Source organism: Virgibacillus natechei (genome assembly GCF_026013645.1).
Lineage (GTDB): Bacteria > Bacillota > Bacilli > Bacillales > Amphibacillaceae > Virgibacillus_L > Virgibacillus_L natechei.
In genome coordinates, this window is record NZ_CP110224.1 from 2,306,857 (window position 1) to 2,364,527 (window position 57,671).

Consider the following 57,671-nt stretch of genomic DNA (forward strand, 5'->3'; position numbering starts at 1 on the left):
TAACTTCATATCACCCGCTCCCATACCACCACGACTTACGATTATGATGACAGCAATAATGGAAAATCCAATGATAGCTCCTAGTAGGGCCGACCACCATGGATCAAGTGGTTGAAAGATCCTCATGATGATAAATAATGGAAGGAAAAAGAGCAGTACGTTGTTTGGTATAAGCATGTATTTAATATCTGATATGATAATGATTACCAGCATGGAGACTAATAATAATGCTGTAACTAGCTCTAGGTTCAACCCGATGACCACGTAACTCCATGTAAATAAGATTCCTGTTACAAGTTCCATCAAGGGATATATGTATGATATTTTTTCTTTACAGTGGCGGCATTTACCACCCAGGATGGCAAACGAAAGAAGTGGTATATTATCATACCATGCCAATTGATGTTGACAATATGGACAAATCGACCGTTCATTTGCGAATGGTTGATTTATCGGGACACGTAAACCTACAACATTGTAAAAAGAGCCAAAAATGAGACCTAGTAGAAAGATTAAGATAATGATTGTCGTATTCATAGTTGGATCTCCTTTGTTATCTCATGAAATTATAATTGAAAAAAAGGCCTCACAACAGACTGATGGCGTACAAAGTAATGACATTCAGTGGATCAATCCTATTCGTAATAGTATACTATTTTTCAACAAAAAACCACAAATTAATCTGAATTTATGCACAAAAGTATGGGTACTGCCATTCCTGCCCTCTTTTTCCCTTTCTTGTACATATTCTTCTATAAAAATCAAAATAAGATTGTGATCTGACCCTATTCCGCCTTTTAGGTAAAATATAGTATACTTTCATCTATCTTTTCTTGAATTTGGGTTGGAAAAAATTATGCATTCGTGTAAACTTCATTACTATATAGTTTTTTATAAAAATAATCTTAAAGAGGTGTTCAGGTTGTCAGAAAAAACGAAGGAAAACAAACAACACTCCCCCCCTTATGTACTGTACTTTTCAGCGATTTTAATTTTCTTATTTGTTCTATGGGGAGCAATATTTCCAACACATCTTGGTAATACTGCAGGTGCAGCATTGGATTGGGTAATTGACTCCTTCGGTTGGTATTATATGCTGATAGCAAGCGGATTTGTCGTATTTGGTATCTTCGTGACTATTTCTCCTTTTGGAAATCTACGGCTCGGAGACGAAGATGATCGGCCCGAGCATTCCTTTATCTCATGGATAGGGATGTTATTTGCTGCCGGTTTGGGAGCAGGGTTTGTATTCTTCGGTGTAGCAGAGCCCGTATTATATTATATGGACGTGCCATCAGGGGTCGTACCTGGAACTGTTGAAGCTGCTGAAACTGGCTTGCGCTATGGTGTATTTCACTGGGGCTTACATGCTTGGGGAGCGTTTTCAATTGTGGGACTTACATTAGCTTATGTTCAATACCGCAAACACCAACCGGCTTTAATAAGTTCAGCTTTTTACCCTTTAATTGGGGATAAAACGAAGGGTTGGCTGGGGCACCTAATTGATATATTAGCAGTTATCTCTACTGCAGCAGGTGTTGCTACAACATTTGGAATCAGTGCCCTACAAATGTCTGGAGGGATCTCTTATCTTACTCCTTTGAACAATAGCTTACCATTACAGCTTACAATTATTTCTATTGTGACAGTTTTATTCCTTATTTCAGCCGTTAATGGAATAAATAAGGGAATTAAGCGCTTAACGAATATCAATTTAGTGTTATCTGGTTTGTTGCTCTTATTTGTACTTTCTGTTGGACCGACGATCACCTTGATGGAAAGCATGGTAACGTCGCTTGGTGGATACGCTTCTAATATAATAGATATGTCACTTACGATGAGTCCTTTCCAAATGGATGAATGGTTGGGAGCGAATACAATCTTTTTTTGGGCTTGGCATATTTCCTGGTCTCCTTTCGTCGGATTGTTTATAGCACGAATATCCAAAGGGCGGACGATCAGAGAATTTTTTGCTGGTGTATTACTCGTCCCTACACTGCTTGCAGTTATATGGTTTTCGACATTTGGTGGAACGGCACTTAATATTGAAATGGACGGAATCTTTCCACTAGCAGAGATTGCCGGTGGTGAAGTCGAATTAACTCTATTTGCAATGCTTGAACAGCTTCCATTACCATTAATATCTAGCCTAATAGCAGTTATAGTAATCGCTCTATTCTTCATTACTTCTGCTGATTCCGCTGCTTTTGTGTTAGGTTCGATGACATCTGGTGGCTCATTAAATCCAAAATTGAGTTTAAAAATTATTTGGGGGCTACTAATGGCTGGTACCGCTTCTGTTCTTTTAGTAAGTGGTGGTGGCGGTTTAGAAGCACTGCAAACAGCCGCATTAGTTGCAGCATTACCATTTGCATTTGTTCTCATTCTCATGATTGTATCTGTTAGTATTATGATGAGTAAAGACTGGAGTTTAGCAGAGCGAAATAAACGGAAGAAAAGAGATGACACACTAAAGCAAACCCTTCGTCAAGAAACATACACCGAATTGAAAGAAGAGTTAACAGACGAATGGCGTGACGAATTGAGAAAAGAGCTCATCGCTATGGGTAAAAACAATGCCGAAATGGTACACTTTCAAACGAATGACCAAACAGCGATTGTTGGAAAACAAATTCGAGATATCGGCTTTCCGACACATGTTAATATTAGTGCTATTGAGCGTGGTGATAACATCCTATCACCGTCAGGAAGTACCGTCATCCAATCTGGTGATTTCTTGTATATCTTGACAGAATCAAACCAAAAAGAGGCACTACATGAGCTTTTGCTTAATAAATGATACTATACCTCTATTTCATTAAGAAAGCCTTTTCGATAGCTTAGCCACTAAAAAAGCGTGAGCCTATTTTAATAGGAACTCACGCTTTTTTATCCGCATAAATGCTGGCTTTGGTTTTTGTCATAAAGGGTTAGCTAACGCCAATTTTTTCTTGCATAGGAAACTATAGAATTTAAAAGCTGTGGATAACTAATTTGCCGAAATATCCACATCCAGCTCCAGCGCCCAGCAACAATCAAACTTCACACTCCTCCACTACGATAAGTCAACATCGACTCACTTCGTTCGTCGTGTTTCCTTTATCTCATTGCGAAGTGCTCCAGTTTGTACGTTGCTAAACGGGCGCTTGCGCTTTTGTTCTTATAACTTCATTTCTTCACCAATCTGCATTACTCTTCCTTGTCCAGTCTGAACCTTTTTCGCGAAATCTTCCGCATCTTGTTCGATTAACGGGAATGTATTGAAATGAACAGGCACAACGATCTTTGCTTCAATCCAGTCTGCTGCAACCAAAGCATCTTCTGGCCCCATTGTAAAATTATCTCCAATTGGGACGAATGCTACATCAATTTCATTCATTTCACCGATTAACCTCAAGTCAGAAAATAGACCTGTATCTCCAACATGATAAATGGTATTACCCTCGGCGGTTAGCAATATTCCTGCAGGCATCCCAGTATAGATAATTGTACCATCATCTTCTGTATAGGCAGAACCATGAAAAGCTTGTGTGAATTTCACACGTCCAAAATCAAAGTCATGTTTTCCTCCAATATGCATTGGATGTGTGTTTAGTCCTTTTGATTCCAGATAGTTAGCCAATTCATTTGGAGCCACGACTAATGCTTCATTTCTTTTCGCAATGTCAACTGTATCTCCTACATGGTCATTATGTCCGTGCGTTAGTAAAATGACGTCTGCTTTAACAGTATCAGCATCTAAGTCACATGCTTCATTTCCAGAAATAAATGGATCCATTAATATGGTGTGATTACTTGTTTCAATTTTAACTACAGAATGTCCATGATACGATACCTTCACGCTAAAACCTCTCCTTGCTATACTATTTACTCTTTAGTAGAGTATCCTTTTCATTTCTACCCGTTCGTCTTCATTTGTATGCTTATTTTTTGTTCTTTTTCTTTTTAAGTTCCGCTAATTCTTTATCCACACTATTTGTTTCGAGTGATTCAAATTCTTCATCCAATGTGCGGGAAACATTCGACAGATCTTCTGTTGTTTCTGCTTCTGCCTCATATTGCAGAACTTTTTCTTCCATTCGTTCAAAGCCTTGTCTTGACTCGTCACTGCCAATATTTGACATCGTCCGATTCATCTTCGCTTTTGTTTGTGCTGTTTCTGCTCGGGCTTTCAATGTATCTTTTTTGAGTCTCATTTGATTATATTCTTTTTTCATTTCATCTAGTTTTTCTTTGATTTCACCTGAATCACTTTTAGCGCGTTCCCATGATTCACTTAAGACTTCTAATTGTTTTTCATTTTCTGTTTTATCTTCCAAGGCCCGACGTGCTAAATCATCATTACCCGCTTCTACAGCCTGCTCTGCTTGATTTTGCCTTTTTTCTATCAAGGCCCCGGCATCATTGGCTTTGCGTTTGAGCATCTTCTCGTTTGCAATTTGTTTAGCAACAGCCCCTTCCGCCTCTTCAATATCTTCTTCCATGTCCCGCATGAACTGATCCAGCATTTTCACAGGATCTTCAGCTTTATCAAGCATTGCATTCAATTCGGAGCCTACAACTGTTTTTATGCGTCTAAAAAATTTAAACATGTAAATCCTCCTTTATTTTAGTAGCATACAATTTCTATGTAGTACGGTTTTCCCTTAAAAAAGTTTCACTAAAATAGAAATTTATATTGCACATGTATCTCTGTTATAATTATCATGTACATACATTTTAGCGGGGGGCTTTACTTATGACAAATCGAATCGATTCATTACTTAAAGAAATGCAGAATAATCAACTGGATAGTATGCTCATCACGTCAACAGCAAATTTTTATTATGTGAGTAATTATTATACAGAACCACATGAACGATTAATCGCTGTTTACGTCAGTACATCGCAAGACCCAATACTAATTGTACCAGCTATGGAAGAAAATGATGCAAAAGCGGCTGGCTGGAAGTTTGATATCATCAGTTATCACGATCATCAGAATCCATGGGAACTATTTGCTGATACGTTAAAAAAACATGAGAAAATCCCACAATCCATTGGACTGGAGCATGACCACATTACCTTGGATCGCTATGAAGCAATCAAGCATATTTTGCCAAATACTGTGATTTCAGATTCGCAGGAAATCTTAGCTAACCTACGTGTTATTAAGAATAAAAATGAGTATAAGCTGTTAAAACAAGCTGCATCACTTGCTGATTTTGGTATGGATATTGGTTTCAATGCTATTCAAGAAGGAATAAGCGAATTGGAGGTCATCGCTAAAATTGAATATGAACTGAAAAAGCAAGGTGTACAGCAAATGTCTTTCAACACCATGGCCCTATCTGGTGCCAAAACGGCGTCCCCTCATGGCACACCATCTGTGAAAGAAATTCATACAGGTGATATGGTGCTTTTTGATTTAGGCGTTATTTATGAAGGGTATTGTTCCGATATTTCAAGAACAGTTGCGTATAAATCTATAAGCGATAAACAGAAAGAAATTTATCATACCGTCCTAACTGCGGAGCAAAAAGCAATTGAAGCTTCTCAAGTCGGAACTTCTGTTGGTGAAATTGATACAATAGCAAGGAATCATATAGATCAGGCGGGATATGGTCCCTATTTCACTCATAGAATTGGTCATGGATTAGGAATACAAACACACGAATACCCATCAATGCACGGTAATAATACACTTTCTTTGCAAGCGGGCATGTGTTATACGATTGAACCTGGCATTTATGTCCCTCATACAGGTGGTGTCAGAATAGAAGACATGATTTTCATGACGGAAAAAGGGCCCGAATCTTTAACCAAAACGCCAAAGGAACTTCGTATTATTGAATAAGGCTGTTTTCTAAAAGATTGTTGTTAAACATGTTGAAAATTTTAGCTACGAAAACAGCCTTGAACTGAGGATATGAAATAACGGCCTTTCTCAGTCAAGGGAAAGGCCGTGAGTAGCTTATAGTAATCCTCCATTTAAAATCCACTTCAATTTGCTCGAGCACAAATAAGGAAAAGACAGGAGTTAATAGAAATCACCCGCCAAAATCACCCACTATGCCCGAATTATTCTTTTCCCCCGTGAAAATTCTTTTTTACTCTTTACTTTCCAATAGCGCGCGGGCTTCATCGAATACCAAATCATGGGACTGGGCAACAGCTTCGTAGGTTACATACCCATCCAACGTATTGATACCTTTCAATAGTGCTTCGTTGTCCTGACAGGCTTTTACAACACCTTTATTTGCTAGCTGCAATGCATAAGGAACGGTAACATTTGTCAAGCCGATTGTCGATGTTCGCGGAACTGCCCCAGGCATGTTTGCAACAGAATAATGTAAAACACCGTGCTTGATAAAGGTTGGATCATCATGCGTTGTTATTCGGTCACTTGTTTCAATTACTCCGCCTTGATCAATGGCTACATCCACAATAACGGATCCTTCAGGCATGTCTTTTACCATCGCTTCAGTCACCAATTTTGGTGCCCTTGCTCCAGGAATCAATACTGCTCCAATAACAAGATCAGATTCAGCAACTTCAGCACCGATATTCATTGGATTGGACATCATTGTGTTAATAGAAGATCCAAATAAATCATCCAATTGCCGCAATCGCTCTGGGCTTAAATCAATAATCGTTACATCAGCACCTATTCCTACGGCGAGTTTTGCAGCGTTTGTCCCAACAACACCCCCGCCAATAACCGTTACTTTACCTCGCTTCACTCCAGGAATACTTCCAAGTATAATTCCTTTACCACCCTTGGGTTTTTCTAAAAATTGAGCACCTGTTTGCAAAGCCATACGACCAGCAACTTCGCTCATTGGTGTTAACAGTGGTAACGTTCCATTTGATAATTGAACTGTTTCATAGGCAATCCCGACCACTTTTTTATCTATCAGTTCTTTTGTAAGCTCCGGTTCGGCTGCTAAATGTAAATATGTAAATAAAATTAAACCTTCATAGAAGTAATCGTATTCTTCTGGGAGGGGTTCCTTTACCTTCATAACCATTTCTTGTGACCATGTTTCTTTTGCTGTTGATGTAATTACCGCCCCTGCTTCTTCATACTGCTCATCCGTAAAACCAGATCCAAGCCCTGCACCTGTTTCAACATAGACGTCATGACCTGCGTTCTTTAAGGTGAAAACACCAGATGGCGCCATTGCGACTCTATTTTCACTATTTTTAATCTCTCTGGGTATTCCAATGTTCATTTATAAACCTCCTTCATTTTTTAGAAAAACTGGATTCGTTAAAGCGATTCTTAGAAAGCGTTCTTTGCTTTGTAAGAAACCCCTTATACTTTGGAGCGCAGGTTTTTAATAGCAAGTACCATAGATGCACTTATGCAACTAAATCTTCGCAAATCCTTTTAATCATTGTACCAAAGAAGAATTTAAAAATCACCTTAGATTTATGATAAATCAGAAATTCGCGAATAATCCACTCTGTTATAAGAGTGGATTATGATTGATTTTCATATTATCTGCTTCGATTATTATACGTGTGGATAGCTTTATTATTATCCAACTGGTCCACTACACCGCTCTGATAACTGTCATTTAATTGGTTCTGAACAGCGGCTATCCCTTTTTTATCTTCCTTTAAATTATCTTGTGTTTTAAAATTATCTTGTGTTTTGCTATCTCTTTTGGACATGAATATCACCTCCATTTCTAGCATTCCCAAAAATCCATGATAATGTTTATACTAATTTTTCCAAATAATGATTGTCGCTATCCAAATTAGGGTATATACTTAGTAAAAGGGGGTAAAATCAATGGAGTACAGTAATATTATTGTAGCTGTTGACGGTTCAGAAGCATCAGAAAAAGCTTTTAAAAAATCATTGGACATTGCAAAACGTAACCATGCACGACTTATTCTTGCACATGTGGTTGATTCTCGAACGTTTGCAACAGCTGAAGCTTATGACCGCTCGCTTGCAGAACGTGCTGAAGATTATGCGAAGGAACTTCTTGATAGCTATGTCGATAACGCAAAATCTGCGGGCATAGACGATTTAGTAAGGTGTGTAGAATACGGATCACCTAAAGTAAAAATCGCAAAAGACATCGCGAAAGATTTTCAATCAGACTTAATTATTTGTGGTGCAACAGGAATGAACGCTGTAGAACGATTCTTAATTGGAAGTGTATCTGAAAGTATAACCAGGTATGCGGAATGCGATGTATTAGTTGTACGCTAATGTCATCCTTATTAAACCTATTGTAAAAGAAGAAAGGTTTTGCTATGGAAAAACCACAGCAAAACCTTTAATATTTCTAGGATAATCTTAGTGTATCTCTTGCTATCATTACTTCTTCATTCGTGGGTATGACAATTACTTTTACTGGTGAATGTGGGTAATTAATAAATTGCTCTTTTCCACGGACTTCATTTAATTTAGGATCCCAATAAACGCCCATAAATTCCATGCCTTTTAATACTTTTTCTCTAATTGTTATACTGTTTTCACCCACACCAGCTGTGAAAACAATGGCATCAACACCAGACATTTTTGCTGCATATGAACCTAAATATTTATGAATTCGACCTGCAAAAACTTCTAACGCAAGCTCTGCTCTGTCATTATCATCAGACTGTAGTTGGATATCACGTAAATCACTTGAGAAGCCTGATAAAGCAAGCATCCCACTTTCCTTATTTAGAACATCGATCACTTCTTCGGCAGATTTACCTGTTTTATCCATGATATAGGGAATTAAAGCAGGATCTATATTGCCAGAACGTGTTCCCATGGTCACACCAGCTAGCGGGGTAAAGCCCATTGATGTATCAATTGATTCGCCATTCTTTATTGCTGCAATACTTGCTCCATTACCTAGATGGCAAGAAATCAATCGTAATTGATCTAATGGACGTCCTATTAATTCGGCTGCGCGTTGCGATACATATTTATGCGATGTTCCATGGAAACCATATTTACGAATACCATAGTCCTCATAATACTTATAGGGCAGGCTATATAAATAAGATGATTCAGGCATCGATTGGTGAAAGGCTGTATCAAACACGGCTACCATCGGTACACTTGGAAGAATTTCTTGAAACGCTCGAATACCCGTAAGATTGGCCGGGTTGTGTAATGGGGCTAACTCTGAAACTTTATCTATCGTTTGAATAACTTCCTCTGACAATTTCACCGAATCACTAAAGTGTTCACCGCCATGTACTACACGATGCCCAACTGCGTCAATTTCCTCGAGTGAATTTATAATTCCTGAAGACATTAATCCATTAAGCACTTTCTTTACTGCTTCTTCGTGATTTGGAATATCTTCGACAAGTTCATCCTCTTTATCATGTACTTCCAGTGTAAATACGGAATCATTCAATCCGATACGTTCGACAAGTCCCTTCGCCGATACTTCTTCTTCTGGCATCTGTATTAACTGGAATTTCAACGATGAACTCCCAGCATTTATTGCTAATACATTACGCAATTCTGTCAACTCCTGTTCCTAATACGTAGAAAACCACGTATTCATTTGTTCTAAGATGTCTCCCATAGCATTTGTATTATTAAATGATGGCATTTTTACAAGCAATGGTTGTTTTGGTGCGTTGGTGTCTGGTCCCTTCTTCTGCAAAATAAGAATGCTTTTTATATTCTTTTCTGATTTAAAAGCACTTTCAGGTAACCTTATAACACCTACAATATGGGCATATTCCTGAATGAAGCTATGAAGTTTATCTGATTGTTCACTATCAAATAAGAAGTCAGGTATAACAAATATTAGATAGCCACCAGCATTTGTGTAATTCATGCTCTGCTCAATAAATAGGTGATGGGCATAGGAATGTCCTTCGTCTGCTTTTAACTCAAAATCATTGGCTCTGATATCATCTGGGTAATAACCAACAGGCAGGTCAGCAACAACTAAATCCACAGGGTCCAGTAAAAATGGACCTAAACTATCCTGATGAAAGAACTCTATCTCCTTCTGTTGCAAATTAGCATTTATTGCGGCTAATTGAATTAAGGTAGGATCAACTTCCCCAGCAAAAGCTTCCACCTGCTGCTTCAACTGACTTAAAACAGTAGTGATTAGATTAGCCGTTCCACTAACAGGATCAAAAAGACGTAATTGTTCCTTATCGCTTGTCACTTTCTCTGCAAGATAGCCTACTAACAATGCCACCGTTTCTGGCGTCATTAAATGCTGTTGCTGTGTTGTATCCTTCATTCCTTTAAGTATGGTTAATTGAATTCCTTTACGAATTTCTTCTATTTTAAAGGTAGAAATTTCAATGTCCTTTAATGTACTTTGTAATTTATGTGCTAAAATATCATCCATACCTTCCGGGACACTTTGATGGAATAGTGCTTCCATTGTAAAAATCAAACTATCCAAATAAGGTTCTTCATGGTGTTGTTGTATGACATCTGTTGCCTTATCCAACCACTCATATAATAATTCAACATTTGTTTTCTCCATATCTAATCCTCCGCTTCTTCATATAAGGCTTGTCTATTGTACCAAATCATAACCACTAATGTACAAACTAATAATTCGGAAGATTACTATACAGTAAAAATCTCCCCCGCACATTGTGCGAGAGAGAGGAGAAAGTTGATTACTTAGCCTGACCAGCAGCTTTTAGAGCAGCATCATAGTCGGGATGGTTTGTCACTTCTTCCACATATTCCACGTAAGTTATTTTGTCATTTGAATCAACAACAAAAATAGATCTAGATAACAAACGTAATTCTTTTATTAAGACACCATACTTTTCTCCGAAGTCCCCATCGCGATGGTCAGATAATGTATCGAGTTTTTTAATCCCATTGGCTGCACACCAACGTGTTTGCGCAAAAGGAAGATCCATACTGATCGTTAATATTTGTACATTATCAATTTTGTCAGCTTCCTCATTAAAGCGTTTTGTTTGTTCAGAACAAACTCCTGTGTCGATAGAAGGTACAACACTGATCAATTTCACATTACCTTTGTAATCATTTAATGAAACGTCGTTCATTTCATTTGATACTACAGTAAAATCAGGTGCCTGATCTCCTACTTTAAGTTCTGAACCGACAAGTGTAACTGGATTTTGCTTGAATGTGACGTTACCCATATAATCACTCCTATTAATTAGCTTCATGCCTTATTATGAATACATTACTAACACATGTCCAACAATACAGTTTATGAGATTCTGACATTTTAATGAATAGGAGATCACTGTGTAAAGGACGTAGAGTTAGGCCACGTTTAGAAGCTAGATGTCATATTGGGATTGTGTTTTCTTCTCTGGTTTTCTTTTATACGTTGAATCTTCCTTTTTATTTCCAGCTTCTCTGATAATTTCCTGCACTTTTTCAACAACCTGTGGTGCAAATTCGAGCATTTTCTCATATATATGTGTACTTTGATCCAGGTGCACCATTTTAATACCTTGATCGCTGACAATTAAAAATGCTACAGGGGTAATGGATACGCCACCACCACTACCGCCGCCAAATGGCATTTCTGCCTCATTGCTATCTTGAGTGTTTGTCGAATTAAATTCAGTTCCACCTGCAGCAAATCCAAACCCTAGCTTCGAAACCGGTATAATTACACTGCCATCCGGAGATTCAACCGGATCACCAATAATCGTATTTGCCTCGACCATACCTTTTAAATTTTCCATTGCAGTAGTCATTAATCCTTGAATCGGATGTTCCGTCATCATGATCCTCCTGTCTGCTAAATTAATGCTTTTTCTTTTCGAGCAAGTACGCGCGTCATTTTAAGAAGTGCGTACATAGCTTTTCCTAAGCGAATCGATATCATACAATCAAATGTGGATAGAAAATGCTTATATTGAAAATGTGGTTTCACTTGAATAATTGGTTTACACTTCATATTACTCTTCTCAGCTATTACTCCAATTACTACACCTTTTATTCCCCACACCCCTCCGGTTGCTATTCCAGTAGTACTTGCGTCTCCAGTACCTCCCGACGTTTGCCATTTAAGTTTATGAACATAAGTGTTCTGGACCATGGTATTTATTATCGGATTTACCTTCCGTGATAGTTGAAGTCCTTCACGTACTACTTCTTGAAAAGAATTGAAATCCACATCTTTTATAATTTCTTTGGCATCATGATTCTCCATTGTGATGTTCATTTTCTTTTTATACAATCGAATTCGGTAAAAGGAAACTGTAATCAGACAAAACTGTTCATTTGGGGTATATGTAATGATACTTGAAATAGTTACTTTTGAATAAATCAAGATAATAATAATTAATACAGAAGCTACTAAGATCCACAGCATTGCTCCAGCCCCTTTCACACTTTACTTTCCCACAAGTTTCCATTTTTACTCAGATCATTTATTTTATTAGGTTATAATGGAGAAAAATGCTAAAATATGATGGTGAGCCTAACGAATACGAACAGGAGGTAATCATTATGCCAAACCGAAATAATATATATTTCTATTACAAAAAAGATGATGAGCTCGAAAATAAGCTACAAACATTATTTAGCTTAGCGGAAGAAAACAACTTTAACATTGTCGATAACGCTAAAGATGCAAGTATTATTGTAAGTATAGGTGGAGATGGTACATTCCTACAGGCCGTCCGTAAAACTGGATTTCGTCAAGATTGCTTATACACAGGAATTACAAGTTCTGGTGAATCAGGCTTATATTGTGATTTTAATATGGATAACTTTAGTGAAATGCTTGATACAATACAACATGCAGAAATGGAAGTTCGACGTTTCCCTGTGATAAAAGTGGATATTAACGGGGAATCATCTTTTTACTGTCTTAACGAATTAAGTGTAAGGTCAACCATTATTACAACAATTGCCATCAATGTAGGAATTGATGATAATCATTTTGAAACATTTCGTGGCGATGGATTAATTGTTGCAACACCAACCGGGAGCACTGGATACAACAAATCAACCCATGGTGCTGTGATTGACCCTTTGCTTCCTAGTTTCCAAGTATCAGAGCTTGCATCATTAAATAATAATCGGTATCGTACACTAGGTTCATCATTTGTCTTAAGCAAAGATCGTAAATTAACATTGGAAGTCATTCAAGATGGGAATGACTACCCTATTATCGGAATGGATAACGAAGCTTTCTCTATTCAAAACATAAAAGATATGACAGTAACATTAAGTGACAAAGTGATTAAAACACTTAAGCTAAAGAACAACTCTTATTGGGATCGTGTCAAACGCACTTTCCTATGAACAAAAGCGCAAGCGCCCGTTTAGCAATGTACAAACTGCGCTCAGCGCTGCGGGTGGTTCAACGTTGCCACGCAAAGTGGCGGTTTTAGTTGAACTTCCACCCCGCAATGAGATTAGATGAACTTGACTTATCGCCAGTAGTGGCGAAAGTCAAAGTGAATCTTATGCTTGGAAAGCGAAAAGGAAACATGCCCCTTCATAGGGGTATGCCGACGCCTGAGCGCAAGCCCGGTTTTAGTCGGCCTTCCTTAAACCAAGTGAGTCGATGTTGACTTTCACCACAAGGGTATAAGTGCGACTAAGCCTCTGGCAGAGCCAATCGGCAAGTCTTCTTTTCACCCACAGGGCATAAGTGCGACTTTACTTCTGCCTACGCCTCCGGCTTGGAAATCAGTAAGTCTTCTTTATCGTAATGGAGGAGTGTGAAGTTTGATAGTTGCTGGGCGCTGGCGCTGGAGCTGGACGTGGATATTTCGGTAACTAAGTTATCCACAGTATTTAAATTCTATATTTTCCCATGCAAAGAAAAAACCTTCCCCTCTTAGTGGGAAGGTTCTTTTTTGTATGCAATGTCACCATCAACAACCGTCATGGCTACCGTTATTTCATTTATTTTCTCAGGATCCGTTTGAAATATATCTTCTTCCAAAATAGTAAAATCAGCTTTAAATCCTTCTGCTATTATCCCTCTCTGTGTTTCTTGACCAATTGCATAGGCGCTTCCAACCGTATACAGCCTAACTGCTTCGAATATGGATAACTTCTCCTCTGGATTATATACTTCGCCATCTAAAGAAGACTTTCTTGTAACAGCTGCTTGTATTCCAAGTAACGGATTCACTTCTTCTATAGGTGCGTCAGAGCCTCCTGCACACTGTATATTACTTTTTAGTAATGTTTTCCATGGATAAGATAAAGCTAAACGCTCTTCGCCAACCCGATCGATCACCCAGGGAAAATCAGATGTGACAAATGAAGGTTGAATATCGACGACAACTGGTAGATCTGAAAGCATATCTAAGGTGTGCTGATTTAAGATTTGTCCATGAATAATTCTATCTCGAGCATTATTTTCCAGCGGGTACTTTTTAATAATCGAAACAACTTCATTTGCCGCATGATCACCAATTGCATGAACAGCAATTGGCAGTCCATGCACGCGTGCTTCCTGAACAATGGCTTCTAATTTTTCCGTATCATGAATAGCCACGCCTTTATTCCCAGCATCATCCGCATAATCATCACGGAGCCAAGCTGTCCTACCACCCAATGCACCGTCCGCAAAAATTTTCACTGCTCCAAGCTCAACATACGCTGTCCCATCTAAATAACCTAAATTATCACCTACCATGTCACCCATTACTTCATGATGGACAAGCAAATGTGCCTTAAACTTACGCTTATCATGAATGGAATTTGTAAACGCATGGAATGTTTTGTGAAAACCACCGTAATAATTTAGGTCTTCACTATGACCACCAACCAAGCCTTTGGATAATAAATCGTCTACAGCTATTTTAATAACCTGCTCCAAGTAATTTTGCGACACACTTGGCATTGCTTGCTTTACTAATTCCTGGGCCGTATCTAAAAGATAGCCACTTAAATCACCCTTTTCATCTCGTACTATAATGCCACCTTGTGGATCAGGACTCTGATTCGAAATGTTTGCCATTTTCATTGCTTTAGAATTAACTATTATGGCATGCCTGCAAACACGTGTTAGAACCACTGGATTATCTGTACTTATCTCGTCCAATTCATCTTTATGTATAATGGTTGGATCATCCCACTGATTTTCATTCCAACCTTCTCCAATAAGCCATTCCCCTTCAGAGAGGTTAGACATTCGGTTTTGTAAGGCCTCTTTCACCTGTGCTGCAGACTTCATTTGTGATAAATCTAATCGTAACAGTTTTTCACCATGACCAATGATATGCATATGGCTGTCAATAAATCCTGGGAGAATCGTTTTCCCTTTTAAGTTAATTTCCTTTTCAATTTGTTTATAACACGCATGGTATAGAAATTCATATGTACCTACTGCCTTAATCGTATCCCCTTCAGTAAAAACAGCTTCTACAGCTGAACCATTCGTTTCCAGTGTATAGATTTGACCACCAAACCATAAAATCCCCATGTTGATTTTCCTCTCTGCTTCAGAATAAGTCTCTCTAAGCAGATTACCTATTTCACGCAGAAAAATCAAGGGCTATCCCCTTAACAGGAATAGCCCTTTAGTCATATTAATATTTTATTTAATAAAATTTATTGTTGTCCACCGAATTGTTGTTCAGCCATTTGAACAAGACGCTTCGTAATTTCTCCACCAACAGAACCGTTAGAACGAGAAGTTGAATCAGGTCCAAGCTGTACACCAAACTCTTGCGCAATTTCAGTCTTCATTTGATCCAATGCTTGTTGAACACCAGGTACTACTAATTGGTTTGAATTATTATTATTAGCCATGTTAGTTCACCTCCTTGGTACTTCTAGAATGTGTAACAAGAAGGAAAACCATGCATCAATTTAATTGGAAGTTGTTGTTAGATTAACTAATATTTTACCAATCCGTTTTATCGCAGTTTAACGAGAAGTCAGAATAAATACACGTCCTGTTTGCGTCAAACCTCCGCTTAATGAACCTTTATAAAAGATCCTCAAATGCTGCTACTTGTTTTTTATCGGTTATTTTTACAACTTCGATTTCATTCACTGCTTCCTCAATCAAATTAGTAAAATCTTTCGTTGATTCAATTTGACTTATTTTATCTCGTTTCGGCTTTGTTTTAGGTGATTTTGGAACAAAAATCGTACAACAGTCTTCATGTGGCAATATGGACGTTTGATACGTGTTAATCGCATGTGAAATTTCAATAATTTCTTGCTTATCCATTGTAATTAATGGACGTAATATAGGATAATTGGTGACTTCATTAATGGCATTCATGCTTTCCATCGTCTGACTGGCAACCTGCCCCAAGTTATCCCCTGTCGTCATGGATAAAATAGATTCCTTTTCACTCACTTTTTCACTGATACGTATCATCATACGCCTCATGATTGTCATCGCGTATCCGTCCGGCATTTCTCTAAAAATTTCCTGTTGAAGTTTTGTAAACGGAACAATATGGATTTTTATGGAGCTTCCATACTTCGTTAGTGATTCTGCTAAATCAAGCACCTTTTGTTTGGCTCTTTCACTTGTAAATGGTGGAGAATGAAAATGGATTGCTTCAATTTGCACACCGCGTTTCATCGCTAAATAACCTGCCACTGGACTATCAATTCCACCAGATAATAACAATAATGACTTCCCTGATGTACCAACTGGCAATCCACCTAGTCCTGGTATTACACGTGACGTGATATAAGTTCCTTCTGAGCGAATCTCAACCTTAATTGTCAAATCCGGTTGATGTACATCGACTGTATATCCTTCTGTATTGGAAAGCAGATGACCACCTAATTCCTGATTCATAGCCTGAGAACCCATGGGGAAACCTTTCTCTATCCGCTTCACAGATACCTTGAACCGCTTGACATCTTCTCCACTTTTTAAAGCAGATAATGCCGCATCCTTGATTGCATCAATATCATTCTCAGCTTTAATTGCTAAGCTAAGACTCTGAATGCCAAAGATATTCTTACATATATCGATGATTGGTTCAGGGTCATGTCCATTCAATAAAACAAACATTCTTCCCTGTGTACGTTTCACTTTTGTATTTGGATATTCTTTTAATTTATGTTGAATATTTTCTTGCAACCTTATAATAAATTTCTTTATATTTTTTCCTTTTAAGGCCATTTCTCCATAACGTATTAAAATATGATCAAATTGCATCGTTATCTACTCCATTACTTTTTTAAATTGGTTAATCGCCTTTTCCAAGGCTTGCAGAAATTCTATGATTTCAGCTTTCGTCGTTTCATAGGACAAGCTCACACGCAATGCTGAAATTGTCCTTTCTTTACTGAAGCCACAAGCTGCTAATATTTTACTTTCATCTTTTTGTTTAGAGGAACAGGCTGACTTTGTCGATATAAAAATATCTTGTTCCCCGAGCATATGAATAATAACTTCTGGTTTTACACCCGGAACAGAAAAATTAATAATATGGGGGGCGGATCCGCGTTGTGGTGTATTTACCTCCAAGCCTTTCCATTTACTTAATTCATTTTTCAGGTAATCACTTAATTTATACATGTGGTGTACTTCTTTTTTCTCCCGTTCTTTAATTAAACGCAATGCTTTAACCATTGCCACAGCACCTGCTACGTTTTCAGTCCCAGAACGAATTCCATGTTCCTGGTCCCCTCCATGAAATAATGGAAACAATTTGGTGCGATTCTTAACATATAAAATACCAGTACCTTTTAGTCCATGGATTTTATGTCCGGAAAACGAACATAAATCAATCCCACTATTATATAATTGAAGTGGAACTTTTCCTAACCCCTGTATATCATCTACATGTAAAAAAAGCTTTGGGTGTTTTTTTGCTATTTCACCGATTTCTTTAATGGGTTGAACCGAACCCATTTCATTATTTATATGCATCATACTAATAAGGATCGTGTCATTTCGTATCGCATCTTCCAATTTCTTTAACGATATGACACCATTCTGATCAACAGGCAAATAGGTTATCTCAAACCCTAATGATTCTAATTTCAAACAAGTATCATACACCGATGGATGTTCAATTTCCGAAGTAATGATGTGTTTCCCCCTGCTCTGATGTTCCAATGCAATTCCTTTAATTGCTGTATTATTTCCTTCTGTTCCACCTGAAGTGAAAACAATTTCATCCTGAGAAACATTCAATATAGCGGCAGCCTGTTGTTTCGCTTTTACTAGTAGACGCTCTGTCTCTCCACCTAGCTGATGAATCGATGAAGGGTTGGCAAAATAATCACGTGACACTTGTACAAAACTTTCTAATACGGATGGATTTGGTTTTGTTGTAGCACTATTATCTAAATAAATCATGTTGAAAACTCCTTTGTTTCTAGTGCGTATTCAAAAAGGAGGATAAAAGGAACAAACGAAGAAAATCGATGTGTTCTTTGTTACTGGACTTTTTAAACATCCTCTTCTACACAAAAATGTAAGGCTGACTTAAGAAAAGGATATTAGCTAATATCCTTTTCTTAACGACAGCCTTTAATACCTTCTTATTAGGATTGCGTGACAACTGCTTGAGCTTGATAATCCTCAATCCGTTTTAATGCGCCAGGCTCTATTTCTTCAACAGCCTTGGCAGCATGTTCTAATGATAATTCATACTCATATGATCGAAATAACCGCTCTGACTCTGATAATTTGGCAGCCAGTAGTGGATATTGACTACGATATCGATTCGCATATTGGATAACTTGTTCTGTTAAATATGCTTGTTCCAACATCATTTCCGTTTGTTCTACCACATTATCTATAACTTTTTTTGATTCATTCATTGCCTGTTGAACTTCAGCCATATCTAGTGGTTGTTTTTCCAATGCTTTAAGGACTCGACTATTTTTTTCTGTTGCTGTCTCCATCATATTCCAAATGTAGCTGGGAACACCTGGAATATTGCTTTTTTTCAACTTACGACTTATATTGTATAGCTCCCCGCGCATTTCGCTTAATTTCTCTTTTGCTTCTAATTCATCTTTTCGTAAGTTCTGTATTCGTTTTTTGAATTCCTCATGCTTTTGCTGTAGGTCTTCAATCTGTTGAAACCCCTTCTCCACTTCACCGCGCAATTCAGAGTGAGATGAATCCTTACTTTCCATATCGTTGGATAGTTCAACCATTTGACCTTCTAACTTTGTTATTGTTTTTTGCAAATCTAAATAACGTTCCATGTCATTATCTTCAAAGTAATAAGCCTGCTTTAACGTTTCTACTTCTTCTTGCGTATCATGAAAATCATTACTTATGGCATCCAATGATTGTTGATAGCTAGGCATTTGATTTTCTAAATAATTCTTTGCAATTGCTTCTTTTTCCAATAGTTGATACATTTCCTTCATTCTTTCATCTACATCGGTTATCATTTCCTGTACCCCAGAAGTTTCACCGTTCTCCAGTGCTCGCACCGTATCTAAAAGCCGTTCTTGGTAACTACGGATTTCCTTTTCAAACGCCAGGTGATCAACACGATAACCGTCTTCTTTCATCCCTTTAAGTCCAGAATATAAGTCATCCAACTGTGCTGGTAAATCATGTTTACATGCCTTGTACAGTGCAGGGAACGCTTCAATCTGTACTTCTAATTTGTCCAATATGCCTTTAAGCGTATTTACTAATTCTGTGGCTTCAAAATAATCTCCTGATTCCACTAAATCATAATATGTAGTTAGTTTCGCTTCCAACTCGTCCATTTGCACTTCGAAATAATACTCTGCTTTACCATATTGATACCTATTTTGTGAAAGTTTCTTACGCAGTTTTTTTATACTTGGTTCGATACTTTCTACTTCTAAACGGCTCGTTTCTTCAGAGTCAAGGAGTTCATCAACTTCCTGGAGCAATTTTTCAATATCACTTTCGATGGAACTTAAGATTTGGTCTACTTTATTTAATGTTTTTTTGGATTTAGAAAACCGGTAACGATCGGCCGCTTCTTCTGCATCAAACAAATGCTCTTCAATGTCAGGTAGTTCTTTTGTTATAATAAATTCCCAGCGTTCTTTCCACGTTTCAAATTTCTCCTGAGCTTCTCCCGAAAGATTAAGTCGCTTAATACGTCCAAGCTGTGAAGCAATGTTTCGACCCATAATATCCAATTTCCAAGCTTCATATTTATCCACAACATCATATACCCGTTTTCGCAAGATAAGTCCGACGATAAGTAGTGTAATAATAACTAGTATAATTCCAATGATGTATGCCATATTTAATGCCTCCTAACTATATTCATATATAAGAGGATACTTTAAAGAAAACCTCTCGAAGAACAGGTATTTGCATAAATTAGTCTATAAAATAATATAGTAACTATGATACCATGTTAATAGCATTTTTGGCTAAAAAAATACAAATAATTTCATGAATCGTCCATTTTTTTATGTTTTTGTAATAGAATTATTCATTTCAGTACGAACATCCTTCTGTTCGATGATAAAATCAAGCCATTGATGAATTGTTTTTATATATTTTTTTGCAAAGATATTATGGGAATACTCTCCAACTACCTGATCCTTCCATTCGTTTTGTAAGACGTAAGGGGTGATCAACATCCCCTTTAATTGCATTAATAAAAAATGTCGATCAAGCTCGCTGTTCGTAGGAATTTTTAATGCATCGAAGAATGTGTTACTGATGAAATGATTTTCTTTTGCTAAATAGGTAACAGCCATTTCTCTTACAAATATCGAATCTAACGTTAATTCACGATGAATAAAACAAGAGAATTGATGGTTACTTTGTTTATAATGTATAATAGATGAAATTAATTCTTTTAAATTGTCTATTGGAGATAAGGACCCTTGTTGCTCTATAACTTCTTCCATGGTTGCTAAATATGCTTCATAATATTGGGTAACAGCATATTCCAAAAGGCCTTGTTTACTTTTAAAATAGTAACTGATTAACGATACATTTACAGTAGCCTTTTCTGAAATATCGCGTACGGATGTGCCACTAAAACCTTTTTGGAAAAATAAGGAAGAAGCAGCATCAATCACCTTTTGCTTAGATGCGTTTTTTTTCATGGTTACCAACTCCTTATATCTTCATTACGACAAAGAGACTAATTATCCTGCAAATTTTTCTCGACAAATATCTTCATTATAAGTCGAAATAATAATAAGAAATGAGGAATATCAATGTTTCAACCAACTACCTATTCAGAAAGCAAAGACAAGAACTATGAATTATTAATCAATCAATTGGATGCTCTTAGCGATGGCGAGCAAGATCACATCGCTTTACTTTCGAATGCCTCTGCACTGCTGAACCAATCATTAGACCAGGTTAATTGGGTCGGTTTTTATATTTGGAAAGAAGAGGAATTAGTGCTTGGTCCATTCCAAGGGTTACCTGCATGTATCCGGATCCCAAATGGCAAAGGCGTCTGCGGTACGGCAGTTAAAGAGCGTAGTACACAGCGCGTCGCTGATGTCCATCAATTCCCTGGGCATATAGCTTGTGATAGTGCGAGTCAATCTGAAATTGTTGTACCTATTATTCGTAACAATGTGGTGTATGGTGTTCTTGATATTGATAGTCCGATTATAGACCGATTTGATGAAACAGATCAACAATACCTCGAAGCATTCATTTATAAGTTAGAAGAATTTCTAAAGTAAGATAGGAAGTTAGCAAGATGAAAAGTTGCAGCTAACATTTTAGTTGCAACTTTTTTTACTTAGATTTTCACAACATTGTTCTTTCCGGTATTCTTCGCTTCATAAAGCGCTTTATCTACACGTATGAATAAATCAATCGCAGAATCAGCTATACTTTTATTCCAGGAGGATACGCCACAAGAAATGGTTACGCTAGGATCTGTGAACATTTCCACCTGTGATCGAATTAACCCCGCTAGCTGAAACCCTTCATCCCTTGTTATACGCGGCATATAAATGGCTAATTCTTCTCCACCCCACCTGGCAGGAATATCTTCACTCCCTACATGCCTCATAATTATCCCCGCAACTTGTTTGATGACTTCGTCGCCGATATGATGTCCATATGTATCATTAATATATTTAAAGTCATCAATATCAAGTAAAACTATTGATCCTTCTTCACCTTTATCCATGTTCTTTCTAATTTGTTCCTCTAAGTAGTCTCTCGAATACAATTTAGTCAGGTAATCCGTTATGACGGCCTCTTCTAACCTCTCTTTTAAAATCGCATTCGATAAGGCTAACGTTGAATGTCGGATAAGTGACTGCATTAATTTAAATGTTTCAAAGGTAAAATGATACGGTTCTTCATGCATAATAATTACCATTCCATGGACAGCCCCCGAATGGGACATTGGGATAGCCATTACGGAGCGATAGGAATATGCTTCTTCCTCAGTTAATTGACCATTAAAAAGCGGTTCCGTACCTGTTTTGTTCAACAAGTAATTCGCTAGTACCTGCCCTTGTTCCGTGTTAAAGTATGCCGTACTACCAGACAAAATTTCAAACGTTTGATTCTCTTTATCTTGATAATAGATAAAGCCAACCTGCGATGCGTGACAAATACTCATGATCTTATTTCTCACGATTTTCGTTATATCAGAAAGTTTAAGGTTGGAATTCAACGTATGTGTAACTTCATTAATCAATTTAAGATCAGATACAAGATGCTCTGAATAGTGATAAAAGATTGCATTTTCTATTGCTTTTCCTGCTATATTGGCAAATTGAGTGATAAATTCTATTTCCCATTCCGGAAATTCCATTACTTTTGGTGTGACGACCTGTAACACACCATACACCGCCTGATTTCCAGTTAATGGTACATATAAACTTGCATTCGATTCATTCTCAAGGGTTTCTCTTTGTACTTCACCACTTAGAAAAGCTTGGTTACTTAGCTGTTTTGTGGCATCGTCGCTATATTCGATCATCTTTACAGGCAGTGTGGCACTATCATCACTATCCTGAGATAATAATAAATAATGAGTGAATTCAGGATAGATGTCTTGTACAGTATTCATAATTTCTGTTAGAACATCTTTCTTGTTACGCACAGAGAATAAGCGCGAAGAAAAATCGAACAAACGGTTCTTATCTTTCTCACTATCTTTCTTATTGTTATATTGATTCATAATAGAAAGTACCTTTTCTGTTTCCGCTGCAAAAATTTGCAACTTATCATCATCAAGACGATTCATTTCCTTGTTTACCCCAATCATTAAACGTCCAGGAGATCCATATACAGGTTCCAATGGAACGAGCTGTTTATGTAATCCTTTGCTTTCCGTTGTGGACTTGGCCGTTAATTGATAGGTTTTCCTCCAATTATCGTATAAATAAATTGCAACAAAAGATGCACGTGATAAAAATTTTATTTGATTGATTATTATGGTTAGTTTCTCTTTATCTGAATAAGCTAACCGACTGTAAATCAAGTCAAAATAAACATGCTGCAATTTTTCTTGTAACCTTACAACCTCTTTGCTCATTATTATCACCTATCATACTATTATATAGAACTTATCTCTATTTCCATTATATAATACCCGGTACTTTTTTCCTACATTTTAACCTTGAATTCCTTCACTTAATTCATATGTTGACTTTTCATCTTATTACTTATATACTATTCTTTGTGTAAAATAATAAAGGTAGCCTAAGTGAACCGACGCTTGGACCCATTTTGTTCCTCTAATAGAGGTGTATCGTGTAACTCTCTGCTGCTGGAGCGATGGTACATGAAAACATAATGGACAACGTATAGGATCACGCTCGCTTATTTTATGCAAATAAAATAATAAAGGAGAAAATGTCTTATGTCACGCTTTACTGGATCATTATGGAAGAAATCACGCAGACTCGGCATTTCATTAACAGGAACTGGTAAGGAATTGGATAAACGCCCTTACGCTCCAGGTCAACATGGACCAAACCAACGCAAGAAAATATCTGAATATGGTTTACAACAACAAGAGAAGCAAAAGTTACGTTATACGTACGGATTAAACGAACGTCAATTCCGTAACTTGTTTGAACAAGCGGGTAAAATGAAAGGTATTCATGGTGAAAACTTCATGATTTTACTTGATTCCCGTCTTGATAACATGGTTTATCGTATGGGGCTAGCTCGCACACGCAGACAGTCTCGTCAGTTGGTTAACCATGGTCATATTCTAGTTGATGGTAAACGTGTTGATATCCCATCCTATACATTAGTACCAGGTCAGGTTATCGGTTTACGTGAGCGATCAAAAAATCTTGACATCATTAAAGAAGCGATGGAAGTAAATAACTTTGTTCCTGAGTATGTAACATTTGATGCAGATAAAATGGAAGGTACTTTCTCTCGTTATCCTGAGCGTTCTGAACTTCCAGCAGAAATTAATGAACCACTCATCGTTGAGTTCTACTCACGTTAAGTGTAGTGCTTAATAAATAGCAACATTAAGAAAACCTAGAAACAGCGTTATGTTTCTAGGTTTTTTCTGTTTTTATGTGGTTTTTTGTGTAATACTGTAATCTAATCCCTCTAATTTGAGATTGTTTTTTACATCCGTACAATGACTGCCCCACCTCCACTGCCCTGCACACATTTTGTATCTTCTTGACCATTTGATGATTGCAGCAATTGATTATTTTGGGCGATCAATTCATTAAGCTTATCTAGCTGATTCCCTAGATTGATCATCATTTGCATCATATCCTGCATATCCGCTCACCAGTCGTCCTAAGGTGCGCGAAATGTGTTTCCGTAGCGAATCCCTGCTCTCAACCAGCGTTTTCCAAAGAATTGTCACTGCGTCGTACTTTATAGATTTTGCGTCAAAAACAACATTTCTTTTCGGTGGGGCGAGCAATCGCAGCCCCAAACTTTCAGAGAACAGCCAGTTAGTAAATTTAAAGATTTTAAAAGCACGAATGAGCAATTGCTCATTCGTGCTTACTATTAACTAAAGCGTATTAAGAAATACTTTTTCTTTCCGCGGCGAATGATTGTAAATGTATCATCAATGCGGTCACCTTCATTTACGTTGTATTGAATATCCTGCTGTCTTTCACCATTAATGTAAATAGCTCCATTCTTCACATCTTCTCTTGCCTGTCTTTTAGAAGAAGAAATAGAAGCATCCACCAATAGATCAATTAGAAGCCTTTCTTCTTTTTCCGCTTGATGTGTTGGAACGTCTTTAAACCCCTGTTCAATATCACTAGCTGTAAGTTGCTTTAATTCCCCACTAAAAAGAGAGGCAGAAATCCTTTGCGCTTGCTCTAATGCTTCTTGACTGTGGACCTCCTTCGTCATTTCTTCAGCTAGACGTTTTTGTGCAACTCTATTTTCTGGCTGGTTCGTCACTTCATTCTGCAGTTGACTTACTTCTTCTTCAGAAATAAATGTAAAGTAACGAAGGAACTTTAACACGTCTCGATCATCACTATTAAACCAAAATTGGTAAAACTCATAAGGAGTCGTCTTTTCTGGATCCAACCAGATAGCCCCACCTGCTGTTTTCCCAAATTTGGTTCCATCTGCTTTTGTAATTAGAGGAACGGTTAAACCAAAAACGTTTGTTTCCACATCCTCGTGCTCTCTTGAACGACGAATTAATTCCATTCCAGCTGTAATATTCCCCCATTGGTCACTTCCACCTATTTGTAATGTACAATTTTCCTGTTCATATAATTTTAAGTAATCGAGTGATTGTAAGATCATATAGCTGAACTCTGTAAACGTAATTCCCTGGTCAATTCGTGCAGCTACCGATTCTTTTGATAACATATAATTTATACCAAAGTGCTTTCCAGCGTCACGAAGAAAATCTATTACGGTCATATTTGCTAACCAGTCGTAATTATTCCTGGCAATAACTGGATTTTCTCCATGATCAAATTCAAGCAGTCTGGCAATTTGCTCCTTCACTTTTTCAGTGAATTCTTTCACGATATTATCATCATTTAAAGACCGTTCGCTCGTTCGCCCGCTCGGATCACCAATCATACCCGTGCCACCACCAACAAGTGCAATTGGTTTATGTCCTGCTTTTTGAAATCTTTTTAGCATTGTAATAGGTACCAAATGTCCAATATGTAAACTATCAGCCGTTGGATCGAATCCACAATATAATGTTACTTGATTTGTTGATAAATGCTGCTTTAATCCTTCAAAATCAGTTGTCTGTTGAATTAACCCACGTGTTTCCAAATCCTGTAATATATCCATTTTACCACACTCCATCTTGATTTTTTGCAAATAAAAAAACTCCACCCTCTAAAATAAGGGACGAGTTTATAACGCGGTACCACCCTTGTTGCAAATCATTTGCCACTTGGGGTTGTTAACGATGTTTCCACCGTTCTTTTAGAATGAAATCAAAAAGCTTCGTTCTTCAACTTCCTTCCAAAAAGAAATGCTCACAAATTGTACTTCGTCTGCAACTGTGTACTAGCTTTCACCAACCGCCAGCTCTCTATAACAGGGAGATGCATCACTACTTTATTCCTTCAACGCATTACTATATATATGATTACATATATTCTTACCATAACTTGATATAAAAGGCAAGTTTATACGTGTATTGCTACTGCATAAAAAGCAATTATGCTATAATAAGTATGGTAATTTGGGAGGTTTTTAAATGGATTTGAAGGAGACATTCTATAAATATAAGCAAAAGCTAACAGATACGTGGAGCACTGGTAAAATTCAACGCTCATCACGAATTACATATGATGTGTTTTGGAATGTTATTTTATTATTCGCTGTTGTTGGTTTTATCGGTCTTTTTTTTGCTGGAGGGATCGGCGCTGGATATTTCGCCTCTCTCGTACAAGATGAATCAGTGAGAAGCTATGAAGAAATGGAGCAGGATATCTATGATTACACAGAAACAACGCAATTATATTTCGCAAACGAAGCGTATCTAGGTGATATCCGTGCAGAGATTCATAGGGATGAAACAACTTTAGAAAATGTGTCAGAAACGCTGATAAATGCAGTAATAGCCACCGAAGATGAATACTTTGAGGTACATCAAGGGGTTGTACCAAAAGCAATCATCCGTGCCGCATTACAAGATGCTTTAAATGCTGATATGCAAACAGGGGGAAGTACGTTAACGCAACAACTTATAAAGAATCAAATGCTGACAAACGAAGTATCCTTTGAACGGAAAGCAAAAGAAATATTATTAGCACTACGTGTCGAACGTTTTTTCGAAAAAGATGAAATACTACAAGCATATTTGAATATTGTCCCATATGGACGTGATTCATCTGGAAGAAATATCGCTGGTGTACAAACAGCTGCTCAAGGGGTGTTCGGTGTTGATGCTGATGAGGTTAACTTAACACAAGCTGCTTATTTAGCTGGCCTTCCACAAAGCCCTACTTCCTATACTCCTTTCACCAACCATGGAGAACAAAAGGATGAAGAAGGGTTACAAGCTGGTTTAAACCGAATGAATACAGTCTTGCACAGAATGTACCTTGCTGACTTTATTACAGAAGAGGAATATGAAGAGGCGTTAGAGTATGATCTCGTTGCCGATTTCGCTGAAAGCAGTCCATTATCTACTCAAGAATATCCATCCTTGACGTTTGAACTACAAGAGAGAGCACAAGATATTATAATGAAACTTCTCGCAGAAGATGATGGGTATACAATGGAAGATCTAGATGAAAATGAAGATTTAAAAGAAGAATATGAAATATTGGCAGAACGCGATTTACGCCATAAAGGGTATGAAATTCATTCCACCATCGACAAGGAAATACATGATGGGATGCAAGAGGTCACGCAAAATTTTGATAACTTCGGCCCTGATACTGTCACAAATATACAAGTAGTTGGAGAAGATGGGGAAGAAGAAACAGCAGAAATTGAACAGCAAGTACAAGCTGGTGGTATATTAATTGAAAATAGTTCAGGCAAAATCATTAGTTTTGTAGGAAATCGTGATTACAGTGAGGAAAGTCAGCTAAACTATGCTACAAATGCAAAGCGGTCGATTGGTAGTACAATTAAACCACTGCTTGTTTATGCACCAGCAATGGATAAAGGCGCTGTACAACCTGGAACCCCGGTTGCTGATGTGGAATTAGATATCCAATTTCCTGGACAGGAATTCTCACCACCAAGTAACTACAGTGATTCACATTATGGATTGGTCTCAACTCGAGATGCGCTCTCGAACTCCTATAATGTTTCAACAACAAGAGTTTATTCTCAAATCATAGAAGATGATCCCGGGGACTATATTAGAGATATGGGAATCACCTCGATAACAGATGAAGAATTTCACTATCCTTCGTTATCAATAGGTGGAACAACTACCGGTGTTACATTAGAAGAGAATACAAATGCATTTAGCACTTTTGGAAACGATGGAAATTTCGCTGATGCTTATATGATTGAAGAAATTAGAACGGCTGATGGAGAATCTCTTTATGAGCATGAATCGGAAACAAGAGATGTTTTCTCCCCGCAAACAAATTATTTAACAATCGATATACTGAGGGATGTCTTAACCGAAGGGACCGGAACATATGTGGACTCCCAGTTAGCATATTCTGGCGTTGATTGGGCTGGTAAAACGGGTACATCACAGAACTGGGAGGATGTTTTATTTATGGGAACAAACCCAAATGTTACATTCGGAACATGGATGGGATACGATACACCAGACCAACTATACCGTGAATCTGATCCTCAGGGACATAGTCAAAGCGTTCAGAAATTCTGGGCAGAGTTGGTAAATAGTGCAACAGATACAGACCCTGAATTAATGGCTCCGGAAAATAACTTTGAGCGACCAGATGGGATTGTCGAAAGAAGCTACTGTGCTATATCCGGGATGTTACCATCAGACCTCTGTGAGGAGGCAGGCCTTGTTCAAACTGATTTATTTAATTCTGAATTTGTCCCTACTGAAACAGATGACAGTTTGATACAAGGTGACAGTTCTGTGACAGTAAATGGAAATTCTATTCAGGCTGGTTCCAACACACCGAGTGAATTTGCTGAGGGGGATGGGCTTTCCTTCAATCCAGAATTTTTAGAACGGAATGGGTATGATGAATTGAATAGTATTACAGAACTCTTTCCTCGAACAAACCGAGATAGTTGGGAAAATATTGGAATACCAAATGGAGGAATGAATGATGCCATTGAGGATGATGGAAATGATCCAGAAGCACCAACTTCATTAAGTACTTCCGATAGTAATATAACGTGGAATGAGTCAAGTAGTAATGATGTTGTTGGGTATCGCATTTTCAGCGCCTCGAACTCTGGAGACGATTTTAGCTTAATGGGAAATACAACAGGGACGAGTTATTCTATTGGTGACGACAACGCCGTTTACCATGTAAGAGCAGTTGATTACTTTGGCAGAGAATCCTCCCCATCTAGTGAAATTATGGTGGGAGATACTTCTGACTCTGAAGACGAAACGGCAGATGAAGACCAAGACGACGAGAATAGCGATGATGATAATGATGACGATGACTAACACGTATACGATCTTAGACAATAATTCCTGTAGGGGCTTTCCCTATAGGAATTATTTTTTTACATTACTAAAAAAACAGTTCATTATGTTGTATAATGAATGTAAGAAAGCGTATAACATAATTAATTTAATTAGGAGGTGACGTAATGAAACATACAAAGACGCATTATTCCTTGGTACGTGAAAAATCGAATGAATCCATTTTAATTGAAGGACCACTGGATGCAAAGGAATTAGAGAAGTATAATTTCCATGAAGACTTAATTGCATTCCGTCCAGCAAAAAAACAATTTGAAGCTTTATTGTACATTGCAGGCTTTCCCGAAGGACGTATCATTGTAGCTAGAACAAAAGATACAATTGTTGGCTATGTCACATATATACATCCAGATCCTATGGAAAGATGGTCTGAATTTAACATGGAAGACTTAATCGAATTGGGAGCTGTTGAAGTGGTTCCAGAATATCGTGCTGCAGGTGTAGCTTCCGGCTTATTACAAGTTTCCATGATGGATGATTATATGGAAAATTATATTGTTATTTCGACAGAATACTATTGGCACTGGGATTTAGATAAAACCAACTTAAGTATATGGGATTATCGTAAAGTGATGGAAAAAATGATGGCCTCTGGCGGTTTAACACCCGCTCCGACTGATGACCCAGAAATCATATCACATCCTGCAAATTGTTTGATGGTACGTATTGGAAAGTATGTCCCGGAGGAATCGGTCAAACAATTCGATAAACTGCGATTTTTACAAAGGCATCAGTATCAAAATATGAGGGAGGGTTTTTAAGATGCTCGTAGAAGAAGTAATGAAAACGGATGTTATTACCTTACCACCACATGCATCAATCTCTAATGCGGTAGAGTTATTGCAAAAGCATCGAATCAGACATATTCCGATCGTAAATGAGGATTTTTCCATTGTTGGTATCGTATCTGATCGAGATCTACGAGATGCTAGCCCTTCCGTATTTCATGGGGATTCATCTAATGACAGCGCATTACAAAATGAAATTAAATCAATTATGAGTCATCCCGTTGTTACCATCCACCCCCTTGATTTTGTTGAGGAAATAGCTCGTATATTCTATGATGAAGAATTTGCTGCTCTCCCTGTAGTCAAGAACAATATACTAGTAGGAATAGTGACGGAAAAAGATATGCTTTATACATTAATTCAATTAACTGGAACGAATGTACAAGGCTCTCATATTGAAGTTAAAGTCCCCCATCAGCCTGGTATATTTCCAGAAGTAACTTCCATAATTGGAAAACGAAAAGCTAATATTATTTCTGTAATGGTGTATCCATTTAAAGATGATCCGAATTATAAAGTGCTGGTATTTCGTATTCAAACCATGAACCCGCTGCCTGTCATTCAAGATTTAAGAAATGCAGGATATGAATTGATGTGGCCAAATAATATTGCGGAGCCAAAAATATGACAGGAAAAGCTTCTTTCGTTTATTCAGACGCTTTATTAAACTATCATTTTCATTCGGAACATCCTTTTAATCAAAAACGAGTACTATTAACGAAAGATTTACTAGAGGCAGCAAATGTACTTCATGAACGTGATATTATAAAACCTCGACTTGCCACAGATGATGAGTTGGCTCTCTTTCATGATCGTGCATATATAGAGGCCCTGAAAAAGGCAAGCATTGGACAATTAAACGAAACGGAAGGGTTAGAGTACGGACTCGGAACGGAAGACACGCCGCTATTTTCTGGTATGCATGAAGCATCTGCATATTTGGTTGGCGCTAGTTTAACAGCAGTAGATTCCGTTTTAAATGGGGAATCGGATCATGCACTTAATCTGGGTGGGGGGCTCCATCATGGATTTAATAGAAGAGCAGCAGGATTTTGTATATACAATGATGGCGCAGTTGCTATTAAGTACATTCGTGAAAACTACGATTTAAAGGTTTTATACGTAGATACGGATGCCCATCACGGTGACGGCGTACAATGGGCTTTTTATGACGATCCCAATGTTTGCACATTTTCTATACACGAAACGGGAAGATACCTTTTTCCAGGTACGGGAAATGTAAATGAAAGAGGTATTAAAGCAGGACATGGCTATTCATTTAATCTACCAATCGATGCTTTTACGGAAGATGAATCTTTTATAAGTGTTTATGAAAATGCCTTCAGAAAAATAACAGAATTTTTCAAACCAGATGTAATCGTAACTCAAAATGGGGCTGACGCACATTGCTACGACCCACTAACCCATCTATGTGCATCCATGGAGACCTATGAAAAAATACCTCTATTAGCACACGAATTAGCACACAAATATTGTAATGGGAAATGGATTGCATTAGGCGGTGGTGGCTATGACATTTGGAGAGTTGTACCTCGCGCATGGGCACAAATTTGGAATGTGATGAAAACAGGGGAGCCTGCAAATGGAAACCTCCCACCGTCATGGTTAAAAAAATGGGAAGGTGAATCACCTGTTACGATACCATCACTTTGGCACGATACAAGCGACGTGGTACCGAACATCCCTAGAAAAGAAGATATAAATGAAAAAAATGAAAAAGCATTACAGAGTTTACTTAAATATACAAAGAAAGTCATGTAAAAAATGAAGAGGGTGACCATAATGGTCCACCCTCTTCATAATCATTTCCATATTCTAGAATAACGTTTTCAGCCTAAGAAACTAAACCAAGTCCCATCATTCCGTAATAGCCTGTCTATTTATTTCGTTGAATTTCTTTTTTCAATTCGATGAGGTAACACGACTTTATTATCCGCTACTTCTTCTTTATTCATATATTTTGTTAATAAGCGCATTGCTACTGCTCCAATATCATACATCGGTTGAACAACTGTAGATAATGTCGGGCGAACCATTGAAGCTAATCTTGTATTATCAAACCCAACTACTTCTACATCTTCTGGTACATTATACCCTTTATCTTGTACGCCATGTATAACACCCAATGCCATTTCATCTGATGCAACAAATATAGCACTCGGCTTTTCAGTTAGCTGTAAAAGCTCATCAACTGCTTCTATGCCAGAATCATACGTGTATTCGCCTTTGATAATTAGATTATCATTAACGGCTTCAGATCCGCCTTCCAATGCACGTAAATATCCGTTATACTTCAGCTGATTAACTTTTGTATCCGCCTGTCCAGACACAAATGCTGGATGAGGATTTCCTTTATCGATTAGATATTTTGTTGCTTCATATGCAGCTTCTTCATAGTCAATATTTACAGAAGGAATCGTATCCGTCTCATCATAGGTAGAAGCTAATACAACGGGCACGGAAGAGGTTTGGAATTGTTGCACATGTTCATCTGTTATATTTCCACCCATGAACAAAATACCATCAACCTGTTTTCCAAGCATTGTGTTTATCAACTGTAGCTCTTTATCTTTGTTTTGGTCTGAGTTACTCAATATCATATTATATTTATACATGGTGGCGATATCCTCAATCCCTCTTGCTAATTCAGCAAAAAAGATACTGGATATATCTGGAATTATTGCACCCACAGTTGTTGTTTTTTTACTTGCTAACCCTCGCGCTACTGCGTTTGGGCGATAACCTAACTGTTCTATTGTGTTTAACACTTTCTTACGTGTAGTTGGTTTAACATTTGGGTTTCCATTAACTACCCGTGACACGGTGGCCATTGATACATTTGCTTCTCTCGCTACATCATATATTGTTATGGTCATTTTCTTACTTTACCTCCTAGATTAAATATCAACGCGTCCTTATTTCTTATATCATACTCTATCATGAAAAAAATTACAAAAAATTGAAGGCTGGCGCATCGTAGGATGACCAGCCTCAACCGATTATGTAAGATGTTTCCCTCTATTACTTCATTCAACGGTGGACGCACAAAACGCACCGTATTTAATCGACTTGCTCGTTAAACTGCGATAAAACAGCTACAGTTGCAAATACTGTAGCTGTTTTTCACTTATTTCTTCGTTTCTTCCAACTCCTCAGCCGCATCTTCAATGGCGTCTGCAACATTTTCTGTAGCTTCTAAAGCTTCATCTTCTTTGCTTCGCTTTTCTTGCAATTTATCCTGTACAGATTCTGTTAATTGCTTTGTTTTCTCAGAAGCACTTTTTGATAGTTGTGCTGATGAGTCCATTGCTTTTCTTTTTAACTCAGAACCCGTGGTGTATGCTTTATCTTTCCAATTGACTGTTTTTTCCTGTGCCGTATCTTTCAAATCATATGCACGACCCTTCACTTGTGTTGCACCCTCATTAATGTCACTTCTTAATTCTTTACCAGACTTTGGTGCAAATACGAGTGCTACAGTAGCACCTATAATACTTCCAATTAAAGTTCCAATCATAAAATCTTTGCTATTAATGTTGTTATCGTTGTTTGCTGCCATTTGATTTCCTCCTCATAAATTATTATTTATTTTTTCTTTTATTCCATAAATCCATTATAGCTGCTCCCCATTTCACAGCTTGAGAAGCTTTTTCCTGATTTTCTGCAGATGTTTGTGAGATGCTGTTTGATAGCTGATTCAGTGATTGGTTAAAATCCTTTACAGTCTCTCCAACCCCTTTTGCACCATCAAAAAGCCCGTCGAGTTTTGCTGATTTTTGATTGATATCATCTGCCAAATTATTTGTCTTATTTAACAACTGTGTAGTTTCTGTTGTTACACCCTCCATTTGTTTTTCAAGACCTTCTAATGTACTTGATACATCCTTTAATGTACCTTTTGTTGCTTTAAGTGTAATTGCTAAGTATACGACAAGTATCGCAAAGGCTACCGCTGCAATTAATGCGGCAATATATAGCATGACTTCCATCTTCAATTATCACTCCTTTAAGGGTATATAGTATAGTGTGAATGAATGCGAAAGGTCTTGAATAAAGGCACAATATGTAAATTATAACACATATCCTTATATAAGTAATACCCGTTAAAGGTTTGATTAAACATATGTACTATAAATATCCTAATAAAGCAATTCGACGAAAAATTTAATATACCTTTATTTTTTATAAAATTAAACAAAAACAAGAGTCGCTACTATGGAAAGACTCTTGTTTTTATTTATCTATTAACATTAACCTCAATCTGCTCTTCATAAGCTTGTTGAAATTTCTGAATATCTCCTGCACCCATAAAAATTAATATACTATCTTTGTACTGTTGTAAAATTTCCGTCTTGGATAATTCCAAGATCGTGCTGTTCTCAATTAAATTTTGTAAATCAATGATCGAAAGCTCTCCAGCTTTTTCTCTGGCAGAACCAAAGATATCACATAAAAATACGTCATCTGCTAAGTTTAAGCTATCGGCAAATTCCTGCAAGAATGTTCTCGTTCTTGTAAATGTATGTGGCTGAAAAATAGCAACGACTTCTTTATTTGGGTATTTCTTTCGTGCAGTTTCAATGGTTGCTGTTATTTCTTTTGGATGGTGTGCATAATCGTCAACTAAAACCTGACTTCCTACTACTTTCTCAGTAAACCTACGCTTAACACCTTGAAATGTACCGAGATTTTTTATGTCTTCTGCATTTATACCTTCGTAATGACAAATTGCTATAACGGATAGCGCATTAAGAACATTATGATCCCCGTACATGGGAATCGTAAATGTATCATAGTACGTATTTCTAACAAATACGTCAAAATCAGTTCCATGCTCCGTTTCTGTTACATTTTGCGCTTGAAAATCATTTGTAGCAGCAAACCCATAATAAACAACAGGGACTTTAGCTTGTATTTGCTGTAACTGTTCGTCATCTCCGCAGGCTATAATTCCTTTCTTAACCCGATCCGCCATCGATTGAAATGCATCGAATACATCATCCACACTTGTGAAATAATCCGGGTGATCAAAATCAATATTGGTCATGATAGCATAGTCAGGCTCATATCTTAGAAAATGCCGACGATACTCACATGCTTCAAATACAAAATATTCACTGTCAACATGCCCGTTACCTGTTCCATCACCGATTAGATAAGATATCGGAAAAGTGCCATTTAACACATGTGCCAATAATCCGGTCGTCGATGTCTTACCATGTGCTCCAGTCACTGCAATACTTGTATATTGCTTAAGCCACTCCCCTAAAAATTCATGGTATCTGTAAAAAGTCAATCCTTTTCGTTTAGCTTCTTTAATTTCGATATTATCTTCTGAAAATGCATTGCCCGCTATAACGGTGTAATTATCTTTAATGTTCGTTTCTGAAAAAGGAAGAATGGGAATGTTTTTTTCTTCTAATGCATCTTGTGTGAAGAAATGCTTCTCAATATCGGAGCCCAGCACAGTCTCACCAGAATCATGAAGTATTTGTGCTAATGCGCTCATTCCAGTTCCCTTAATACCTATGAAATGGTAAGTAGTCATAAAAAGAACCTCCAAAATTTGCGTGAAAAAGGATTATTATCCTTTTAAACTTCATGCTTTCTTAAAGTAAAAATCCATAGTCAATAAATCATTATAGCAAAATTTTAATCGGATTAAAATAATCTTATCTTCTTTAGATTATTCAGATTCTGAGAAATAATCAACCTCTTCTAACCTAGCGTTAGGTCGATACCTTCTTCCTTCTTTCGCTGAAGGTGTACCATTTAATAGAACATTGTCCCCAGTAAATCCTATATTAATGCTTAATAGACTCCGACCTACTCCATACATATCTACTGGTACTCCCAATTCTTCATATTCTCTAATACGATCCTCTGTAAATCCACCACTCACCATGATTTTTACATTGGAATAACCTTCATCATCCAAGGCTTTTCTTAATGCAAAAATTAGTTGTGGATTCACACCTCTAGGATCGAATGTCCCCATTAAATGATGATTTCTTAGGAAATATTTATCAACAAGATTTCCAGATGTATCCAATCTAACCGATTTTAACTCTTCTCCAAATTCACGAGCCACTTTTAAGGAATCCGTAATAACATCATTGTTGTAATCGACAAGTGCTGCAATATCGTCCTCCGGATACATCTCATGATAGGCTTTCGTTGCCGCTACAATATCCCCGCGAAACATCTGAATCAGCGCGTGCGGCATTGTCCCCATTCCTTGCTTTCCCCACCATTCATTCATTGCATGTGTTGCTTGTGCAGTGGACCCACCTATAAAGGCTGCGTATCCGTCTCCAGCCTGTTGTGTGTAATGATCGTCTCGGTCACCCATAAATATAACCGGTTTTTGACTGCCTGAAGTGCGAGCTGCTTTTACTACATTATATACATTTGTAGCTACCGATGTTCTTCTCGCCAAGATACCATCTATAATTCCTTCCAAATACCCAAATTGCTGATAAGCTCCAGATATAGTCAATACGGATTCATAAGGACCAATTCTGTCACCATCCTTTAACGAATGTATTTTTAGCGTTTCAGGTTTATCCGCAAACGTATGTAATAATGCGATTGCTTCGTCCGTTCCACACAATACAGCATTACGCTTCTGAAAAAATTGCATCGTTACATAGTTATGAGGTAATTTTTCTTCAGCAATTTCCTTGGTTTTAAGAAAATAAACAGCCGAAAACCAGCCCTCTTTAATTCTTTCATCGAATTTAAATGTCTTATTTGTTAAACGTTCAATTTCACCTGAAAGTTTTAGTCCTATTTCTTTCATTTCAAGTCTCCCTCATCATTACATTTTTCTTTTATCATATATAAATCCCAAACAAGAAACAAGATTTTCATCTTTCTTCAACATTTGTATTTGATACTAGAATTTCTCTAGCTTTGCTTCCATTTTGTCCAGAGATAATTCCTCTATTTTCCAATGTATCAATAAGACGTGCAGCTCGATTATACCCTATTTTAAAATGACGCTGTAGCAAGGAAGTGCTTGCACTGTTTTGTTTTAGAACAAATTGAATGGATTCCTGTAATAGTGCATCTTCCTCTTCATCCATCGTGATTTGTTCAAGTAGCTGATCTTGTTCGAATAAATAATTCGGTGATGCAATATTTCTTGAATAATTAGTCACTCGGTCTATCTCTTCATCCGATACAAAAGGCCCTTGAAGGCGGAGACTTTTACCTGCTCCATTTTCAACAAATAACATGTCACCTTTTCCTAAAAGCTTTTCCGCACCACTCGTATCAATCATGGTTCTCGAATCGACTTGAGACGATACACTAAAGGCAATCCTTGTAGGAATGTTTGCCTTAATAAGCCCTGTTATGACATCAACGGACGGGCGTTGTGTTGCCACCAGCAGGTGAATACCACATGCCCGGGCCTTCTGTGCGATTCTACTTATTGCATCTTCCACATCCTGAGGAGATACCATCATTAAATCTGCTAATTCGTCGATGACAATAACGATGAAAGGCATCTTTTCATCAGCCCGGCCTTGCTTTATTACCTGTTGATTAAAGCGTTCCACATCTCGTACGCCTTCCTGAACGAATTTTTCATATCGTCCTTCCATTTCTCTAACCGCCCACTTTAATGCCGCAGTAGCTGCTTTTACATCTGTAATAACAGGTGAAACTAAATGTGGTATACCATTATAAGGGGCTAGCTCTACCATTTTCGGATCGATTAACAAGAATCTAACGTCTTTGTGATTTGCTTTATACATTAAGCTAATAAGAATCGTGTTAATACACACACTCTTTCCAGAACCAGTTGCACCTGCAATTAATCCATGGGGCATCTTTTGAATATTGGTAATCAATGGTGAACCTTCAATAGTTAAACCTAGGGCAATGGTTAAAGGTGATTGACTAGCTTGAAAGGATTCCGTTTCAAATATCCCTTGTAATCCTACCATTTGTGCTTTTGGATTGGGAATCTCAATTCCTATCGTGTTTTTACCAGGTATAGGTGCTTCAATTCTTATATCTCTAGCAGACATATTTAATTTTAAATCATCACTCAAATTCTTCACTTTACTGACTTTAACACCTAGTTCAGGCTGTACCTCAAATCTTGTAACTGAGGGTCCTTGCGTAGCATTAACTACTTTGGCACGTACATTAAAATGTTTTAACGTTTGTTCCAGTAACTCTTGTTGATCTTCCACCCATTTGTGATCCTCATTGCTTTTTTGTTCAGCGTCATCCAACAAGTGATACGGCATTCCCTTCGGTTGGCTTTCCATGGTAGGTTGTGGTGCTAATTTAGCTGCTGCTTTCGCTTTTTCCATCCTGTTTTTCTTATCCCTTGGGGTCATGATAACATTATACGGTATTTGTTTTCGTTTGTTTTCTTGCTCGTGTTTATTGACTTTTCTCTTATAAGAATCAGCATTTTTTCGTTTTTTAGTATGAATCGCGCCATCTTGAGATTCTGATGTTCGCTGTTTATCGTGAGATTCTACTTCCTGTGTACTAGCTACTTCCCTATGTAATAATTCAGAGGCCAGATGCCGTGAATCCACTTCTTTACTATCTCTCTCTGGTTGTAGTTCTGTTTCCTCCTGCTCCTCGCAGACTTCTGAGCGCGATTCTTCACCTGGTTCCCCCTGCTCATCAATGACTTCTGAGCGGGATTGTTCTGCTAGTTCCTCTTGCTCCCCAATGACTTCTGAGCGGGATTGTTCCTCTAGTTCCTCCTGCTCATCAATGACTTCTGAGGGTGATTGTTCCTCTGGATCTTCTTGCTCATCAATGACTTCTGAGGGTGATTCTTCCTCTGGTTCCTCTTGCTCCTCGATGACTTCTGAGCGGGATTGTTCCTCTAGTTCCTCCTGCTCCTCGATGACTTCTGAGCGGGATTGTTCCTCTAGTTCCTCCTGCTCCTCGATGACTTCTGAGCGGGATTGTTCCTCTAGTTCCTCTTGCTCCTCGATGACTTCTGAGCGGGATTGTTCCTCTAGTTCCTCCTGCTCCTCGATGACTTCTGAGCTGGATTGTTCCTCTTGCTCCTCAAGTACTGATGAGCTGGATTGTTCCTCTAGTTCCTCTTGCTCCTCAAGTACTGATGAGCTGGATTTTTCTTCCTCTACTTTCTCTTTCTTCCTTTGGAATGCTGGTACATTTTCTATTTGTTTCTCGGCTTTCCCTGTTGGTTGATAGCCATAAACTGGAGATGGAACCTCTGTTGGAACAAAAGGAACATCTTCATTTTTTTTATATATTTTTTTATTAAAATTAGGTTGTTCTGCTGCTTCATTTGATTGGTTCGGTTGGTTTTCTCGTTCGATCTGATTCATTTTCTTTCGTTCAAAAGCAGGAGTATCCAATGGTTTGCTCTTCTCGTTATCTGTATCTGGTATCACAGGAAAGCGAAAAGATGTTTGATCTGGATATTTATACATCATCTTAGCCTGTATATCCTGTTTCTTAGGCGTATGCCTTTCTTGTTGATCTTCTTTTTCCTCACTCAAAAAAAAATTCTTTATTTTTTCCCACACATGTCTTCACTCATTTCTATTTCCTTTAACTCTAATTATGGATTGCTTCTATTTTAACAGTTTTCTTCATAAATGGTAGTTGTTTTTCCTGATTAAATAGAAAAACAACCCTCGTATTCAAACTTAGGTTGTTTTTTGATTAAAAATCGAACGTTTCTCCAACGATATGAGAATCTTTAAGTACGTAAATCCCTTTTTCCTCAGGTGCGTTCGGTATTCCAAGTTCCTTTTGGGAACATATCATACCATTCGATGCTACCCCTCTTAATTCTGTAGGTTTGATTTGCAATCCACTTGGCATTGTTGCCCCGACCTTTGCTACAACTACTTTCTGATCCTTATCAACATTGGGTGCGCCGCATACAATTTGCAGATTTTCAGAAAGGCCGACATCCACTTGACAAACACTTAAATTATCCGCATTATCATGTGCTGATTTAGATGTTACATAACCTACAACAAACTTAGGGCTTAAGTCAAAGTCAAGCTCATCATCAAAATTGTTTGATTTAAATAATTGTTTGATTTGACCTAACAATGCTTCTGTTAAGGTTATTTTTCCATGTTCCTTTAATTCAACATGCTTTGATGCTTCAAAAATATTATACCCGAGAACTTCATCATTGTTATTGGTAATTTTTGTAATAGGTCCTTTTGTTTCATGCGCTATTTCATACCGACCTCCATCCTTTAATGGGATAATTAATACATCACCAATACCCTTCGGATTATAAAAAACAAACATATCGATCACTCTTTTCTACTATTTTTTGGACGGTTTTTTGCGAGAATAAAGATGGGTGTTAACTGTTTATCTTCATAAATAAACGCAAGGGATGTAATTGGAATTCTTCCTTCTGCAAAAAACTTCATTGTCATTTGTGCTAATATATCATACCCTGTTTTGTTTTCAATGTCAGCTAATATAAGTACATCCTGATGTGGTACAGCTACAGCCAGTTCACCTTTGGCATTTGCTTTCATTTCCTCTAAGAATGATTCATTTAAAATCCGACTTGCATTGTAGCCATCTTGTTTCCCTACAAAATAAAAATCATTTTCCGCCACACGGTCTTTCTTATAATCAACAGACAAGGAACGTAGGTTGAATGATGCGATTTCATCAATCCTATTTGTCGTCCACTCCTCTTTATTCATTAAATCCTCATCGATTAATCGGTATGATTTACCAAGATCAAGCGCATAATGAATTCGTGTTTCCGCGGTATGTTCTTTGGATACCAATTTAACACCAGACTTTGTTTCATTTGGAAAAGATGTTGCTCTGATAACTGGAAAAATATTTCGCTCCATCCCTTTTAATTGTGGCTCCTCATTCATAATTCGAAGCGCTTCGGTGATATGAGCCACAAGTTCGTCAATAGCTTCCTCACCACGTTCGTTATACTTTGATATAACCTTAGGAAGTGTAATCGTTATTCCTTGCTTCGATTCCTTCCATTCGATTCGAAAAGTATCTTTATCTCTATTATAGGATGTCCGGTATTCTTCACTGGAAAGACGCTCTTCCAATATTTTTTTCAGTTTTATACTAGTCATCTTCATCGTAGTTCCTCCTGTATTTAGGATTCATTGTTAGCCAATTCCTTCTATAAATTGTTCAATCTGATCTTTTGTTTTTCGTTCCTTATTAACATACCTTCCTACCTCATTTCCATCCTTGAATGCTAGGAAGCTTGGAATGCCAAACACATCATATTCTTGGCACAACTCAATAAATTGATCACGGTTAACCTCTACAAACGTAAACTCAGGGTATTTCGCTTCAATCTCAGGTAATACTGGTTCGATTACACGACAATCCGGACACCAACCTGCAGTGAAAAACATGATTATATTTTCATTATTTTTCCATTCATTAAATTGTTCAACTGTTTCAAGTTTCTTCATCCTATATCCTCTCCCTAACTTATCATATCCTTCTCTTATCTTGTTTTCCATTATCACGGATTATAAACACGTAAGCAAGAAAAAGCTGTCCATAAATTGGCCAGCTTCTTACTTACACTTATTCTTCCAGTTTTAATCAAACAGTTTGAGCTGTAATTCCTCTGTTATTTGCGTGTTCTGGACTTTTGAACAACCTCGTACAGGTCTTATAACCCTATCTATATAATACTATAAATATAGAATTTTTCAGTTGATTTCGATTTTCTTGCAGATTATTATCTAATTGTTTACAATTGGTAGAAATAAATTATTGGAGGTCTTGTTATGAATTTAATCGTATATTTAGCGGGACAAATTCACAGTGATTGGCGAGCAGAAGTAGAAGAGAAAGCCGTAGAAAAAAAACTCCCTTTAACATTTGTGGCACCACAAACGAATCATGATCGATCGGATGATATTGGGGATACCGTTTTAGGTGAACAACCTGGAAATCTTTATCGGGACGATGCTGCTTCAAGCATTAATAATTTAAGAACACAGGTATTATTGCAAAAATCAGATGTTGTCATTGCGCTGTTTGGTGAACAATACAAACAATGGAACACAGCAATGGATGCAAGTACTGCCATCAGTTTGAATAAGCCTACCATTATTGTACGTCCGAAATCATTAATTCACCCTTTAAAGGAGCTTTCTAACAAGGCTAATGTAACGGTTGAAACGCTTGATCAAGCGATAGATGTGTTGAATTATATCTATGAATAGATCAAGGTAGCGGCATAGATTGCCGCTTTTTCAATGCATAGGAAACTATAGAATTTAAAAGCTGTGGATAACTTATACACTGCAATAGCCACGTCCAGCTCCAGCGCCCAGCAACTAGCAAATCTTTACGGTGGGGCGAGCATTTAGCGCAGCCCCAAACTTCACACTCCTCCACTACGATAAAGAAGACTTGCCGATTGGCTCCGCCAGAGGCTTAGTCGCACTTATGCCCTGTGGGTGAAAAGAAGACTTACTGATTGCCAAGCCGGCAGGCGTAGGCAGAAGTAAAGTCGCACTTATACCCTTGTGGTGAAAGTCAACATCGACTCACTCCGTTCGTCGTGTTTCCTTTTCGCTTTCCAAGCATAAGATTCACTTTGACTTTCGCCACTACTGGCGATAAGTCAAGTTCATCTAATCTCATTGCGGGGTGCTCCAGTTTGTACGTTGCTAAAGGGGCGCTTGCGCTTTTGTTCTTCCCAAAATTCCCATTGACCTCGCAAAAGTTTTACAACATGGGCAAACATTTCCTGCCTTGAAATGAGATCATTCGTAAAAATACCAATAGCTCCTTCTTTTTTTCGGACTTCTTCCTTCATTGCATATCGATCCATCACATCACCAAGTTCCATCCCATTTCTTAATTGTTCATCAATTGCCTTCGGTAGCATTATTCGTGCTCCGCTAGCCGTATAAACCTCACCAGTATTGGTAACAAGGGCACCCCAATTACATAGATACAATTGGTTGTCCACATACATTACGCCGCCTTCAAGCCCAATACCTATCGTACTTAAGTTGAAGTTAACACATTGAAATGCTCGATTAATGGCTCCTTTTCTCGTTTCTTTATCAGAAAAAGGTTGATCGGATACATTTGATGGTACCTCAACTCCAGTTACCCTCTTTTTTGGAAAAACTTCCTTCACTGCTTCTATTTTGGTAGGATTTTTGGAACCAACACTAATAGTCATTGTTTACACCCTTTTTTAGAAAAATTGGCTTATATCAAGCCTTAGTCCATTTTCATGATAGATGGCGCCTCGATCAAGGCAAGCCATGGTGGTTACTTATCTGCTAAAAATTGCTGCTATCATTGAATGATAGCAGCAATTAACTTATATTAGCTGGATTGTCGAATTTGTTCCAGTGTATTTTGATCTGTTTCTTTAACAAGTTTCACAATTAATTCTTTGGCCGCTGCATAATCATCAATATGGATCATCGATGCAGACGTGTGAATATACCGTGAGCAAATACCAACTACAGCTGACGGTACACCATTATTCGAAATATGAACACGCCCCGCGTCCGTACCTCCCTGTGATACAAAATATTGGTAGGGAATATGATTTGATTCTGCTGTATCAAGAATAAATTCTCTCATGCCTCGATGCGTTATCATCGTACGGTCAAAAATACGAAGTAGCGCTCCTTTTCCTAATTGGCCAAATGCCTCTTCGTCGCCTGATGCATCATTTGCTGGTGATGCATCCATCGCGTAAAAGATATCTGGATTGATCATATTTGCTGCAACTTGTGCCCCGCGTAATCCAACTTCTTCTTGAACAGTTGCTCCGGAGTATAATTGGTTTGGAATTGTTTCGTTTTGCAATTCCTTCATCAATTCAATTGATAAGCCACAGCCATAACGGTTATCCCAAGCTTTTGCCAATATTTTTTTCTCGTTAGCCATTGGCGTAAAAGGTGTGTTCGGTACAATAGCCTGCCCTGGCCTTATTCCGATTTTTTCAGCATCTTCTTGGTCGTCTGCTCCAATATCAATCAACATATTTTTAATTTCCATTGGCTTCTTACGTTGCTCTTCTGTCAAATTATGGGGAGGTATAGAACCAATAACACCTGTAACGGGGCCATTATCTGTCATAACTTGCATTCGTTGTGCCAACAAAACTTGACTCCACCAACCTCCCAATGGTTGAAAACGGATCATTCCATTTTTGGTAATCTGCGTTACCATAAAGCCAACTTCGTCCATATGCCCTGCAACCATAACTTTCGGTCCTTCACCATGTTTAACACCAAATACACCGCCAAGATTGTCTTGGATTATTTCATCAGAATATTTCCCTAATTCCTCTCTCATGAATGAACGTACAAGGTGCTCATTTCCAGGCGCGCCCTGTAATTCTGTCAAATTTTTAAAAAGATCCAGCGTATCCTGTTTCATCAATTTCCCCTCCAACTTGTTTCTATGTAGTAGTCAGTATAACGTAAAGTATCTATCTATTTCCACCATTCACTCATTGGCAATGTTTTATTTTCTATTTACCTCTATTTCGGTTATACTAAAAAGTGAATTCTAAATAATAGTTAGAAAAACTAAAATCTAATCTAGAGGTGAAATGAATATGCGTTTAAGACAAGTAGTTTTAGCTACGGGCATAGGACTGATTATCGGCTATTTAGCAAAACAGCAAGTCACTCACTACCAAAAGGTAACACCTGAAAAAGCGCTCAAACAAGCGAAAGATACATTTAAGAAAAATGGCCCAATAAGTGGTTCATGGATCTATATGAAGCCAGAAGAAGTGGAAAAAAACGGCTTGCTATACAACGCATATCGCGGTGGCGTAACCCGAAATGTAGACGGTCAAAACAAACAATATGAGTTTTATGTAGATGTGGATACTGGTGCAGTAGTCGGATCTGTACAGACTGCATAATGAATACTAGCTGCTCAATTCGAGCAGCTAGTATTATTCTATCTATCGTTTACGCTCAACTTCTTCGATTTTTTCACCAGACTCGTCAAATTTCAACGCACGATAGTATGCATCATGATAGAATGTATACCACGCTTTTCGCTGGTAACCGAAGTCCATCCATTTTTCTTTCTCGTGAACAGATGTAACTGGATAATCATCATATGCAAGTGCCCATAATTTATTTTGATGGGCATGTGTAGGCATGATATCTGCCATATGTATAAAGCAATGATCCCCATCTTCAAAAACCAAAATACAATGTCCATCACTATGGCCGCCTGTATGAATCATTTTTAAGCCATCCGCTATCTCTACCTCGCTATCAAAGGGCTTTACCTGATCTACTAACGGCTCCCAATTCATCTTCCAGTACGTACTCTTGGAGCGAATATTAGGGTTTCTCATTTCATTCCATTCAACTGCAGACGTATGTATCGTCGCATGTTCAAACACGGATGCATATGTATCTCCAGACTTTTTGGTTAATCCACACGCATGATCAAAATGTAAATGTGTCATTAATACGCTATCTATATCATTCACTGTTAAGCCAACTTCTTCTAATGATTTTTCAATCGAAGACTGTTCACGCACGCCAAAATTGCGTAATTGCTTATCCGTTAACTTATCATTCCCCATTCCAGAATCAATTAGAAAGTTTTTCCCATCCAACTGTAATAAAATTGGATCCGTCCGTAATTCAATTTGGTTTTTTTCATTATATGGGTATTTTTTGCTCCACAATGCTTTTGGTACCACACCGAACATTGCTCCGCCATCGAGGAAATTATCCCCACCATTCAACCATGTTAAACTCGCTCTTCCAACTTGCAGTTTCTCCATCTGTCATTCCCCCTATTGTATTTAAATTAGAATCTTATCGTAAGTATTATTGCTCTTAAATCTTCATAGTTGATATAAAAGACGACGTAACTTGAAATGAAGGATGATATCTTTTAACCCGCTGCGGAAATCAACCTGGTAGTTGCGTCGTCTTCTATAGATTTGCGTAAAAACAGCAATTCTTTTCGGTGGGACGAGTAACCATAGTCCCAATCTTTTAGAAAATAGCCTTAAGTTAAGTGTAGCTAAATCTATAATTTTCTGCAAACGCTATCACTTATTGCAAGATAAATGTAATGATTAGAGTTCCTTGTAGCATACAATTAGGTAGGATGTGAAAACATAAAACGAGTTTGAATAGCAAACTCGTTTTGATGAATTTCATCTAGGAGATGAAGGTAATTAATTACCTTCATCTCTTTCCATACTGAATGAAGCCCTGCAACGATATATAGGTTGTCCTTTTGCAGAAAATTTCTCTTCATATTCTGTCATCACATTCAAAGGATCCTCGTACTCATGTAAATCCAGACGCACTTCCTCTACTATCAGTCCAAATTTAGAGAAACTTACTAATGAGTATTCAAACAATCCTTTATTATCTGTTTTGAAAACAATTTCACCCGTTGGTTCTAGAATTGCTTGGTATTGTTTTAAAAAAGTGTGGAAGGTTAATCTTCTTTTTTCGTGGCGATTCTTTGGCCATGGATCGGAGAAGTTGAGATAGATCGTAGCTACTTCATTATCAGCAAAAATTTCCTGTATATTTTCTGCATTTTCATTTAATAATGCGATATTATCCAATCCTGAATCCAGCACTTTTTGCGCTGCTGTTACGATAACACTTTTTTCAAGTTCGATTCCCACGAAGTTAATATTCGGAAATTGCTTTGCCATCCCGACAATAAACTGACCTTTTCCAGTCCCAATTTCGATATGAACCGGATTGTCATTTCCAAAAATGGACTTCCAATCTCCCTTATTTTCATATGGACTTCCTAGCACAATATGATTATTATTTTCTAAAAAGTCATCTGCCCATGGCTTGTAACGTTGACGCATCGTTTACACCTTTCTTTACTAAAGATTATTCAAACTTAATCAAATCGGTTATCGTTTCTTCCCTTAAATTTTTGTATAGAAATTCAAATAAAACGTAAACTACTAATTGAGGTGATTTCAAATGGCACTTAATGTAAATAGTCAATTAACATTATTACATGATATTTTAGATGAACAAACAGCAGATAGCAATGGCCAAGTTTCTGAATATCAACAAATTAAACGATTAGTTCAGAAAATGACAGCCAATAATAGTATAACCGACGAGCAGTTACTGCAATTACTACCGGAAATTTATAATTACGGAAGACAAGGAGAAATTGCCCAGAATTCACCAGAGCATATTACAACAAACAGGCAAAATATTGAAAATTGGCTACATGCTATACAAAATTCTAATCTAGAATAGAGCTACCAATATATGCATTAAGTTCCTGAATATTTTTTAGTCTTTCCAGTTTTTTTTCATTTTCATTACGCTCACTATGCCAACTAAAATAGTGGAGGGCATCTAACAAAAGATACCAGTACATTCGTTCAATCAAATGTTCATCATTGTCAGCCCCGTATTTTTTCAGCCATTCATTCCAATCTTTATTTGGAATATAGGATTTCATTACCATACCAAAGTCTGTAACGGGGTCAGCAATGATGGCATTATCCCAATCAATTAAATATAAATGTCCTTTATTTGTTAGCAATAAATTATTATGGTTTAAATCACCATGACAAACCACTTGTCTTTGTTCTCTTGTTGTAGGTAACAACCGTTCTAGATACGTTAAAGCAATTTGAATATCATCATAGGTTTTTAGGAGTTCCGTAGAATATATACGTTCCTTTATTTCATAAAAGCTGTCATCTGAGGTGACGGGTTTCTTCCCTAGACGCATAAGCATGTGCAATAATTCAGAGGAATGATGAATTTTACGTAATATATCAGCTACCTGATGATGCTGCATTTCAAATGGTTTTAATTCTCTTCCTTCCATCCATTCCTGGGCAGTAATCACGTCACCATTTTCCATTCGTTTTGTCCAAACGAGTTTTGGTACAATCCCTTCTGCTGATAACACAGCTAGAAATGGAGATGAATTCCGTTTAAGAAATAATCGCTTATCTTTCTTTTTGGCAAAATAAGCATCACCAGTTAATCCGCCAGCCGGGGTAACCTCCCAGCCCTTCCCTAATACATTTTCAAACCAATTCACCATAAATTCCTCACATCTTTCAAATTTAACATCCAGATTTATATTCTATAGATAGTAAGCGAAAAACACAACTATATTTCACTGTTTATCATGCACCAGCTTTTCGTACTGCTTTACCAAATATACGGATCTCATCCGATTGCTTAGAAATTTCACTCGTTTGGCATGTACCTGTTTGTCCATCAACCTGATAGTATAATTGTTCATTTGATATAATTTTTAAATGTGTCGCATTCATCAGTTCAATTTCTTTAAAATTTATATGCTTTCCATTAAATACGGATAAGAATAATGCTAGAACCTTCCATTTCGAAATAGAATGGAGAACCAATACTGGAAAAACAGCTGGTTGTATTTTGGCACCTGGGATTATTTTCATGCCACCCCCATAATAAGGATGATTGGCTATCGTTACCATCCAACATTTCGTTATTGTCCGCTTCTTTCCGTTTACTTCTAGTTCCAGATCAATCGGCTTAAATGTCAGCAGAACTTTCAGTAGAGCGATAATATAATTAACGGTCCCAATATGAAATCTATCAAAGAAACCTTTTAATTTAGATTTACTCGCCATTCGTGCGACTTGAGCGTCAAAGCCAAATCCCAAGCTATTTATAAAGAAGCGTTTCTTCCTGTTATCTATTTTAAAATTACCCAACCAATAAGGATGACCGTTCTGAGCGTTAATTATTTGTTGTAAAATTTCGAGTGCATTTCCCTTTATTGCAGAACCTCTAGCAAAATCATTGCCTGATCCACCAGGAATAAAGGATACAGGGATGTTCCTATTTTTAATACCATTCATGACTTCATGCATCGTACCATCGCCGCCTATAACAATAATAGAGGTGACAACAATATCCTCTCTTTTCGTAATACGTTGTGCAATTTCCTCAGCATGTCCGACGTACTTGGTATAATAATAACTACTTTCTATCTCTTGATACAATGTATGTTTTTTAATTCTTGAAAAGATTCGCCTCGAACGGCCCTTACCAGCCTCTGGATTAACAATGAAAATGTACACACGTTAACCCTCATTGCCTATGGTAGGATAGATATCTTCTTCCCATTCCGGGCGTTTAACGGAGATCGTTTGACAGTGCCTCAACAGAATTTCCGTTATTTTTAATTGCCTACTTTTCAATGGAGAAGAAAGATTTCTTTTTTCACGAAACCACGTTTCATAATGATGCTTATCAACAATTTGTGTGTGAAAGGGTTCCGATGAATAAACAATTTTATTAGTTCTGGACAAGATTGTCTTCTGTATAGGAAAGTCATTCTCTTCAAAATGAAGAATGCTTTTTATAAGCTTCTCCGTTCGCTTTAAGGCGATAAGTGGATTCAATATCCTCGTTTGATGTTTACCAGTGTCGATCAACCAGGCTCGTTCATCTCCAGCTATGACAACTGCGTTTGAGTGTTCCTCTACGAGATGAATGATTTCAATACCTATCGGACTTATTAAAATAATATCAGAATCAACCGATGCATTTTTTATCGTAAAAATAGGTTCGTACATGATTAAATATGTATCCGGAAATCGTTGCAGAAAATATTTAAGTATTGGATCTTCATAATAGTACGTATTCATAAATGATCTCTCTGATACGGTAGAAGTAGCCCATTTTAGTTGAAAGTGTAATAGTTTGTCCAAAAAATATTGTTTCAATTTAGCTTCCGTATCCAATGATGAGTGATCGTCATCATGCTTTACTTCTTCGACCGGTTCTTCTTTTTTAAAATAATTCTTTAGCTTGAAAAATCCAGATGTTTTTGTTTCAGGTAATTCTTCTTTTTCTTGTGTGACTTTTTCTGGATTACTCCAATTATGATGGAGCTTTTTCCAATTATCCTGTTTTAATCGAATATATTGGGTAGGGTAACGATACGCATCCCATTCATAGCGGGAAATATAATCCTGCAATTTAATTAACTGAGCCATTCATCTCCCCCCTCTTTAAACGGTACCTAGCTATCATTTCATATTTCACCGTACTACCTGGATGTATTTGATAGAGGACAACTTCTTCCACTTCTATTTGCTTCTTATTTGAAAATCGTTCTTTTAACGCTTCAGGGATTGTGGTTACTGTTTCTCCACTCCACTTCTTTGCCAGCGTTATATGCGGGCGATACGGTCTATTTTCCTTATTAAATCCGACCTTCATTGTACAAGCTTCCACATATTCCTGTAAATGAGCAAGAGACTTTGTTTTATCAACTCCAGCCCATAGAACACGCGGCTTTTTAGGGTTTCCAAATACACCTATACCCCCGACAGCTATTGAAAAAGCTTGTTCATCTTCTATTGTTTTTAGTTCCTCTTTCAATTGACGTAATTTAGTATCGTCAACTTCACCTAAAAATTTTAATGTAATGTGCAAATCCTCAAAATGAGGCCATTGCTTAAAGGATACATCCTTCTTAAGTTCATGCTGCCACTTCGATAAATTTTCCTTTAATGATCCAGGAAGTCGAATGGCTATAAAATAATGAGGATTTTTCGACATGGGAATGCCTCCATTTATTTTTTTAGTGAAAGACAATAATCTAATTCTTGCTCCGTAAGTTCCCTGTAAGTCCCTGTCTTTATAGTATCATCTAAAAAGATCTCTCCCATGCTTAACCGCTTCAAATACATCACCTTTTTGTTAACAGATTCAAACATACGCTTAACCTGGTGGTATTTTCCCTCGGTGATGGTTACTTCAATTTCAGAAACAGTGTCACTTTTAAGGATCGTCAATTTAGCTGGTTTTGCCTTGTAACCATCCCCTAATGTAATTCCTTCTGCAAATTGATCAATATCTTCATCTGTAACGAAACCGTTTATTTTTGCAAAATACACTTTCTCAATATTCTTTTTCGGGGAGACCAATTGATGTGTGAGCTCCCCATCATTTGTAATGAGCAACAAACCTTCTGTATCCTTATCCAATCTACCTACAGGAAAAGCTTTAAAATGATGGAGTTCACTTTTTAGCAGATCGATTACTGTCTTTTCTCGATCGTCTACCGTTGCTGAAATAACCCCTTGTGGTTTATTCATCATGAGATAGATATATTTCTGATAGAACACTACCCTATCCTGAACCTTTATCGTGTCCACGTTTTGCTCAATATGAATACTGCCATCTTTTACAACAGAATCATTGACGGTTACCTGCTTCTTTTTTAACATTGTTTTTACATCTTTTCTACTGCCATGGCCTGTATTTGCTAATAACTTATCAAGGCGCATCATTTGAACCTCCTCCTATCTACGAAAAATTTTATCCAACACACGTACACGATTACCAAGTGTGCGCTCCAATAAAGTTGATTCATAAGCAAGCCATAAATATACGGCGCCCCCAGATCCTACACCTAAAACAAGCATTAGTATAGTTGCCCATCGTTCTGTCTCGTATGGAAGGAACATCCCAAATACTGCCATTACTACCCAGATAACGAGACACATAATACTGACAAAAATAGCGATGAGCATGGTTCTTTTTATTAACTTCCTGAAAGAAAATTGTATTTTTGATTTTATGCGCAAAAGATTTAACGTAACTGCTGTACCAACGGCTAGCGCAGTACCAAATATAGCTCCTTTTGCGCCAAACATATGAATAAGCTGTATATTTAATAATATTTTAACGAGGAGGCCTCCTGTTAAACTGATAACAGCATACTTCTGTTCGTTTATACCCTGTAGTACCGCAGAAGATACAGTAAACAAAGCAAATAGTAACCCAACTGGTGCATACCATCCTAATAAGTTTCCAGTAATCTCAATGTTTCCTAATCCATATAAAGCTCCATAAGCTTCTTCAGATAAGAAGGAAAGGCCTACAACTGCTGGTATTACAAGTACAAGAACTATTTGAAATGCTTGATTTATTTGCTCATATAATTCTTCGTGATTTTTTTGTGTAAATATTTTTGTTAATGCCGGTATGATTGCTAACGATAATCCTGTAGCTAATGTAACCGGTATGATAACGAGTTTATGGCCGTAAAAGTTAATGACAGCGAAAGCTATTTCCCAAATATTACCTTCCCCTCTAGCAACCATCGCTCGTTCAAAGGTAAATTGATCTACTAATTGATACAAGGATGTTGCTAAACCTACTATTATAAATGGCCCCGCATAACTAAATAATTCAATAAACAAGTCTTTTCGAGGTATTTCGTTTGTATACGTTTGCTGCTGTAATCGCTTATCAAGACCTGGCTTTCGTTTCCGCCAGTACCCCCATAAAACAAGTGCAGAAGCTCCTCCACCAATAAAAGCAGCAAATGTTGCAAAACCAACTGCAGTAGAAACCTCACCATCCAGCACAATCATAACAATAAAAGCAGCTGTTAATAAAAACACAATTCGTACCACTTGTTCTACTACCTGTGATACTGCTGTTGGCCCCATAGATTGGTATCCTTGGAAAAATCCTCTGACGATACTCATCGCAGGAATAATGATTAGAGCAAAACTGACCATTCGAATAACAAATGTCACATCTTCTACTGCTATGCTACCTGCGTCCTCATCTGTAATATAATTTCCCGCCAACCATTCAGCACTAAAAAACAGAACTAAAAATGCTAAAAAACCACTAACCATTAAAAGTGAAATTCCAGCTTTAAACATGCGCCTTCCCGTTTCATAGTCACCCATCGCATTATATTTGGAAACAAATTTCGAAACGGCTAAAGGAACACCTATCGTCGAAAGGCTAAGTATTATATTATATGGCGTATAGGCAAAACTATATAACACACCGCCCGTTTCCCCAACTAAAGCATTAAATGGAATGACATAGATCATTCCTAAGAATTTCGATAAAAATGATGCTATTGTCAGCATCATTGCTCCTCTTACCATGTTTGACATTTTCCCACCTGCATCTAAAATCTATTTATACATATCCTATATTTTATCATAGTTAGAGCTTTTACGGATAACGATACTTCTTTCAAAATTTACATGCAGATTTTAATATTGAGCAAATAGCTACTTAATGGTAAAGTAAAACTTCATTCAGTAGGGGGCGACGCACAAATGTTTTTCGATGGGGTGACTAAGTCGTAGTTCCAGGAGAGTCGACTTGCCTGTTAAACTGCGATAAAATTGAATGGAAAGGACTGAGATAATTGTCATATGATGTAATCGTAATTGGTGGTGGTCCATCTGGATTAATGGCCGCTATTGCTGCAGCAGAACATGGTTCAAAAACCATGTTAATTGAAAAAGGGAAGAAATTAGGAAAAAAGTTAGCCATATCTGGCGGTGGACGCTGTAATGTAACAAATCGTTTGCCTCAAGAAGAGATTATTCGACATATACCAGGAAATGGGAAGTTTTTATACAGTCCATTTTCCGTTTTTAATAACTATGACATCATCGATTTTTTTGAAAATATGGGTGTTGGTCTAAAAGAAGAGGATCACGGCAGAATGTTTCCAGAATCCAATTCAGCAAAAACAGTTGTGAATGCACTGATTAATCAATTAGATGAACGAAACGTAGAGCAGCATTTGAATACTACTGTAGAAACAGTAAATTATGGTGAAAAAGAACATATAATTACACTAGCCTCCCAGGAAAAAATCACGACAAAATCGATTGTAATCGCAGTCGGGGGAAAAGCTGTCCCACATACTGGTTCAACAGGTGATGGCTACGCATGGGCTCAAAAAGCAGGACACACCGTAACAGAACTTTACCCAACTGAAGTCGCCCTGACTTCTTCAGAAAGCTTTATTAAAAATAAAAGCTTGCAAGGATTATCTTTAAGGGATGTCTCCTTAACGGTTCTAAATAAAAAGAGCAAACCAATTATTACGCATCAAATGGATATGATATTTACCCATTTTGGAATATCAGGACCTGCCGTTCTACGTTGCTCCCAATTTGTTGTTAAAGAGCTTATGAAGGGTCAAAAACAGGTACCAATAGTATTAGACTCTTTGCCCGATAAGACGGTAGAAAACCTGAATAAGGAAATTTTAGAACAAATGGATCAAAGTCCGAAAAAGGCCATAAAGAATATTTTAAAAGGAATGGTTCCCGAGCGTTTTCTAGAATACATTCTATCCATTAATAAAATAAGTGAAGAGCAAAAAGCTGCAACTATTTCTAAGGAAGCGATTCGTTCTATTGTTCATAACATGAAGCAGTTTAGCTTCTATGTACATGGTTCCTTATCACTTGATAAAGCCTTTGTAACTGGTGGAGGAATATCTATAAAGGAAGTTATTCCAAATACAATGCAATCCAAACTCATGCATGGACTTTATTTTAGTGGTGAAATTTTAGATATACATGGATACACGGGTGGATACAATATCACATCAGCTCTCGTCACTGGTCGCCTCGCTGGAATGAATGCTGCGAAAGAAGTTGTTGCTTATAATGGTATATGATTCCTTGCATTTATTTAACTTCTCGTGTCATCCTAATAGCATTGGGGACATCATAGAAAGGGATGATATTGTAATGCAAAACAATGGAATGATTATACCGATAATTGCTTCAGTCGGTGTAGGTGCAGCAACCTACTACGCAATGACTCAAAACAATCAAAATTTCGGTCAAGCAATGCAAAAAATGATCCCGGTTGTAACACAAATGAATGGTGATGGTAGCGGGATGAATACTGGCACAACAACAATGAATATGAACCCTCCACAAAATGGAATGAGCTAAAAGAATAAGAATATATACTTTCTTATCTTTTTAGAAAACTTGGCATTCGCCAAGCCCTGCCAAAAAAGGCGCACTACACGGTGCGCCTTTTTTTAGAAGATGAATCGATTTCTTAATCGGATTTTTTTAATTTGTATACGTTATTGCAATCTTTATGCTACCGCAGCCCGAATACACTTCGCTCCCCAATTTGGTGTAGGATCGACCGAAGTTGACTATTGACCTACAGAACATAATTGGACTTCTTCCTTATTCTTCGACGCGTATAAGACGTGGCGAACGTAGACGTCCTGCCCCGTTAAACTACGATAAAGAACAAAAGCGTAAGCGCCCGTTTAGCAACGTACAAACTGCGCTCAGCGCTGCGGCTGGTTCAACATTGCCACGTAAAGTGGCGGTTTAGTTGAACTTCCACTGCCGCAATGAGATTAGATGAACTTGACTTATCTCCAATAATGGAGAAAGTCAAAGTGAATCTTATGCTTGGAAAGCGAAAAGGAAACATGCCCCTTCATAGGGGTATGCTGACGCCTGAGCGCAAGCCCGGTTTTATTCGGCCTTCCTTAAGCCTAGGGAGTCGATGTTGACTTTCACCACAAGGGTATAAGTGCGACTTTACTTCTGCCTACGCCTCCGGCTTGGCAATCAGTAAGTCTTCTTTTCACCCACAGGGCATAAGTGCGACTTTACTTCTGCCTACGCCTCCGGCTTGGCAATCAGTAAGTCTTCTTTTCACCCACAGGGCATAAGTGCGACTTTACTTCTGCCTACGCCTCCGGCTTGGCAATCAGTAAGTCTTCTTTATCGTAGTGGAGGAGTGTGAAGTTTGGGGCTGCGCTAAATGCTCGCCCCACCGTAAAAATTTGATAGTTGCTGGGCGCTGGAGCTGGACGTGGCTATTCCAGTATATGAGTTATCCACAGATTTTAAATTCTATAGTTTCCTATGCAACAAAAAAACCTAGATACGATTATCTCGTATCTAGGTTAACTTGCCTGGCGACGTCCTACTCTTGCAGGGGCAAAGCCCCAACTACCATCAGCGCTGGAGAGCTTAACTTCTGTGTTCGGCATGGGAACAGGTGTGACCTCTCCGCTATTACCACCAGACCTGATGTCATTCTGTGTTATTCACTGGATGTGAACATTTTACAGAACTTCCTTATGATAAGGACAAGTTTTATTATATGCATTTTAGACAAAAAATGCAAGGGTTTTTGTCCATTTATACCCTAAAAACTAAATAAGAGTATCATCAACGCCGATCAAATAAGAAATTAGTTAAGTCCTCGATCGATTAGTATTCGTCAGCTGCACGTGTCGCCACGCTTCCACCTCGAACCTATCTACCTCATCGTCTCTGAGGGATCTTACTCACTTAAAGTGATGGGAAGTATCATCTTGAGGGGGGCTTCATGCTTAGATGCTTTCAGCACTTATCCTTGCCATACGTAGCTACCCAGCCATGCTCCTGGCGGAACAACTGGTACACCAGCGGTATGTCCATCCCGGTCCTCTCGTACTAAGGACAGCTCCTCTCAAACTTCCAACGCCCACGACGGATAGGGACCGAACTGTCTCACGACGTTCTGAACCCAGCTCGCGTACCGCTTTAATGGGCGAACAGCCCAACCCTTGGGACCGACTACAGCCCCAGGATGCGATGAGCCGACATCGAGGTGCCAAACCTCCCCGTCGATGTGAACTCTTGGGGGAGATAAGCCTGTTATCCCCGGGGTAGCTTTTATCCGTTGAGCGATGGCCCTTCCATGCGGTACCACCGGATCACTAAGCCCGACTTTCGTCCCTGCTCGACTTGTAGGTCTCGCAGTCAAGCTCCCTTGTGCCTTTACACGCTACGAATGATTTCCAACCATTCTGAGGGAACCTTTGGGCGCCTCCGTTACTTTTTAGGAGGCGACCGCCCCAGTCAAACTGCCCGCCTGAAACTGTCTCCGAACCGGATTACGGTCCTGGGTTAGAAGGTTCGTACAGCCAGGGTGGTATCCCACGGATGCCTCCACGTAAGCTAGCGCTCACGTTTCTAAGGCTCCCACCTATCCTGTACAAGCTATACCAACATTCAATATCAGGCTACAGTAAAGCTCCACGGGGTCTTTCCGTCCTGTCGCGGGTAATGTGCATCTTCACACATCGTATAATTTCACCGGGTCTCTCGTTGAGACAGTGCCCAAGTCGTTGCACCTTTCGTGCGGGTCGGAACTTACCCGACAAGGAATTTCGCTACCTTAGGACCGTTATAGTTACGGCCGCCGTTTACTGGGGCTTCGGTTCTGCGCTTCGCTCGAAAGCTAACGCTTCCCCTTAACCTTCCAGCACCGGGCAGGTGTCAGCCCTTATACTTCGCCTTTCGGCTTCGCAAAGACCTGTGTTTTTGATAAACAGTCGCTTGGGCCTATTCACTGCGGCTCACTCACGAGTGAGCACCCCTTCTCCCGAAGTTACGGGGTCATTTTGCCGAGTTCCTTAACGAGAGTTCTCCCGCTCACCTTAGGATTCTCTCCTCGCCTACCTGTGTCGGTTTGCGGTACGGGCACCTGTGACCTCACTAGAGGATTTTCTTGGCAGTGTGAAATCGGGAACTTCGGTACTCAATTTCCCTCCCCATCACAGCTTGAAATTGCCGAACGGATTTGCCTATTCGACTTTCTCACTGCTTGGGCGCACTATTCCATC

At 38.0% G+C, this 57,671-nt stretch carries 53 protein-coding genes, 2 rRNA genes and 1 other annotated feature (2 of these 56 only partly in view); of the genes, 15 read left to right on the top strand and 40 right to left on the bottom strand.

Features of this window, described 5'->3' with window-relative positions; all coding sequences use genetic code 11:
• Window positions 1–537, bottom strand: partial view of a prepilin peptidase gene (locus OLD84_RS12045; protein ID WP_209462106.1) — the 5' portion only. The gene continues 219 nt to the left of window position 1, outside the view; the window shows 537 of its 756 coding nt (coding positions 1–537); it begins with the start codon at window positions 535–537; its stop codon lies off the left edge, out of view.
• A gap of 385 nt (window positions 538–922) precedes the next feature.
• Here OLD84_RS12045 and OLD84_RS12050 point away from each other — a divergent pair, with 385 nt between their 5' ends.
• Window positions 923–2,800 (top strand): BCCT family transporter, encoded by a 1,878-nt coding sequence (locus tag OLD84_RS12050; protein ID WP_245301476.1) that lies wholly within the window; start codon window positions 923–925, stop codon window positions 2,798–2,800.
• 360 nt (window positions 2,801–3,160) lie between these two features.
• Here the strand turns inward: OLD84_RS12050 and OLD84_RS12055 are convergent, their stop codons facing one another.
• The gene (locus OLD84_RS12055) at window positions 3,161–3,841 is read right to left on the bottom strand and encodes a metal-dependent hydrolase (RefSeq protein ID WP_209462108.1); all 681 of its coding nucleotides are present in this window, start codon (window positions 3,839–3,841) and stop codon (window positions 3,161–3,163) included.
• 82 nt (window positions 3,842–3,923) lie between these two features.
• Complete coding sequence (locus tag OLD84_RS12060) at window positions 3,924–4,592, bottom strand: PspA/IM30 family protein (protein ID WP_209462109.1); 669 nt, start codon at window positions 4,590–4,592, stop codon at window positions 3,924–3,926.
• Window positions 4,593–4,738: 146 nt separating this feature from the next.
• Here OLD84_RS12060 and OLD84_RS12065 point away from each other — a divergent pair, with 146 nt between their 5' ends.
• Entirely contained in the window at window positions 4,739–5,836 is a 1,098-nt protein-coding gene (locus tag OLD84_RS12065; protein ID WP_209462110.1) for a M24 family metallopeptidase, read from the top strand.
• 253 nt (window positions 5,837–6,089) lie between these two features.
• Here the strand turns inward: OLD84_RS12065 and ald are convergent, their stop codons facing one another.
• Together ald and OLD84_RS12075 are read right to left on the bottom strand one after the other, a co-directional pair.
• Window positions 6,090–7,214 carry an alanine dehydrogenase gene (ald, locus tag OLD84_RS12070; RefSeq protein ID WP_209462111.1) on the bottom strand — a complete coding sequence of 375 codons (1,125 nt, stop codon included), beginning with the start codon at window positions 7,212–7,214 and terminating at the stop codon, window positions 6,090–6,092.
• A 268-nt stretch (window positions 7,215–7,482) separates the two neighbouring features.
• Window positions 7,483–7,659, bottom strand: coding sequence for a hypothetical protein (locus OLD84_RS12075; RefSeq protein ID WP_209462112.1), 177 nt, complete (start codon window positions 7,657–7,659; stop codon window positions 7,483–7,485).
• Between the two features lie 121 nt (window positions 7,660–7,780).
• Here OLD84_RS12075 and OLD84_RS12080 point away from each other — a divergent pair, with 121 nt between their 5' ends.
• Window positions 7,781–8,209, top strand: coding sequence for a universal stress protein (locus OLD84_RS12080; protein WP_209462113.1), 429 nt, complete (start codon window positions 7,781–7,783; stop codon window positions 8,207–8,209).
• Window positions 8,210–8,285: 76 nt separating this feature from the next.
• Here OLD84_RS12080 and OLD84_RS12085 read toward each other — a convergent pair whose 3' ends face one another.
• From OLD84_RS12085 to OLD84_RS12105, 5 genes are all read right to left on the bottom strand, one after another.
• Complete coding sequence (locus OLD84_RS12085; RefSeq protein WP_209462114.1) at window positions 8,286–9,467, bottom strand: acetate kinase; 1,182 nt, start codon at window positions 9,465–9,467, stop codon at window positions 8,286–8,288.
• Window positions 9,468–9,485: 18 nt separating this feature from the next.
• Window positions 9,486–10,463, bottom strand: coding sequence for a class I SAM-dependent methyltransferase (locus OLD84_RS12090; RefSeq protein WP_209462115.1), 978 nt, complete (start codon window positions 10,461–10,463; stop codon window positions 9,486–9,488).
• A 139-nt stretch (window positions 10,464–10,602) separates the two neighbouring features.
• On the bottom strand, window positions 10,603–11,103 hold the full coding sequence (gene tpx, locus OLD84_RS12095) for a thiol peroxidase (RefSeq protein ID WP_209462116.1): 501 nt from the start codon (window positions 11,101–11,103) through the stop codon (window positions 10,603–10,605).
• Window positions 11,104–11,247: 144 nt separating this feature from the next.
• Entirely contained in the window at window positions 11,248–11,700 is a 453-nt protein-coding gene (gene ytfJ, locus OLD84_RS12100; RefSeq protein ID WP_209462164.1) for a GerW family sporulation protein, read from the bottom strand.
• Window positions 11,701–11,717: 17 nt separating this feature from the next.
• Entirely contained in the window at window positions 11,718–12,293 is a 576-nt protein-coding gene (locus OLD84_RS12105) for a DUF2953 domain-containing protein (protein ID WP_209462117.1), read from the bottom strand.
• A gap of 137 nt (window positions 12,294–12,430) precedes the next feature.
• Here OLD84_RS12105 and OLD84_RS12110 point away from each other — a divergent pair, with 137 nt between their 5' ends.
• Window positions 12,431–13,231, top strand: coding sequence for an NAD kinase (locus OLD84_RS12110; protein ID WP_209462118.1), 801 nt, complete (start codon window positions 12,431–12,433; stop codon window positions 13,229–13,231).
• 541 nt (window positions 13,232–13,772) lie between these two features.
• Here OLD84_RS12110 and OLD84_RS12115 read toward each other — a convergent pair.
• The 6 genes from OLD84_RS12115 to refZ all read right to left on the bottom strand — a co-directional run bounded on the left by OLD84_RS12115 (window position 13,773) and on the right by refZ (window position 20,938).
• On the bottom strand, window positions 13,773–15,440 hold the full coding sequence (locus OLD84_RS12115) for an amidohydrolase (protein WP_319961152.1): 1,668 nt from the start codon (window positions 15,438–15,440) through the stop codon (window positions 13,773–13,775).
• Between the two features lie 59 nt (window positions 15,441–15,499).
• A complete protein-coding gene (locus OLD84_RS12120; RefSeq protein WP_209462119.1) occupies window positions 15,500–15,700 on the bottom strand; it encodes an alpha/beta-type small acid-soluble spore protein in 201 nt (66 codons plus the stop codon).
• 178 nt (window positions 15,701–15,878) lie between these two features.
• Entirely contained in the window at window positions 15,879–17,078 is a 1,200-nt protein-coding gene (gene thiI, locus OLD84_RS12125) for a tRNA uracil 4-sulfurtransferase ThiI (protein ID WP_209462120.1), read from the bottom strand.
• A 6-nt stretch (window positions 17,079–17,084) separates the two neighbouring features.
• Window positions 17,085–18,227 (bottom strand): cysteine desulfurase family protein, encoded by a 1,143-nt coding sequence (locus tag OLD84_RS12130; RefSeq protein ID WP_209462121.1) that lies wholly within the window; start codon window positions 18,225–18,227, stop codon window positions 17,085–17,087.
• Window positions 18,228–18,415: 188 nt separating this feature from the next.
• On the bottom strand, window positions 18,416–20,119 hold the full coding sequence (gene ezrA, locus OLD84_RS12135; protein WP_209462122.1) for a septation ring formation regulator EzrA: 1,704 nt from the start codon (window positions 20,117–20,119) through the stop codon (window positions 18,416–18,418).
• Window positions 20,120–20,290: 171 nt separating this feature from the next.
• Window positions 20,291–20,938, bottom strand: coding sequence for a forespore capture DNA-binding protein RefZ (gene refZ, locus OLD84_RS12140; RefSeq protein ID WP_209462123.1), 648 nt, complete (start codon window positions 20,936–20,938; stop codon window positions 20,291–20,293).
• A gap of 114 nt (window positions 20,939–21,052) precedes the next feature.
• Between refZ and OLD84_RS12145 the strand changes: the two genes are divergently transcribed.
• A complete protein-coding gene (locus OLD84_RS12145) occupies window positions 21,053–21,535 on the top strand; it encodes a GAF domain-containing protein (protein WP_209462124.1) in 483 nt (160 codons plus the stop codon).
• Window positions 21,536–21,594: 59 nt separating this feature from the next.
• On the opposite strand, the gene OLD84_RS12150 is transcribed toward OLD84_RS12145, so the two are convergent.
• Window positions 21,595–23,352, bottom strand: coding sequence for a diguanylate cyclase domain-containing protein (locus OLD84_RS12150; protein WP_209462125.1), 1,758 nt, complete (start codon window positions 23,350–23,352; stop codon window positions 21,595–21,597).
• 327 nt (window positions 23,353–23,679) lie between these two features.
• Between OLD84_RS12150 and rpsD the strand changes: the two genes are divergently transcribed.
• A complete protein-coding gene (gene rpsD, locus OLD84_RS12155; RefSeq protein WP_209462126.1) occupies window positions 23,680–24,282 on the top strand; it encodes a 30S ribosomal protein S4 in 603 nt (200 codons plus the stop codon).
• A gap of 128 nt (window positions 24,283–24,410) precedes the next feature.
• Here the strand turns inward: rpsD and OLD84_RS12160 are convergent, their stop codons facing one another.
• Entirely contained in the window at window positions 24,411–24,572 is a 162-nt protein-coding gene (locus OLD84_RS12160) for a hypothetical protein (RefSeq protein WP_209462127.1), read from the bottom strand.
• A gap of 237 nt (window positions 24,573–24,809) precedes the next feature.
• Window positions 24,810–26,081, bottom strand: coding sequence for a tyrosine--tRNA ligase (gene tyrS, locus OLD84_RS12165; RefSeq protein ID WP_209462128.1), 1,272 nt, complete (start codon window positions 26,079–26,081; stop codon window positions 24,810–24,812).
• A 53-nt stretch (window positions 26,082–26,134) separates the two neighbouring features.
• Window positions 26,135–26,375, bottom strand: a binding site (T-box leader).
• Between the two features lie 121 nt (window positions 26,376–26,496).
• On the opposite strand from tyrS, the gene OLD84_RS12170 reads away from it, so the two are divergent.
• From OLD84_RS12170 to OLD84_RS12185, 4 genes are all read left to right on the top strand, one after another.
• A complete protein-coding gene (locus tag OLD84_RS12170) occupies window positions 26,497–29,370 on the top strand; it encodes a transglycosylase domain-containing protein (protein ID WP_209462129.1) in 2,874 nt (957 codons plus the stop codon).
• Window positions 29,371–29,516: 146 nt separating this feature from the next.
• Window positions 29,517–30,170 carry a GNAT family N-acetyltransferase gene (locus OLD84_RS12175; RefSeq protein ID WP_209462130.1) on the top strand — a complete coding sequence of 218 codons (654 nt, stop codon included), beginning with the start codon at window positions 29,517–29,519 and terminating at the stop codon, window positions 30,168–30,170.
• 1 nt (window position 30,171) lies between these two features.
• Entirely contained in the window at window positions 30,172–30,825 is a 654-nt protein-coding gene (locus OLD84_RS12180; RefSeq protein WP_209462131.1) for an acetoin utilization AcuB family protein, read from the top strand.
• On the top strand, window positions 30,822–31,979 hold the full coding sequence (locus OLD84_RS12185) for an acetoin utilization protein AcuC (RefSeq protein WP_209462132.1): 1,158 nt from the start codon (window positions 30,822–30,824) through the stop codon (window positions 31,977–31,979). The genes OLD84_RS12180 and OLD84_RS12185 overlap by 4 nt, the downstream gene beginning before the upstream one ends.
• A 119-nt stretch (window positions 31,980–32,098) precedes the next feature.
• Here OLD84_RS12185 and ccpA read toward each other — a convergent pair whose 3' ends face one another.
• The 9 genes from ccpA to OLD84_RS12230 all read right to left on the bottom strand — a co-directional run bounded on the left by ccpA (window position 32,099) and on the right by OLD84_RS12230 (window position 41,668).
• A complete protein-coding gene (ccpA, locus tag OLD84_RS12190) occupies window positions 32,099–33,094 on the bottom strand; it encodes a catabolite control protein A (protein ID WP_209462133.1) in 996 nt (331 codons plus the stop codon).
• Window positions 33,095–33,345: 251 nt separating this feature from the next.
• Window positions 33,346–33,777: a YtxH domain-containing protein gene (locus tag OLD84_RS12195; protein WP_209462134.1), complete on the bottom strand. Its 432-nt coding sequence runs from the start codon at window positions 33,775–33,777 to the stop codon at window positions 33,346–33,348.
• Between the two features lie 22 nt (window positions 33,778–33,799).
• Entirely contained in the window at window positions 33,800–34,207 is a 408-nt protein-coding gene (locus OLD84_RS12200) for a DUF948 domain-containing protein (protein WP_209462135.1), read from the bottom strand.
• Between the two features lie 248 nt (window positions 34,208–34,455).
• Entirely contained in the window at window positions 34,456–35,766 is a 1,311-nt protein-coding gene (murC, locus tag OLD84_RS12205) for a UDP-N-acetylmuramate--L-alanine ligase (RefSeq protein ID WP_209462136.1), read from the bottom strand.
• 138 nt (window positions 35,767–35,904) lie between these two features.
• Complete coding sequence (locus OLD84_RS12210; RefSeq protein ID WP_209462137.1) at window positions 35,905–37,020, bottom strand: nicotinate phosphoribosyltransferase; 1,116 nt, start codon at window positions 37,018–37,020, stop codon at window positions 35,905–35,907.
• Window positions 37,021–37,087: 67 nt separating this feature from the next.
• Window positions 37,088–39,730, bottom strand: a complete 2,643-nt coding sequence (locus tag OLD84_RS12215; RefSeq protein WP_390336681.1) for a DNA translocase FtsK — start codon at window positions 39,728–39,730, stop codon at window positions 37,088–37,090.
• Between the two features lie 166 nt (window positions 39,731–39,896).
• Window positions 39,897–40,502, bottom strand: a complete 606-nt coding sequence (gene ytpR, locus OLD84_RS12220) for a YtpR family tRNA-binding protein (RefSeq protein WP_209462138.1) — start codon at window positions 40,500–40,502, stop codon at window positions 39,897–39,899.
• Between the two features lie 5 nt (window positions 40,503–40,507).
• Window positions 40,508–41,323, bottom strand: a complete 816-nt coding sequence (locus tag OLD84_RS12225) for a DUF1444 domain-containing protein (protein ID WP_209462139.1) — start codon at window positions 41,321–41,323, stop codon at window positions 40,508–40,510.
• A 30-nt stretch (window positions 41,324–41,353) separates the two neighbouring features.
• A complete protein-coding gene (locus tag OLD84_RS12230) occupies window positions 41,354–41,668 on the bottom strand; it encodes a thioredoxin family protein (protein ID WP_209462140.1) in 315 nt (104 codons plus the stop codon).
• 324 nt (window positions 41,669–41,992) lie between these two features.
• Here OLD84_RS12230 and OLD84_RS12235 point away from each other — a divergent pair, with 324 nt between their 5' ends.
• Window positions 41,993–42,433 (top strand): YtoQ family protein, encoded by a 441-nt coding sequence (locus tag OLD84_RS12235; RefSeq protein ID WP_209462141.1) that lies wholly within the window; start codon window positions 41,993–41,995, stop codon window positions 42,431–42,433.
• A 410-nt stretch (window positions 42,434–42,843) separates the two neighbouring features.
• Here OLD84_RS12235 and OLD84_RS12240 read toward each other — a convergent pair whose 3' ends face one another.
• Both OLD84_RS12240 and OLD84_RS12245 read right to left on the bottom strand, forming a co-directional pair.
• Window positions 42,844–43,407 carry a DUF84 family protein gene (locus OLD84_RS12240; protein ID WP_209462142.1) on the bottom strand — a complete coding sequence of 188 codons (564 nt, stop codon included), beginning with the start codon at window positions 43,405–43,407 and terminating at the stop codon, window positions 42,844–42,846.
• A gap of 149 nt (window positions 43,408–43,556) precedes the next feature.
• Complete coding sequence (locus OLD84_RS12245) at window positions 43,557–44,624, bottom strand: M42 family metallopeptidase (protein ID WP_209462143.1); 1,068 nt, start codon at window positions 44,622–44,624, stop codon at window positions 43,557–43,559.
• Between the two features lie 181 nt (window positions 44,625–44,805).
• Here OLD84_RS12245 and OLD84_RS12250 point away from each other — a divergent pair, with 181 nt between their 5' ends.
• Window positions 44,806–45,120, top strand: coding sequence for a PepSY domain-containing protein (locus OLD84_RS12250; protein WP_209462144.1), 315 nt, complete (start codon window positions 44,806–44,808; stop codon window positions 45,118–45,120).
• A gap of 42 nt (window positions 45,121–45,162) precedes the next feature.
• Here the strand turns inward: OLD84_RS12250 and OLD84_RS12255 are convergent, their stop codons facing one another.
• Window positions 45,163–46,005 carry a YtnP family quorum-quenching lactonase gene (locus OLD84_RS12255; RefSeq protein WP_209462145.1) on the bottom strand — a complete coding sequence of 281 codons (843 nt, stop codon included), beginning with the start codon at window positions 46,003–46,005 and terminating at the stop codon, window positions 45,163–45,165.
• A gap of 402 nt (window positions 46,006–46,407) precedes the next feature.
• On the bottom strand, window positions 46,408–47,067 hold the full coding sequence (trmB, locus tag OLD84_RS12260; protein WP_209462146.1) for a tRNA (guanosine(46)-N7)-methyltransferase TrmB: 660 nt from the start codon (window positions 47,065–47,067) through the stop codon (window positions 46,408–46,410).
• A gap of 121 nt (window positions 47,068–47,188) precedes the next feature.
• Between trmB and OLD84_RS12265 the strand changes: the two genes are divergently transcribed.
• Complete coding sequence (locus OLD84_RS12265) at window positions 47,189–47,476, top strand: YtzH-like family protein (protein WP_209462147.1); 288 nt, start codon at window positions 47,189–47,191, stop codon at window positions 47,474–47,476.
• Here the strand turns inward: OLD84_RS12265 and OLD84_RS12270 are convergent.
• The 6 genes from OLD84_RS12270 to OLD84_RS12295 form a co-directional block, all read right to left on the bottom strand.
• The gene (locus tag OLD84_RS12270) at window positions 47,463–48,281 is read right to left on the bottom strand and encodes a phosphotransferase family protein (RefSeq protein ID WP_209462148.1); all 819 of its coding nucleotides are present in this window, start codon (window positions 48,279–48,281) and stop codon (window positions 47,463–47,465) included. The genes OLD84_RS12265 and OLD84_RS12270 overlap by 14 nt on opposite strands.
• A gap of 85 nt (window positions 48,282–48,366) precedes the next feature.
• A complete protein-coding gene (locus tag OLD84_RS12275) occupies window positions 48,367–49,305 on the bottom strand; it encodes a diacylglycerol/lipid kinase family protein (protein WP_209462149.1) in 939 nt (312 codons plus the stop codon).
• 3 nt (window positions 49,306–49,308) lie between these two features.
• Window positions 49,309–50,226, bottom strand: coding sequence for an NERD domain-containing protein (locus OLD84_RS12280; protein ID WP_209462150.1), 918 nt, complete (start codon window positions 50,224–50,226; stop codon window positions 49,309–49,311).
• Window positions 50,210–50,794, bottom strand: a complete 585-nt coding sequence (gene thpR / locus OLD84_RS12285; RefSeq protein ID WP_209462151.1) for an RNA 2',3'-cyclic phosphodiesterase — start codon at window positions 50,792–50,794, stop codon at window positions 50,210–50,212. Before thpR ends, OLD84_RS12280 begins: the two co-directional genes overlap by 17 nt.
• 14 nt (window positions 50,795–50,808) lie before the next feature.
• A complete protein-coding gene (locus tag OLD84_RS12290; protein ID WP_209462167.1) occupies window positions 50,809–51,525 on the bottom strand; it encodes a pseudouridine synthase in 717 nt (238 codons plus the stop codon).
• 15 nt (window positions 51,526–51,540) lie between these two features.
• Entirely contained in the window at window positions 51,541–53,160 is a 1,620-nt protein-coding gene (locus OLD84_RS12295) for a putative polysaccharide biosynthesis protein (RefSeq protein WP_209462152.1), read from the bottom strand.
• 260 nt (window positions 53,161–53,420) lie between these two features.
• On the opposite strand from OLD84_RS12295, the gene OLD84_RS12300 reads away from it, so the two are divergent.
• Both OLD84_RS12300 and OLD84_RS12305 read left to right on the top strand, forming a co-directional pair.
• Entirely contained in the window at window positions 53,421–54,692 is a 1,272-nt protein-coding gene (locus OLD84_RS12300) for a BaiN/RdsA family NAD(P)/FAD-dependent oxidoreductase (RefSeq protein WP_209462153.1), read from the top strand.
• Between the two features lie 73 nt (window positions 54,693–54,765).
• Window positions 54,766–54,975, top strand: a complete 210-nt coding sequence (locus tag OLD84_RS12305; RefSeq protein ID WP_209462154.1) for a hypothetical protein — start codon at window positions 54,766–54,768, stop codon at window positions 54,973–54,975.
• Window positions 54,976–55,968: 993 nt separating this feature from the next.
• On the opposite strand, the gene rrf is transcribed toward OLD84_RS12305, so the two are convergent.
• A 5S ribosomal RNA gene (rrf, locus tag OLD84_RS12310) occupies window positions 55,969–56,084 on the bottom strand.
• Window positions 56,085–56,251: 167 nt separating this feature from the next.
• A 23S ribosomal RNA gene (locus tag OLD84_RS12315) occupies window positions 56,252–57,671 on the bottom strand; it runs 1,500 nt beyond the window's last position.

What these genes read in the sequence shown, in the direction of transcription:
- rpsD (WP_209462126.1), top strand. Translation starts at nt 23,680, where the DNA reads ATGTCACGCTTTACTGGATCATTATGGAAGAAATCACGCAGACTCGGC.
- murC (WP_209462136.1), bottom strand. Translation starts at nt 35,766, where the DNA reads ATGACTACTTACCATTTCATAGGTATTAAGGGAACTGGAATGAGCGCA.
- ytfJ (WP_209462164.1), bottom strand. Translation starts at nt 11,700, where the DNA reads ATGACGGAACATCCGATTCAAGGATTAATGACTACTGCAATGGAAAAT.
- OLD84_RS12145 (WP_209462124.1), top strand. Translation starts at nt 21,053, where the DNA reads ATGTTTCAACCAACTACCTATTCAGAAAGCAAAGACAAGAACTATGAA.
- OLD84_RS12270 (WP_209462148.1), bottom strand. Translation starts at nt 48,281, where the DNA reads ATGGTGAATTGGTTTGAAAATGTATTAGGGAAGGGCTGGGAGGTTACC.
- refZ (WP_209462123.1), bottom strand. Translation starts at nt 20,938, where the DNA reads ATGAAAAAAAACGCATCTAAGCAAAAGGTGATTGATGCTGCTTCTTCC.
- OLD84_RS12210 (WP_209462137.1), bottom strand. Translation starts at nt 37,020, where the DNA reads ATGAAAGAAATAGGACTAAAACTTTCAGGTGAAATTGAACGTTTAACA.
- OLD84_RS12065 (WP_209462110.1), top strand. Translation starts at nt 4,739, where the DNA reads ATGACAAATCGAATCGATTCATTACTTAAAGAAATGCAGAATAATCAA.
- OLD84_RS12265 (WP_209462147.1), top strand. Translation starts at nt 47,189, where the DNA reads ATGGCACTTAATGTAAATAGTCAATTAACATTATTACATGATATTTTA.
- ezrA (WP_209462122.1), bottom strand. Translation starts at nt 20,119, where the DNA reads ATGGCATACATCATTGGAATTATACTAGTTATTATTACACTACTTATC.
- thpR (WP_209462151.1), bottom strand. Translation starts at nt 50,794, where the DNA reads ATGTCGAAAAATCCTCATTATTTTATAGCCATTCGACTTCCTGGATCA.
- OLD84_RS12235 (WP_209462141.1), top strand. Translation starts at nt 41,993, where the DNA reads ATGAATTTAATCGTATATTTAGCGGGACAAATTCACAGTGATTGGCGA.
- OLD84_RS12105 (WP_209462117.1), bottom strand. Translation starts at nt 12,293, where the DNA reads ATGCTGTGGATCTTAGTAGCTTCTGTATTAATTATTATTATCTTGATT.
- OLD84_RS12075 (WP_209462112.1), bottom strand. Translation starts at nt 7,659, where the DNA reads ATGTCCAAAAGAGATAGCAAAACACAAGATAATTTTAAAACACAAGAT.
- OLD84_RS12175 (WP_209462130.1), top strand. Translation starts at nt 29,517, where the DNA reads ATGAAACATACAAAGACGCATTATTCCTTGGTACGTGAAAAATCGAAT.
- OLD84_RS12170 (WP_209462129.1), top strand. Translation starts at nt 26,497, where the DNA reads ATGGATTTGAAGGAGACATTCTATAAATATAAGCAAAAGCTAACAGAT.
- OLD84_RS12200 (WP_209462135.1), bottom strand. Translation starts at nt 34,207, where the DNA reads ATGGAAGTCATGCTATATATTGCCGCATTAATTGCAGCGGTAGCCTTT.
- OLD84_RS12240 (WP_209462142.1), bottom strand. Translation starts at nt 43,407, where the DNA reads ATGACTATTAGTGTTGGTTCCAAAAATCCTACCAAAATAGAAGCAGTG.
- OLD84_RS12110 (WP_209462118.1), top strand. Translation starts at nt 12,431, where the DNA reads ATGCCAAACCGAAATAATATATATTTCTATTACAAAAAAGATGATGAG.
- ytpR (WP_209462138.1), bottom strand. Translation starts at nt 40,502, where the DNA reads ATGTTTGTTTTTTATAATCCGAAGGGTATTGGTGATGTATTAATTATC.
- OLD84_RS12250 (WP_209462144.1), top strand. Translation starts at nt 44,806, where the DNA reads ATGCGTTTAAGACAAGTAGTTTTAGCTACGGGCATAGGACTGATTATC.
- ccpA (WP_209462133.1), bottom strand. Translation starts at nt 33,094, where the DNA reads ATGACCATAACAATATATGATGTAGCGAGAGAAGCAAATGTATCAATG.
- OLD84_RS12185 (WP_209462132.1), top strand. Translation starts at nt 30,822, where the DNA reads ATGACAGGAAAAGCTTCTTTCGTTTATTCAGACGCTTTATTAAACTAT.
- OLD84_RS12160 (WP_209462127.1), bottom strand. Translation starts at nt 24,572, where the DNA reads ATGCAGGATATGATGCAAATGATGATCAATCTAGGGAATCAGCTAGAT.
- OLD84_RS12245 (WP_209462143.1), bottom strand. Translation starts at nt 44,624, where the DNA reads ATGAAACAGGATACGCTGGATCTTTTTAAAAATTTGACAGAATTACAG.
- OLD84_RS12130 (WP_209462121.1), bottom strand. Translation starts at nt 18,227, where the DNA reads ATGATTTATTTAGATAATAGTGCTACAACAAAACCAAATCCATCCGTA.
- OLD84_RS12120 (WP_209462119.1), bottom strand. Translation starts at nt 15,700, where the DNA reads ATGGCTAATAATAATAATTCAAACCAATTAGTAGTACCTGGTGTTCAA.
- OLD84_RS12225 (WP_209462139.1), bottom strand. Translation starts at nt 41,323, where the DNA reads ATGAAGATGACTAGTATAAAACTGAAAAAAATATTGGAAGAGCGTCTT.
- OLD84_RS12290 (WP_209462167.1), bottom strand. Translation starts at nt 51,525, where the DNA reads ATGCGCCTTGATAAGTTATTAGCAAATACAGGCCATGGCAGTAGAAAA.
- OLD84_RS12150 (WP_209462125.1), bottom strand. Translation starts at nt 23,352, where the DNA reads ATGAGCAAAGAGGTTGTAAGGTTACAAGAAAAATTGCAGCATGTTTAT.
- OLD84_RS12295 (WP_209462152.1), bottom strand. Translation starts at nt 53,160, where the DNA reads ATGTCAAACATGGTAAGAGGAGCAATGATGCTGACAATAGCATCATTT.
- OLD84_RS12180 (WP_209462131.1), top strand. Translation starts at nt 30,172, where the DNA reads ATGCTCGTAGAAGAAGTAATGAAAACGGATGTTATTACCTTACCACCA.
- OLD84_RS12080 (WP_209462113.1), top strand. Translation starts at nt 7,781, where the DNA reads ATGGAGTACAGTAATATTATTGTAGCTGTTGACGGTTCAGAAGCATCA.
- OLD84_RS12255 (WP_209462145.1), bottom strand. Translation starts at nt 46,005, where the DNA reads ATGGAGAAACTGCAAGTTGGAAGAGCGAGTTTAACATGGTTGAATGGT.
- OLD84_RS12305 (WP_209462154.1), top strand. Translation starts at nt 54,766, where the DNA reads ATGCAAAACAATGGAATGATTATACCGATAATTGCTTCAGTCGGTGTA.
- tyrS (WP_209462128.1), bottom strand. Translation starts at nt 26,081, where the DNA reads ATGGATATATTACAGGATTTGGAAACACGTGGGTTAATTCAACAGACA.
- OLD84_RS12280 (WP_209462150.1), bottom strand. Translation starts at nt 50,226, where the DNA reads ATGGCTCAGTTAATTAAATTGCAGGATTATATTTCCCGCTATGAATGG.
- trmB (WP_209462146.1), bottom strand. Translation starts at nt 47,067, where the DNA reads ATGCGTCAACGTTACAAGCCATGGGCAGATGACTTTTTAGAAAATAAT.
- OLD84_RS12090 (WP_209462115.1), bottom strand. Translation starts at nt 10,463, where the DNA reads ATGGAGAAAACAAATGTTGAATTATTATATGAGTGGTTGGATAAGGCA.
- ald (WP_209462111.1), bottom strand. Translation starts at nt 7,214, where the DNA reads ATGAACATTGGAATACCCAGAGAGATTAAAAATAGTGAAAATAGAGTC.
- tpx (WP_209462116.1), bottom strand. Translation starts at nt 11,103, where the DNA reads ATGGGTAACGTCACATTCAAGCAAAATCCAGTTACACTTGTCGGTTCA.
- thiI (WP_209462120.1), bottom strand. Translation starts at nt 17,078, where the DNA reads ATGCAATTTGATCATATTTTAATACGTTATGGAGAAATGGCCTTAAAA.
- OLD84_RS12195 (WP_209462134.1), bottom strand. Translation starts at nt 33,777, where the DNA reads ATGGCAGCAAACAACGATAACAACATTAATAGCAAAGATTTTATGATT.
- OLD84_RS12230 (WP_209462140.1), bottom strand. Translation starts at nt 41,668, where the DNA reads ATGAAGAAACTTGAAACAGTTGAACAATTTAATGAATGGAAAAATAAT.
- OLD84_RS12060 (WP_209462109.1), bottom strand. Translation starts at nt 4,592, where the DNA reads ATGTTTAAATTTTTTAGACGCATAAAAACAGTTGTAGGCTCCGAATTG.